Here is a 56,508-nt window from a genome sequence, read left to right on the forward strand (position 1 = left end):
TTACGAAACTCTCGCGAGTGCAGAAGAGTTACTCCGGTCTGAAGATATGGGTGATTACTATCGGGTCACTTATGATAACCGTGATCTGAACTACGCAAAATTCTTTACCGAGGGGGATGCTGACGAAGCGAGCACGGAAGATTATCATTCCCATAATACTTACCAGTTGACGAAGGACGAGCTGAAGGCTCTTTTGCTGTCTCTGCCAGAAGTACAAGAGGCGCTAGGCCGCTGACTAGATGTAGTTCAGCACTAGCTTTATCTGATGTAAAAAATGGTATAGGTGATGCAAAGGGAGTTTTTGTGAAGACGGTGATTACCGGTGCGGCCGGATTATTGGGATGGCATTTGAGATGTCATTTGAGTGTCCTTGAGGACTGGAAAGATGGAGTTATTGCACTTGATAGGAAGGCGTTTAATGATGATGCGACGCTGGATGCGGCATTGGCGGGGGCTGATGTAGTTGTTCACTTGGCAGGCATAAATCGCGCTGAAGACGTCGAGCTTGAGGACGGGAATGTTAAGCTTGCCGCGCGCTTGGTTTCGGCCATGAAGCGAGCCGGGAGCTCCCCCCACTTGCTTTATAGCGATACCATCCACAAACAGCGGGATAACGCATATGGTCGCGGTAAGGCTGGGTCGAGCAGGGTGTTTGAGGAATGGGCTGAGGTCAGTGGAGCGCGTTACACTGATCTTGTATTGCCTCATGTTTTCGGTGAGGGCGGTAAGCCTTTTTATAACTCTGCAGTATTTACTTTTTGCCAGCAGATTGTGGATGGCGAAAGCCTCTCAGTTAATTCAAGCGGCGAGTTGGAGCTGCTCCATGCCCAAGATATTTGTGCGCATATTGTAGATGCGTTTGAAAAAGGGCGAGTGGGCGAACTGCGGTTGAGAGGGAAATTGATTTCGGCAGCGGAAGTCGCAGGGAAGTTGTCGGGTATGCATGCCAGCTATGTAGAGGGTGTTATTCCTGATTTGCGTAACAGGTTTGACCTTCAATTGTTCAATACGCTTCGTTCCTTCATGTATCCCAAGCATTACCCAAAGGTACTTACCCTGCATACTGATAACAGGGGTGGTTTGTTTGAGGCGGTGAAAACGGATAATGGCGGACAAGCGTTTTTATCTACTACAAAGCCTGCCATTACCCGTGGAAATCATTTTCATTTTGACAAAGTCGAGCGGTTTCTGGTAATTCGCGGCGACGCAGTGATTCGCTTGCGTCGCTTATTTGATGGTGAGGTTAAGGAGTTTAGGGTATCTGGCGAAGAGCCCGTGTATATCGATATGCCCACATTGCATACTCACAGTATTACGAATGTAGGGGAGGGTGAATTGATGACATTGTTCTGGAGTCATGAAATTTTTGACCCTGAAGCGCCGGATACCTATTTTCTACCCGTTGTGCCGGATCAGGAGAATTGATTGATGAAAGTAATGACTATTCTTGGCACGCGCCCCGAAATTATTCGACTTGCCCGTGTGATGGCAGCGCTGGACCAGGTGGTGGACCACAAGATTGTCCATACTGGACAAAATTATGATTACGAGTTGAATGATGTTTTCTTTGAAGAACTTGGTGTCAGGAAGCCCGATCATTTTCTGAATGTGGATACCTCATCCCTGGGGCGGAGCCTTGGCGAGATTTTGATCAAGACTGAAGAGGTATTGTTACAGGAAAGGCCAGATGCGGTGCTTGTTCTGGGTGATACTAACAGTGCTACTGCCACAATTATGGCCAAGCGGATGAAGATCCCTACTTATCATATGGAGGCAGGAAATCGGAGCTTCGATGCTAATGTGCCGGAGGAGATCAACCGCAAGCTGGTTGATCATCTGGCAGATTTCAACCTGGTTTACACGGAGCATGCTCGTCGTCACTTAATCAGTGAGGGCTTGTCGCACCGTTTTATCTATTTGACCGGCTCCCCTATGCGTGAGGTGCTTGAGCATTCGCTGCCAAGTATTCAGCAGTCAGACATCCTAGAGCGTTTGGGGCTTGAAGAGGGGCGCTTCTTTATTGTCAGCGTTCATCGGGAAGAGAATGTCGATAGCCGTGATAATCTAGCGAAAGTGGTGGAAGCATTACAGGCTCTTCATGAGGCGTTTGGATTCCCTGTGGTGGTGTCCACTCACCCCCGTACCCGAAATCGGTTGGAAAAGTTGGGGCTGGCGGAAAGTAGTGATGCCATTCGGTTCCTTAAGCCGTTCGGCTTTTTTGACTATAACAAGCTGCAGATGACTGCGTTCTGCGCGATTTCTGATAGCGGTACCATTAGTGAAGAGTCGTCTATTCTTGATTTCCCGGCAGTAACACTGCGCCGTTCTATAGAACGCCCGGAAGCACTCGATACCGGTGCGATTGCGTTGACAGGGTTGGATAAAGACGTGTTGATTGATGGTGTGCGTATCGCCACGGCATCCCGAGATATTTTCTCTGGTACTGAGCGTGAAATCCCGGAAGCCTACAAGGTACGTAATGTTTCAGAACGGGTGGTGCGTTTAATTACCGGTACTGCCAAGCTGGCTGGCCACTGGAAGAACATGGATGAATTCAGCCGTTATGACTGGAACTGATAAGGCGACGCTCAAAGTTCTGGCTGTTCATCGTTATTACTGGCCTGATACTCCTCCTTACGCTTCGATGCTGAGGGATATCGTTAGGCAGTGGGTGGAGGACGGGCATGATGTAGACGTGCTCTCCTCCCAGCCCTCCTACAAGTTGGCTTTGGAGAATAGCCGTCAGGCCGCCAGAGAAACGATTGATGGGGCGAAGGTAATCAGGTTGAAACTGCCGCACGAGTCTGGGCGGCCGATTGTCCGGATATTGAATGCGTTAAGGCTTGGTATTGGTGTGATATTTCAGGCAGTTATTCGTAAGCAATACGATGTGCTGATGGTTTCGACTGCGCCCCCAGTTCTGGCCGGCTGGTTTGTGGCTTTGGCGGCAAAGCTCTCTGGAGCGAGATTTATCTACCATTGTATGGATATACATCCCGAGATCGGTCGAATTTCTGGTGAGTTCCGTAATCCTTGGGTGTTTAACCTGCTTTCAAGAATGGATAGTTGGAGCTGCTCTCAGGCTAGGCCTGTGGTTCTGCTATCAAGTGATATGGCCGACAGTCTTGTTGCCAGGGGGGCAGAAAGTCAGCTTCAAACCCGTGTGATTAATAACTTCAGCCTGCCTTCAGAAGATCTGGAGGCGGACGACCTGCCTTTTGCATGGCCCGATGAACCATTTGTTCTGCTTTTTGCGGGCAATATAGGACGGTTTCAGGGGCTCGATACCCTGATGGATGCTATGAAGCATCTTCAGAGCCGGAAGGATATTCGGCTTCTCATGATGGGAGAGGGGGTAGAGAGAAACTCTCTGGAGCGTATTGCTGAAGAGAAAGAGTTGAATGTGACTTTCGTAGGCCACCATTCCGTAGAAATCGCAAAACAGGCAATGAAAAGAGCCCAGGCAGGATTTGTAAGTCTAATACCAGAGCTTTACCGCTTTGCTTACCCCAGTAAAACCATGACGTATCTTGAGCAGGGATGCCCGCTTATTGTGGCTGTCGAACCGGAGAGTCAACTTGCACAGGATATTGCTAATAATGGTGCTGGCTTGTCGGTGCCTGGGGGGGATGTCGAGAAACTGGCTGATGCAATCTGTATGTTGGCCAGTAATACAGCTGAGCTAAAAGCGATGCGCTGTAGAGCTGAATCCTTGGCTAATCAGTCGTTTACAGAGCAAGTAGTCCTGAAAAAGTGGTCTGCCTTGCTGGTTGAAAATCAAAAGTGAAGTATATGAATAGTTCGCCATTTGTCATTATCGGTGCTCCACGGTCGGGTACCAATATGCTTAGAGATGTATTAACGACCTTTGAAGGTGTTGATACATGGCCTTGCGATGAAATTAACTATATCTGGCGCCATGGTAATCTCCGTCATCCGTCTGACGAGATCCTGGCTGATCAGGCCTCTCCAGCGGTAAAGAAATATATTCGTGGCCGTTTTGAGCATATCGCCAAACAGACTGCCGCCGAAGTTGTGGTAGAGAAAACCTGCGCTAATTCGTTGCGTGTTCCCTTTGTTGATGCCGTTGTCCCCGAAGCTAAATATCTTTTTATATACAGGGACGGCATTGATGCTACGGGTTCTGCCAAGTTGCGGTGGACGGCTAAGTTGGATATTCCCTACATTCTGGAAAAAGTCCGTTTTGTCCCCAAAATGGACTTGCCTTATTACGCACTCCGCTATTTCTGGGCGCGTTTTTATCGCTTCTTTTCCAAGGAAAAGCGCCTCGCGTTTTGGGGGCCGGCGTTAGATGATATGCAGGATATTCTCCAGAAACACGATCTGGATGAAGTTTGCGCACTTCAATGGCAAAAGTGCGTAGAGCAATCAGAGAAAGCCTTCTCCACTATGCCTGAGGGTAAAGTGCTACGTATTCGTTACGAGGATTTCGTTCGGGCTCCGAAGGAAGAACTAAAGCGGATTCTCGACTTTATGGGGCGAGAGGTATCTGACGAATCGATAGCCAAGGCTGTGGCCGGAGTTTCTGCAAACAGCCTTGGGAAGGGGCGGCAATCCCTGGGAGAGGCGAAAGTGAAACAACTCGAAGGGCTGGTTGGGGACACCCTGAGGCGTTATGACTATCTCTAAACTAGCATTGTCACCGGTGCAGTTGTTTCTGAAGCGCTCGTTTGATTTTCTGGTTGCTTTTGCCGGGCTAATAGCGGTCTGGTGGCTAATTCTTATTGCCTACATTGCAGCTACGCTGGATACCCGCAGCAGCGGTTTTTTTATCCAGAGTCGGGTGGGGAAAGGTGGAAGAGTCTTCAAAGTGGTGAAGATCAAGACCATGCGGCCTGATGATAAGACGACCACTACGGTAACGCAGTCTGGCGATCCCAGAATTACCCCTCTGGGGGCTTTCTTTAGGAAGACGAAAATCGATGAGTTGCCCCAGCTTTGGAATGTTCTGCTGGGGCAGATGAGTTTTGTTGGTCCGCGACCTGATGTTCCGGGATATGCAGATAGGCTGGAAGGTGAAGACCGTGCGGTCCTTTCCCTTCGCCCTGGTATTACTGGGCCTGCTACTTTGAAATATCGGGACGAGGAGGAAATCCTGGCTGCGCAGGATGATCCTGAACGTTATAACCGTGAGGTCATTTATCCCGATAAAGTACAAATTAATCTCCAGTATATTCGGGACTGGTCTCTCTCCGGTGATTTACGTTATATCCTTGCAACGGTTCTGGGCTGATTGCTCAGCTCTCTAATGGCTTTATAAGAGTACGATTTATGCTAAACGGCCCGTTTTCTCCCTGGCCTTCTTTTACCCAAGAAGAAGTCGATGCGGTTTCTCGCGTGTTGCTCTCTAACAAGGTGAATTACTGGACCGGCCAGGAGGGGCGTGAGTTCGAGCGCGAATTTGCGAATTTTGCTGGTACCGAGTATGCCATTGCTGTTGGCAACGGCACCTTGGCGCTGGATCTTGCTTTGCATGGGTTGGGTATTGGTGTTGGCGATGAAGTGGTGGTAACGCCGCGAACCTTCCTGGCCTCCGCGACAGCGGTGATTAATGCCGGTGCTACGCCCGTATTTGCCGATGTGGATGTAGATACTCAGAACATTACTCCTGACACCGTTGCGGCGGTGATTACGCCGAACACCAAGGCGATTGTGTGTGTGCACTTGGCCGGTTGGCCCTGTGATATGGATGGCATGATGGCTCTGGCTGAAGAGCATGACCTGTTAGTAATTGAGGACTGCGCTCAGGCGCACGGCGCGACCTACAAGGGCAAGCCTGTTGGTGGCCTTGGTCATGTGGGCTGTTGGTCGTTCTGCCAGGACAAGATCATGAGCACCGGCGGTGAGGGTGGCATGGTGACCTGTAATGACCGTGAGTTGTGGTCGCGCATGTGGAGTTTCAAGGACCATGGCAAGAGCTGGGATGCGGTGTATGAGCGCGAGCATCCGCCGGGGTTTCGCTGGTTGCATGAAAGTGTGGGGACAAATTGGCGGTTAACCGAGATGCAGTCAGCCATTGGTCGCATCCAGCTACAGCGCATGTCGGACTGGACCGCCGCGCGCCAAGCGAACTGCCAGGCTATTTGGCAGGCCGCCGCCTTATTGCCGGGCCTTAGAGTGCCGGTGGTGCCAGAAGATGTCGGTCATGCCGGTTATAAATGCTATGTGTTTGTGGATGACGCAGCCTTTAGTGAGCCTGTTGCGGTGGTTCGTGATCGCATCATGAATGCGATTGTGGCGGAAGGTGTGCCCTGTTTCTCCGGTTCCTGCTCTGAGGTTTATTTAGAAAAAGCGTTTACTAACCTCGGCTTGGGGCCTAAGGAAAGACTGCCCCAAGCTAGGGCGCTGGGTGAGAGTGCGCTAATGTTTTTGGTGCACCCCACGCTAACAGAGGCAGAAATAGCAAAAACCTGCAATGTGCTGGCAGCGATTATGCGGGCAGAAGGTGAATAATTCGCATACAGGGCGTTGTAGCTCTGCTAAAATTTGCGGCTCGGGAATTTTCCCGGATTGAGCTGTTTGGCAATGCGGTCGCGCCGCAGGCGGTTGTCAGTAAGCAGGGATTAGTTAGTGATGGGAAGCGTAGTGGAATATATTCTGAGTTTGCCTCGTTGGGGGAAGCGTCTGGTTGCTGTTGCACTTGACAGCGTATTTACACTAATTGCTCTGTGGATTTCCTTTTCGTTGCAGGGCTCAAGCTTACAGCAGGCGGGGGTGGAGCGGTCAGCTGCCTTAGCCATAGTGACCGTTACCGTTACGTTGCTCACTTTCGTCCGGTTAGGGCTTTATCGTGCAATTATCCGTTTTGTGGGCGAACGGGCTGTTCTTGCTATTGTGCTTGGGGTTGGGGCTTCGATGTTCACGCTGTGTGGTGCTGCGTTGGCATTGGGTGTGGAGCTTCATGCGGCAGTGCCTGTCACGTATTCTGCGCTGGCGCTATTCTTCGTTGGTGGTTCTCGTCTTGCGCTGCGGTTTGTTGCGAATGGGCGCCCGCAGGTTCGCTCAAGGCCGCTGGTTGCAATAATTGGTGCTGGCGAGACAGGGTTGCAGTTATTTGACGCGCTGAGACGCGGAGTTGAGTATCGTCCGGCATTTTTTATTAGTTTTGCAAAAGATAAGGCAGACACTACCTTAGACGGTCTGCCTGTTTACCCTATCTCTAAAATCGAGCATGCGATTGCTAAATACCCGGTTAGCCGTTTGTTGCTCGCTTTGGACGAGGACAGCCACGTTGATCGAGTGCGGCTACTAAAGTCCTTAGAGCCGCTGGCGGTGCCTGTACAAACCGTACCGCGTATGTCTGAATTGATTAGTGGGTCCTCTCGTATTAACGATATTCGTGAGCTGGATGTTGAGGACTTGCTGGGCCGCGACCCTGTTCGCGCTAGCGATGATATGTTGTCTGCCGGTTTACGAGGGAAGTCGGTATTAGTGAGTGGTGCGGGCGGCTCAATTGGCTCTGAGCTATGTCGGCAAATACTCCGGCAAAAGCCTAAAAGCCTCGTTTTGTTCGAGATGTCAGAGTTTGCTTTGTACGCCATCGAGAAGGAATTGTCCTCGATCAATATGGTGGAGGGGCTAGGGGTTAATATCCAGCCAATACTTGGCTCGGTTACGCATCGCAAGCGCTGTGAAAGTGTCATGCGTTCGTTCAATGTTGAGGCGGTCTATCATGCCGCGGCGTATAAGCATGTGCCTCTCGTTGAGTACAACGTTATTGAGGGCGTGCAGAATAATGTTTTCGGCACTTGGCATATAGCAGAAGCGGCTATTGCTTCAGGTGTAGAGCGTTTTGTTTTGGTGTCGACTGACAAGGCCGTTCGGCCCACAAATGTTATGGGTGCGAGCAAGCGCTTGGCTGAGTTGGTGCTTCAGGGTTTGGCTCTGCGTCAGTCTTCAACCGTGTTTTCTATGGTCCGGTTCGGAAACGTTTTGGGTTCATCCGGCTCGGTTGTGCCGCTTTTTAGAGATCAAGTTCGTGATGGCGGCCCGATTACCGTTACCCATCCTGATATTATTCGCTATTTTATGACCATACCCGAAGCGAGCCAGCTGGTTTTACAGGCTGGGGCCATGGGGCGCGAGGGTGAAGTGTTTGTGCTGGATATGGGCGAACCGGTAAAAATTGCTGATTTGGCGCGCAAGATTATTAACCTTATGGGCTTTTCTGAACGCACGGAAGAGAATCCCGGCGGTGATATAGAAATTGTCTACAGTGGTTTGCGGCCAGGAGAAAAGCTCTATGAAGAGCTTTTGATCGGCAATGACCCGCAAGGCACGGCACACCCAAGAATTATGAAGGCGAAGGAAGTTGCGCTGTCTTGGGGCGAGGTGAGTGAATTGCTGGATGCGCTAGCGCACGCCAGCAAGACGTTTGATTGTGACGCGATTATTCAGCTCTTACTTAGCGCACCAACAGGTTACAGCGCTAAAGGCGGCACTTCGGACTTAGTTTGGCAGCGTCGGCAAGCTGCAGAGGTGTAGTGCAAACAAGAGCTTCACACTCAAGATTTTCATACCGTTTACACATGTAGGGAGTAACATTCTCTCCCTATTCCCTAAATAACAAGGATTTTATAATGTGCGGGATTGTTGGCGCGGTTGCGCAACGACAAGTTTCTGATTTATTGCTGGAAGGTTTGCGCCGCTTGGAGTATCGCGGCTATGACTCGGCGGGTATGGCGGTGCTATCCCCGGAGGGTAGAAATGACCAGCGAAAGCGCGTAGGTAAGGTTGAAGCATTGGCTGGCGCGCTCAAAAGTGCTCCGCTTCCGGGCTGTGTGGGTATTGCTCATACCCGATGGGCAACGCACGGTGAACCATCGGAGGTGAATGCTCACCCGCATCAATCTGGTCAGCTGTCGTTGGTTCATAACGGCATTATCGAAAATCATGAGACATTACGTGCTCGACTCAAGGAGTTAGGCTATGAGTTTGAGTCCGGCACTGATACTGAAACGATTGTTCACCTAATCCATCATTATTATCAGCAGCAGTGTAATTTATTGAGTGCTGTAAAATTGGCGGTCTCTGAGCTCGAGGGTGCCTATGGATTAGCCGTGATTCATGCGGAGCAACCTGACAAACTCGTTTGCGCGCGTAAGGGAAGTCCACTGGTTATCGGGGTGGGCATAGGAGAGCATTTTATTGCCTCTGACCAATTAGCGTTGCGCCAGGTGACTGACCGGTTTGTCTATTTGGAAGAAGGTGATATTGCTGAAATTACGGTTGGGCACTACCGTATATGGGATGCGCAGTTAAATCCCGTCCGACGCGCGCTCACACAAATAGATGCAGCGGCTGAAAGTGCTGAAAAGGGTGAGTATCGCCACTACATGCTCAAGGAAATATATGAGCAGCCGGATGTGATTCGCCGTTCGCTCAGCTCACGTTTGGGTGTTAAGCAGGTTTTAGCAGAGGCAATTGGGGCAAATGCCTCAGAGCTATTGTCACGCGTAGGGTCGGTCCAAATTGTTGCGTGTGGCACCAGCTATCACGCTGGCATGGTAGCTAAGTACTGGATTGAGGGCGTTGCGGGCGTTCCCTGCCGAGTAGAGGTCGCAAGCGAATTCCGGTATAGAAAGTTTAAAGTTCAAGACAACACGCTCTTCGTTACTATCAGCCAGTCCGGTGAAACGGCTGACACGCTGGCGGCACTTCGTCTAGCGAAAACGTTGGGCTACTCTGCGAGCCTAGCGATTTGCAATGTGGCATTAAGCTCATTGGTTCGTGAGTCTGATATGTGCTTAATGACTGATGCTGGCCCAGAAATTGGCGTCGCATCTACTAAAGCTTTCACTACACAGCTTGTTGCATTACTGGTGTTAACAGTAGCGTTAGGGCGTTATAACGATCTAGATGAGGCGGCTGAGGCGTGTATTGTGGATGCGCTTAGGCAATTGCCGGAACAACTCGAAGAGGTATTAGGTTTAGATAGCCTGATACAACAAATGTCGGAAGCTTTTGCCGATAAGCACCACGCGTTATTCCTGGGGCGCGGCGCACAGTGGCCAGTAGCTATGGAAGGAGCCTTGAAGCTCAAGGAGATTTCCTACATTCATGCTGAAAGCTATCCCGCTGGTGAGCTTAAGCATGGGCCGCTTGCGCTTGTTGACGACGATATGCCGGTGGTGGCGGTGGCGCCCAATGATGAGCTGCTTGAAAAGTTGAAGTCAAACCTTCAGGAGGTTCAGGCACGCGGCGGCAAATTGTTTGTTTTTGCCGATAGAGCGGCTGGCTTCAAAGCTGCCGAGGATTTGCAAATTATCGAGCTACCGCATGTGAACGATATCATTGCGCCGATTCTATACACGTTGCCTTTACAATTATTGAGCTATCACGTTGCTGTGCTAAAGGGCACGGATGTAGACCAGCCTCGTAATCTCGCTAAGTCGGTCACGGTCGAGTAGTTAAAAAGCGGTATGGCTATCAGGATGAGAGAAAATGTTTGATGTGATCGTGTTGGCTGCGGGTAAAGGCAGCCGTATGAAGTCGACCCTTCCAAAAGTGTTACACCCCATAGCAGGCAAACCCATGCTTAAGTGGGCTACGGATGCTGCGGCAGCAAGCGGTGCACAGAATACCCACGTTGTTATTGGTTTTGGGCGCGAGCAGGTTGTTGCAGGCATGGCTGGTGAGCCGGTTACGTTTGCTATTCAGCGTGAGCAGCTGGGAACAGGTCATGCCGTGGCGCAGGCCATGGAGAACGTTTCTGATGTAGATGTGGTAGTGATTACATACGGCGATGTGCCGTTGCTTCGTTCGACAACCATTTCTCGGCTTGCGGCGTTGGCGGCTCAGCAGCAGTTGGTGCTGCTTACCGAGTTTTTAGAGGTTCCTGACGGTTATGGCCGCATTGTACGAGCGCCCTCTGGGGGAGTGCAGGCGATAGTGGAGCAGAAAGACGCGACTGAAGAGCAGAGACGTATTAATGAAGTGAATAGTGGTGTGATGGCGGTGCCTGCTGCGTTGCTTCGCGAATGGTTGCCCAAGTTATCGAGTAGCAATGCACAGGGCGAGTACTATTTGACTGATATAGTGGCCATGGCTGCTGAGTCGGGTGTTCCTATTGAAGCAGTGCACCCTTCTGATTCGAAAGAAACTACAGGTGTGAATAGCCGCGAACAGTTGACGGCATTAGAGCGAGAATACCAGCGCCAAATAGCGGCCGACTTAATGGCTGGTGGTGTAACCATTCTGGACCCTGCTCGTATTGATGTGCGAGGGAAATTGCAGGCCGCCCAAGACGTAAGTATCGATGTGAACTGTATTTTTGAAGGTGATGTTGTTCTTGAGGCCGGCGTGAATATTCAGGCGAATTGTATTATTCGCAATGCGCGCGTTGGCGCGAATACTTGCATAGAGGCGAACTCAATTATTGAGGGCAGCACGGTTGCCGCCAACTGTGTTGTTGGCCCTTTTGCGCGTTTACGTCCGGGTTCTGAATTGGGTGAAAACGCGAAAGTTGGTAATTTTGTTGAAGTAAAGAAAAGCATCGTAGGAGCCGGCTCAAAGATAAACCATTTGAGTTACGTAGGTGATGCCAGTATTGGGAAAAGTACCAATATTGGTGCAGGCGTGATTACCTGTAATTACGATGGGGTGAATAAGCACCGCACAACTATCGGCGATGAGGCTTTTGTCGGCTCGAATTGTGCTTTGGTTGCTCCGGTTGAAATTGGCTCGGGCGTGACGGTGGGTGCGGGCTCGGTTGTCACTAATGATGTACCGGAAGGGAATTTGGCAGTTGCCCGCGGTCGACAGAAAAATATCGCTGGCTGGGAACGGCCAAAAAAAGTTAATTAAAATTTTATCAGGAAGATAGCCATGGCAATTTTTGGAACAGATGGTGTGCGCGGCCGTGTAGGCGAATATCCAATTACCCCCGATTTCGCATTGCAATTGGGCTGGGCTGCTGGCCGTGTGCTGGCAAAGTCCGGTGCGAAGAAGGTTGTTATGGGTAAGGATACTCGTAACTCAGGTTATTTGTTGGAGTCTGCGATAGAAGCTGGGCTTTCTGCTGCAGGTATAGATATTTTATTGACGGGGCCATTGCCAACGCCGGCGATCGCTTATCTTACTAAAACTCTGCGTGCATCAGCGGGTGTTGTGATTAGTGCTTCTCATAACCCCTATTATGATAATGGGATTAAGTTCTTCAATCAGGATGGCGAAAAGCTGACTGACAAAGTACAGCGTGATATTGAAGCTGAGCTGGCTAGAGTGGTTAGTTGTGTGCCATCCGCTGAGCTAGGCAAAGCATATCGTCTTGATGATGCAACGGGGCGTTATATCGAATTTTGTAAATCTACCTTCACCAATAGCGCTACCTTAGCCGGCTTGAAAGTTGTTGTAGATGCTGCGAATGGCGCTGCTTACAAGGCGCTGCCTGCCGTTATGAGCGAACTCGGTGCAACGGTTATTTCAATGGGTGTAGAGCCGAACGGCATTAATATTAACGACGGTTGCGGGGCAACTGATGTTGATGCGCTGGCCAAGCGCGTGCTCAGCGAAGGGGCAGACGTAGGTGTTGCATTAGATGGAGACGGTGATCGGATTATATTCGTTGACCACACCGGTGCAATTCGTGATGGGGATAACCTGCTTTATGTAATTGCCAAGTACCGAGCAAGTAACGGTAATCTAAATGGCGGTGTTGTTGGTACTTACATGAGCAACATCGGCTTGGAAAAAGCGTTTGCCGATGTGGATATTCCTTTCGCACGAGCGAAGGTTGGCGACCGCTATGTGATGGAGATGCTGCGTTCGCGATCTTGGTTGTTGGGTGGTGAGTCATCTGGGCACATTATATGCCGAGATAAAATTTCAACCGGCGATGGAATTGTAGCCGCCTTGCAGGTTTTGGAGGCGATGGTGTTGCAGCAGCGTTCGTTGATGGAGCTCTGTGAGGGATTTGTTGCCTATCCCCAAACGTTGCTGAACGTGGGAATCACTACGGCGGGTGCGGATAGTTTGGATAGGGCTCCTGTATTAGAAGCGGTTTCCAGGGCTGAAGGGGCTCTCAATACACATTCCGATGCTCCGCTAGGTCGGGTTTTGCTCCGAAAATCAGGTACGGAGCCGCTGGTGCGAGTGATGGTGGAAGCGAAAGAAGAACAATTATCTTCCCACTGGGCGAAAGAAATCGCTTATGCCATTCAAGCTATTTCTTAACCTCGTAGGTGCGCATGGCGCGCCGCCATCGAGCGTTACATTTTGAAGTATAAATATTTGGATTGATGTTATGAAAGTCACCGTTTTCGGCATTGGTTATGTGGGGTTAGTTCAGGCTGCTGTATTGGCGGGCGTTGGACATGATGTAATTTGCGTAGACGTAAATGCCGAGCGGGTGGAGAATCTTAAAAAAGGCATTATCCCAATTTATGAGCCAGGGTTAACGCCGTTGGTGCAGGCCAATGTTGAGGCGGGGCGTTTGCAGTTCACGACGGATGCTGAGCTGGGTGTTAAACATGGTCGTATTCAGTTTATTGCGGTGGGTACGCCGCCTGATGAAGACGGTTCGGCTGACCTGCAATATGTATTGGCTGTTGCGAAGACTATTGCTACCCACATGGATGAGTACCGTATTATCGTAGACAAGTCTACAGTACCTGTTGGTACGGCAGACAAGGTAAGCGAGTGCGTTTCCTCTGTGCTGGCGGAGCGTGGCGTCGCTATTCCTTTTGATGTGGTGTCTAACCCCGAGTTTTTGAAAGAGGGCGCGGCAGTAGCCGATTGCCAAAAGCCGGATCGTATTATCGTTGGCACTGATAGTGCCGCAGTGGAAGAGAAAATGCGTGAGTTGTATGCGCCGTTTAATCGCAATCATGAGCGCTTGATTGTGATGGATGTGCGTTCCGCGGAGCTGACTAAGTACGCGGCTAACTGCATGTTGGCAACCAAAATTAGTTTTATGAACGAGATTGCTAACCTTGCCGAGCGCCTGGGCGCCGATGTTGAAAAGGTTCGCCAGGGTATTGGTTCGGACCCGCGTATCGGCTATTCCTTCATTTATCCCGGCTGCGGCTATGGGGGGTCGTGCTTCCCTAAGGATGTTCAGGCGTTGGTGCGCACCGCTGAAAAGGTGGGTTACACGCCGGAGTTGCTGCGTTCTGTTGAGGCGGTGAATAAGCGGCAGAAATGTAAATTGTTTGAGAACTTGTCTCAGCACTTTAATGGCGATTTACAAGGTAAGAAAATTGCCCTCTGGGGGCTTTCTTTCAAGCCGAATACAGACGATATGCGCGACGCGCCGAGCCGTGTGTTAATGGAAGCGGTATGGGCAGCGGGCGGGAGTGTTCAGGCCTACGACCCGGAAGCGATGAATGAAACCCAGCGTATTTACGGGCACCGAGCAGATTTGACCTTGATGGGTACCAAGGAGGCGGCTCTAAATGGCGCAGATGCCTTGGTGGTGTGTACGGAGTGGAACGTGTTTAAGGCGCCGGACTTTGAGCTAGTGAAGTCGTCGCTGAACCACCCCGTTATTGTGGATGGCCGCAACCAATATGAGCCAGAGCTTGTTGAGGGCTATGGCTTGGCGTATTACGGCATTGGTCGTGGGCGCAGTGTTAGGGTCGTTGAGGGGTAGGTAAACTTTATTCGGACCCTATCGCGGTTAACAGTGTGCCCCGCGACCGCAGGGAGTGGGTAAACCGCTCCTACACAGGATATGTATCGCGGTCAGGCCCGCTCTTACCACTCGAAGCATGCGTTGTTAGCTAGCGCTAAACTTTAGAAATTACATTCTTATACAGGACGAGAGGAAGCTCGATGTACGCAGTAATTATGGCTGGTGGTAGCGGTAGCCGCTTATGGCCGGCCAGTCGCGGACGCTTCCCTAAACAGTTTCTGACTATTGCTGGCGAGCAAACCATGTTGCAGGAAACGCTGGCTCGGTTAGACGGTGTAGAGGTTTCCGGTAGCACGGTTATCTGTAATGAGGAGCACCGTTTTATTGTTGCTCAGCAGGCCCAGGATGCGGGGCGTGCATTGTCGTCGATTATATTAGAGCCAGTAGGGCGTAACACTGCCCCGGCCATCGCCTTGGCGGCGTTTGATCTGCTTGCGCGCAACGAGGGGCAGTCGCCATTAATGTTGGTGATGGCGGCAGACCATTTGATTCAAGATGTGCCCGCGTTTCATCAGGCGGTCGCTGAGGCGGCAAAGCAGGCTGAGGGTGGTGCTTTAGTTACGTTTGGTATTGTGCCTGAAAGTGCGCATACCGGTTACGGCTATATTCGCCGTGGCGATGAGCAGGGTAGTGCGTATTCGGTAGCGCAGTTTGTAGAAAAACCGGATGCAGAGACTGCGCAATCCTACCTGGATGATGGCGCATACTACTGGAATAGCGGCATGTTTATGTTTGCCGCGGATACCTATTTAGCAGAGCTAAAGGCCCATCGGCCCGATATTTATGCCGCCTGTGAGGCCGCATTTGCCGAGCGTAGCCAAGATGCTGATTTTCTGCGTGTCGGTAAGGATGCCTTTACTGCCTGCCCGGATGATTCGGTTGACTACGCGGTAATGGAAAAAACGACCAAGGCGGTTGTTGTACCGCTGTCGGCGGGTTGGAGCGATGTGGGTGCGTGGTCGTCGCTGTGGGAAGTGAGCGAGGGTGACGGCGACGATAACGTCGTGCATGGCGATGTGCTGACCCACAATACTAACGGTAGCTATATTCGTGCGGAGAGTCGCCTGGTGGCCACTGTCGGCTTGAAAGATGTGGTTGTGGTGGAAAGCAATGACGCAGTCCTGGTGGCAGATAAACACCAAGTACAGGATGTGAAAAAAATTGTTGAGCAATTAAAGGCGGAGGGGCGAAACGAGATTTTGCATCACCGCCATGTTCACCGGCCCTGGGGCGTTTACGATTCCATTGATAATGGCGAGCGCTACCAAGTTAAGCGTATTACCGTGAATCCTGGCGCGAAGTTATCGGTGCAAATGCACCACCACCGCGCTGAGCATTGGATTGTGGTGTCGGGCACTGCAAAAGTAACCAATGGCGATAAAGAAATCATGTTGACGGAAAATCAGTCGACCTATATTCCTGTTGGTGTTGTTCATGCATTGGAAAATCCCGGCGTGATCCCGCTGGAGCTGATTGAAGTGCAGTCGGGCTCTTATCTGGGGGAAGATGATATTGTGCGTTTTGAAGACCGCTATGGTCGTGCGCCAAAATAGTAGCACTTAAAGCCCTTCAAGAAGCCCGAGCTGCGTGCGTAGTTTGGGCTTTTTTGTGTTTGGTGCGGAGATGATTTTGTAGGAGCGAATTACCCAAAGTAGGAGCCCGCCTGAGGGCGACCCGAGCGAACGGTAGGGGTTGAGGATTCGTCGCGGTCAGGCCCGCTCTTACAGGGGTGGTGCGAGGTGCTTTCGTAGGAGCCCGCCTGAGGGCGACCCGAGCGAACGGTAGGGGTTGAGGATTGGTCGCAGTCAGGCCCGCTCTTACAGGGGGGGGCGAGGTGTTTTTGTAGGAGCCCGCTTGAGGGCGACTCGAGCGAACGGTAGGGGTTGAGGATTGGTCGCAGTCAGGCCCGCTCTTACAGGGGGGGCGAGGTGTTTTTGTAGGAGCCCGCCTGAGGGCGACCCAAGCGAGCGGTAGGGTTGAGGATTGGTCGCGGTCAGGCCCGCTCCTACAGGGGTGGTGCGAGGTGTTTTTGTAGGAGCCCGCCTGAGGGCGACCCGAGCGAGCGGTAGGGTTGAGGATTGGTCGCGGTCAGGCCCGCTCCTACGAGAGGTGGGGCACGCTGTTCTACAGGTCGAGGGGCGTGCGATGTTTGGCCGATGGTTATTATAGAAATACGGAGTTGTATGGTATGGCGACGATTTTGGTAACAGGCAGTGCGGGCTATATCGGCAGCCATACTGTTGTTGAGTTGTTGGAGCAAGGCCACAGCGTGGTTGTGCTGGATAACTTGGTAAACAGCAATGCAGAGGTGTTGAATCGCATCGAGAAGATTACCGGTAAATCACCGGTCTTTGTTCAGGGCGACGTGCGTGACGCGGGCGCGCTGTCGGCGTTGTTTACAGAGCATGCGATTGACGCGGTGATTCATTTCGCGGGGTTAAAAGCGGTGGGCGAGAGTGTTGATCAGCCGCTGAAGTACTACGACAACAACGTGAATGGCACCTTGGTATTGTGTCAGGCCATGGCAAATGCCGGGGTGTTCAAGTTAGTGTTCAGTTCATCCGCTACGGTGTATGGTCCCGACGCGCCGGTGCCGTACGTGGAAACCATGCCGCTGGGGCAGCCCTCCAGCCCATACGGTGCGTCGAAAGCGATGGTGGAGCGTGTGTTAGCTGACCTGTGCATAGCTGATGCGCGTTGGTCAGTGGCAGCGCTGCGTTACTTCAACCCCATTGGTGCCCATAAGTCGGGGTTAATTGGTGAGGACCCTCTGGGCATTCCCAATAATTTGATGCCATTTATCGCCCGTGTCGCCGTAGGTAAATTGCCCGAGTTAGCAATTTTTGGTGATGATTACGACACCCCGGATGGGACCTGTATTCGCGACTATTTACATGTAGTGGATTTGGCCGACGGTCACTGCCGCGCGCTGCAGGCATTGGAAGAAACGGGTTTGCATGCGATCAACCTGGGTACGGGCAACGGGGTATCGGTGCTGGAGATGGTGAATGCATTTACTGCGGTGACTGGTCAGATCGTGCCTTACAAATTTGCGCCGCGCCGCAGTGGTGACCTGCCCGCTTTCTGGGCAAATGCCGATAAAGCCAAAAGCCTATTGGGGTGGTCAGCTGAGAGTAGCCTGGAGAAGATGATGGAAGATACCTGGCGCTGGCAGAGCAATAACCCAGACGGATATCGGTAGGTAGAGTGGGTTAGGGGATGGTCGCGGTCAGGCCCGCTCCTACAAGAGGCAGCTCGCGTTGCAATACAGATGGCACGAGGTGTTTCTGTAGGACATTGTGGCCCCTTGTAGGAGCCCGCCTGAGGGCGACCTGAGCGAACGGTAGAGGTTGTGGACCGGTCGCGGTCAGGCCTGCTCCTACAGATCGCGGGGCACGCTGTTAGTCGCGAATGGTGCGAGGCGCTTAGCTATGGCCCACAGCGCTGATGGCGATGGAATCTGTTGGAGCCCTGATCGCGGTTAAAACCGCTCCTACGAGCGAAGCACGTTTTGTTTTTTTGTAGGAGCGACTTAAGTCGCGAAGGTTCGGAGTGCAAAGCTATAACGTAGTGCTGATAGCAACGAGCTCTGTTGAAAGCTGTAATCGCTTACTTGGGTTCGATGGCGCGGAGTTCTCGGCCAACGACGAGGAGTGCGCCGAGTAGACCAAGGCCGGCAGCGCTGGCCCACATTATTAGGCTATCGAGCACACCGAGGCCGAGCAGGCTGAAGCTGCTGTTGTAGAGCCCGGCGAGTTCTTTGACCGGGCCGCTTAGCCAGAGCAGGCTGGAGGCGAGTAGCAACCAGGCGAGCAGTCCGCCGAACAGGCCGTACCAGAAGCCCATGTACAGGAAGGGGCGGCGGACGAAGGCGTTGGTGCCGCCGACTAGTTTCACAACCAGAATTTCGTCGCGGCGGTTTTCGATGGCCAGTTTGATGGTGTTGCCCACGATAAGCAGCACGCCTGCCGCGAGCATGGCGGCGAGGGCCAGGGTGAGGCGGCGGCTGATATCGGTAATGCGGTTCAGGCGTTGCAGCCATTCCATATCCAGCTTGACCAGGTCGGCCTGGGGCAGTGCGTTTAGCTGGTCGCGCAGGGCTTCTATTTTTTCAGGGCTGCTGTTTTCTGCGGTGGGGCTCAGTACCAGAACGCCAGGCAGGGGGTTGCTGTCCAGCTGGTCGAGCACGTCGCCAAAGCCGCTGCGGCGACGGAATTCCTCCAATGCCTCACTTGGTGAGATGTATTCGGCGCTGGCAATGTCTTTGCGGTCGGCGAGTTGCTGACGCAGTTTTTGCGCGTCTTGATCGCTGACGCTGAATTTTAAAAACACCGACAATCGCGCGGCGCCATCCCAGCCTTGGCTGACAGCTTCAACGTTGTTCAGGCCGACATATAAACCGGCGGGCAGCACCATGGCGATGGCGATCACCAGTGTGGTCATTAATGTGGCGAGGGGGCGCTTTAACAGGCGCCGCAGGCTTTCGACGGCCACCTGGCGGTGGTGGCTGCGGTAACTTTGCCACTGGTCACTGAAGCGGGTGCGGTGGGTTTTGGCACCGCTCAATTCGCGCCGTGAAGGCTTGGCCGGGGTTTGCAGTTGGCCGAGGCGGCGCTTGGGCAGTTTACTGGCGCCGCTGCCCTTTTGTTTGGATTTACTCATGGTTGCCCCCGGCGCTAACCAGTTGGCCTTGGCGCAGGCTTAGCAATTTATAGGGCATGCGCGCAATGAGCGAGAGGTCGTGGGTGGCGATGAGCACGGTCACGCCCACCTGATTGAATTGTTCAAACAGGTGCATGATTTCTGCGGACAGTTGCGGGTCCAGGTTGCCGGTGGGTTCGTCGGCCAGCAGCAGTTTGGGTTTGTTCACCACGGCGCGGGCGATGCCTACGCGCTGCTGTTCGCCACCAGAAAGGGTGATGGGATTCTGCCGTTCTTTATCGAGCAGGCCAACCTTGTCGAGGGCTGCGCGCACCCGTCGGCCGATATCGCGATGGCCGTAGCCGGCAATGACCAGTGGTAGGGCGACGTTGTCAAAAACGCTGCGATCAAACAGCAGCTGGTGGTTTTGAAACACCACGCCTACCTTGCGGCGCAATTCCGGGATGTGGCGCGCCGGTAGCTTGGAAACATTGCGCCCGTCGATCAGCACCTGGCCGCTATTGGCGCGCTCCATCACCATAATGAGTTTGAGCAGGGTGCTTTTACCGGCGCCGCTGTGGCCGGTTAAAAAACGCATATCGCCATGGGGCATGTGGAAGCTGAGATTATTCAGCGCTTGATGCCCGCCGGGGTAGCGTTTGCAGACCTGCTCGAATTGGATCATTGCTTGCGTTGCCAGCCAAACAGGGCGCCGACAAATTCATCGGCGCGGAATGGGCGCAGGTCGAGAATGCCTTCGCCAACACCAATAAAGCGAATGGGCAGGCCGAGCTGCTTGGATATGGCGAATACAATACCGCCTTTTGCGGTGCCATCAAGCTTGGTGAGTGTTAAGCCGGTCACACCTACCGCTTCCTGGAAGTGTTTGGCTTGCGACAGGGCGTTTTGGCCGGTGCCGGCATCGAGTACCAGCATCACTTCGTGGGGGGCGTCGGGGTCGAGTTTCTTGAGTACCCGCACCACCTTTTTCAGCTCTTCCATAAGGTTGTCTTTGTTGTGCAGGCGACCCGCGGTGTCGGCGATCAGCACATCGACATCGCGCGATTTAGCCGCTTGCAGGGCATCGAAGAGTACCGAGGCACTGTCGGCGCCGGTGTGCTGGGCGATTACCGGCACATTATTGCGCTCGCCCCACACTTGCAGTTGTTCAACGGCGGCGGCGCGGAAGGTATCGCCAGCGGCGAGCATGACCGAGCGGCCACCGGCCTGGAATTGCTTGGCTAATTTGCCAATGGTGGTGGTCTTGCCCACGCCGTTTACGCCTACCATCAAAATGACATAGGGGCCGGTTTTGTCGGGAATAACCAGCTCTTGTTCGGCAGGCTCCAGTAGCACCCGCAGCTCTTCTTGCAGGGCAACATACAAGGCCTCGGGGTTATCCAGCTCCTTGCGCGACATACGGCGAGTGAGGTTGTCGATAATCTCGGTGGTGGCATCCACGCCAACGTCGGCCATCAGTAGATGGGTTTCAATTTCGTCGAGAAGCTCGTCGTCGATCTCTTTGCGACCAAGGAAGAGATTGGCCATGCCCTCGCCGAGTTGGGCGCCGGTTTTGCTCAGGCCTTCCTTGAATTTAACCAGCAGCGATGCCTGCTCTTCGGGCGACAGTTCAATGTGTTGCCAGGGCGCGATTTCTTCGTCGGCGATAAAACCTTCTGCAGCCGCCAGGTCTTCCTCAGAGCCGACAAAGGACTCTTTAAAGCGGGTGAAAAAGCTTTTCTTCTTGGGCTCTTGGGCGTTTTCCGCTTCAGTAACGGCTGACTTCTCGGTATCGGTCATGGGGCTCTGGTTGCAGGGTCTGGTTTACAGGGAAAAGAAAAGCCGTATCCTACCACTTCTCGGCCGTCACTGAGTAATGTCGTGGCGCGGTTTTACATTTCAGGATCCTCTTATGGCCCCTCGTTCCAAACGTGATCGCTCGGCACAGGTGACGCCACGCCAAGGTGCTGCGGGCGTGGTGCGCATTATTGGCGGCCAGTGGCGGAGTCGGAAGCTGCACTTTACCAGCGCTGAGGGCCTGCGCCCGAGCAGTGACCGCATTCGTGAAACGGTGTTTAACTGGCTGGCTCCCTACGTTGCCGGCGCGCGTTGCCTGGACTTGTTTGCCGGCTCGGGTGCACTGGGTTTGGAGGCCCTGTCGCGGGGGGCTGCGCACTGCCACTTTGTAGAGAAAGACCGTGTCACCGCGCAGCAAATTCGCCAACATTTACAGACGCTGGCTTGCCGCGATGCCGACGTGGCCGCTACCAGCGCTGAACAGTTTTTAACCGGCGCTGAGCGCGGTTGGCATATCGTGTTTCTCGACCCCCCTTTTAATAAAGACTTGCTGATGCCAGCAATCGATGCGCTGCAAGACCGCCTGGACGAGGGTGCCCTGGTCTATGTGGAAACCGCCAAAGGAGAGCCCGTGACGGTGCCGTCAAGCTGGCGGGTGGTAAAGCATAAAACTGCGGGTCAGGTTGAATATCGCCTGTATGAGGTGGCGGCGTAGCGGGGTTTTTCGTGTGAGTGACAGGCATCGCGCGAGGTCTGTCGCGGTCAGGCCCGCTCCTACGCACCTGCGTAGTTCTGCATGAACAAAGCGGTGGTTTTTGTAGGAGCTCGCCTGAGGGCGACCGGAACGAACGGTAGAGTGTGGAATCGGTCGCGGTCAGGCCCGCTCCTACGCACCTGCGTAGTCCTGCATGAACAACGCGGTGGTTTTTGTAGGAGCACGCCATGCGGCGTGCTCGGTTTGGCTTACAGAATAAACTGGCTTAGGTCTTCGTCTTTGGCCAGTTCGCCAAGTTGTTGATTAACGTAGTCGGCGTCGATGTTCAGCGGCTCTGCCCGGTCGCCGGCGCTAAACGAAACATCTTCCAGCAGTCGTTCCATCACGGTGTGCAGGCGACGCGCGCCGATGTTCTCAGTGCGCTCATTCACTTCCCATGCGGTTTCGGCGATGCGGCGGATGCCGTCTTGGCTGAAGCTCACATGCAGGCCCTCGGTGGCGAGCAGGGCTTGGTATTGCTCGGTCAGAGAGGCGCGGGGTTCGGTGAGGATGCGCTCAAAGTCGTCGGGAGTAAGAGCTTCGAGTTCCACGCGAATAGGCAGACGACCCTGCAATTCGGGAATGAGGTCTGAGGGCTTGCTCAGGTGGAAGGCGCCGGAGGCGACGAACAGGATGTGGTCGCTGCGGATCATGCCGTGTTTGGTGCTGACGGTGCAGCCCTCGATCAGTGGCAACAGGTCGCGCTGCACACCTTCGCGGCTCACGTCGGCGCCGCCGGACTCCTGACGCTTGGCAACTTTGTCGATTTCGTCGATAAAGACAATGCCGTTTTGCTCCGCCGCTTCGATCGCACGGGTCTTCAGTTCTTCTTCGTTAATGAGCTTGGCGGCTTCTTCGTCTTGAATTTGTTTATAGGCGGCCTTCACGGTGAGGCGGCGGGTCTTTTTGCGGTCGCCGCCCATTTTGGAAAACATGCCCTGCAGTTGGCTGGTCATTTCTTCCATGCCTGGGGGCGCCATAATTTCCACACCGACCGGTGCGCTGCTGACTTCGATGTCGATTTCTTTGTCGTCGAGTTCGCCTTCGCGCAGTTTTTTACGGAAGATTTGCCGGGTGCTGCTGTTGCGCTCTTCCTCACTTTGCTCGCCTCGCGCGGGCGGCAGCAGGGCGTCCAGGATGCGCTCTTCAGTGGCGTCCTGAGCGCGGTGGGCCACTTGCTCCATGGCCTGTTCGCGGTGCAACTTCAGAGAGACGTCGACGAGGTCGCGAATAATGGACTCAACGTCGCGGCCGACATAACCCACTTCGGTAAACTTGGTGGCCTCCACTTTAATGAAGGGCGCGTTGGCCAGTTTGGCCAGGCGGCGGGCAATTTCGGTTTTACCGACGCCGGTTGGGCCGATCATTAGAATATTCTTGGGCGTGATTTCAGCGCGGAGGTCTTCCGCCAATTGCATGCGGCGCCAGCGGTTGCGCAGCGCGATGGCAACGGCGCGCTTGGCATCGTGTTGACCGACAATGTGCTTGTCCAGCTCGTGGACGATTTCACGGGGTGTCATTTGTGACATGTTGGCTCCAGTCGCCCGCATCGGCGAGCGTGTCAGGTGTTCGGATCAGTAATCGAGGACTTCGATGCGGCGGTTGTGGTTGGTGTAAATGCAGATATCGCCGGCGATGTTCAGGCCTTTTTCTACAATGTCTTGGGCGCCGAGTTCGGTGTTGTCCATCAGTGCGCGGGCGGCGGCGGTGGCGAAGGAGCCGCCACTGCCAATGGCGATCATATTGTCTTCCGGCTCAATCACGTCGCCGTTACCACTAATCACCAGGGTGGTTTCTTTGTCGGCCACAATCAGCAGGGCTTCGAGTTGGCGCAACGAGCGCTCGCTGCGCCAGGCTTTGGCCAGCTCCACAGCCGCCTTAACGAGTTTGCCCTGGTGCTTTTCGAGCTGGGCTTCAAATAATTCGAACAGGGTGAAGGCATCGGCGGTGCCGCCAGCGAATCCCGCCAGCACTTGGTCTTTGTACAGGCGCCGCACCTTGCGGGCATTGCCCTTCATTACGGTGTTGCCCATGGTAACTTGGCCGTCGCCGCCAACAACCACTTGATTGCCTCGGCGAACAGAAAGAATAGTGGTGCCGCGAAACTGTTCCACGCGGGACTCCTTTTAGATATGTGAACAGGCGCGCCGCCCCATGTGGAGCGGCTCGAGAAAATAGTTATGGGGGCGACGCTGCAATTTTCAAGGCAGCGCGGGGGATCGTTTTACGGGGTGGTCTTCTGGCGAATGACCAGGGTGTCGATGGCTTCGCCGATGAGTTTGGCGCGGGCACTGGCGAGGGTGTTGTGGGTCTGGAAGGGGCCGACGTAAACCCGGTGCCAGAGGTCGCCATTGGCCTGCACGGACTCCACCTTGGCGTCGAGCCCCAGCAGTAAAATTTGCGCGCGACGACGGTCGGCGTCGTCATTGCTGCGAAAAGAGCCCGCCTGAAGAATGTAGCGCTCGCCAGTCTGAAAGGTTTTCTCGTTGGGGCGCGGCGGTTTTTCGTTCGCGGTGGTGACTTTGCTCTCACGTTTTGGTGCAGGGGTTTCGTCGGGAACGATCACCTCGCGCTCGGGCAGCACCGTGAAGAAGTCGAACTTGGTGGTGTTTTCCGGCTTGTTGGTCTCTGCTTTTTTACTCGCTTTTGGCTTGGCCGCCTGAGCGGTGGCCGCTGCGCCGGCAGTATCGCGCTCGCCAATGGCATTGAAAACCAGCACCGTGCTGAGAATACCGGCGATAAAGCCGGTGCCCAGCAAAATGGAGGCAGGCATGCCCTTGTTGGCCGCCTTGCTGCGGGTGGCCCCGCGTGTTGGGCGCTTCTTCGCAGCCATGCTTACATTTCCTCGGGGGCAGAAACCCCAAGTAGGCCCAAGCCGTTGCGCAGTACTTGTTGTACAGCGACTGACAGCGCCAGCCGCGCATCGCGCAGGGCGGTGTCTTCGCCGAGCATTTTGTGGGCGTTGTAGTAGCTGTGGAAGTCACCGGCCAATTCGCGCAAGTAGTGGGCGAGGCTGTGCGGCTCGAATTGTTCCGCGGCGCTGGACAGCACCTCGGGGTAGCGTGCCAGCTTCACCAACAGGGCTTTTTCCACGTCTTTGTCGAGCAGCGATAGCTGGGCAAGGCCCGCTTCCTGCGTCCACTGCTGGCCCTCTTGCTCCAGCTTGCGCAGGATGCTGGCCACGCGAGCGTGGGCGTATTGAATGTAGTAAACCGGGTTGTCTTTGCTTTCTGACTTGGCCAGCTCCAGGTCGAAGTCGGTGGCCTGATCGGCTTTGCGCATAATGTAAAAGAAGCGCGCGGCGTCATTGCCGACATCTTCACGCAATTCACGCAGGGTCACGAAAGAGCCGGAGCGGGTAGACATTTGCACCTGCTGGTCGCCGCGAAACAGCGAGACAAACTGCACCAGTCTTACCACCAATCGCTCTGGGTCGATATCCAGTGCTTGCAGCGCTGCCTTCACGCGGGCGATATAGCCGTGGTGGTCGGCGCCCCAAATGTTGATCACGCGATCAAAGCCGCGCTCAAACTTGTTCAGGTGGTAGGCGATATCGGAGGCGAAGTAGGTGGTCTGGCCGTTGTCGCGTTTTACCACGCGGTCTTTGTCGTCACCAAAGCGGGTGGACAAGAACCACAGGGCGCCGTCGCGCTCTTCGATGTAGCCGTTGTCTTGCAGGCGGGCGATGGCGCGGCTGACTTGGTCGGGGTCAGCCGTCAGGCTGCGCTCGGAAAACCACTCCTGATAGTGCACGCCGAATTCGCCGAGGTCTTCGCGAATATCGCCCAGTATGGCGTCCAGGCCTTTGTCGAAGACAACGCGGTAGTCGTCGCCCAGCAGGGTTTTGGCGCGATTGATCAGGTCGTCAATATGCTTTTCTTTATCGCCGCCTGCGGGTTCATCGGCGCAAACGCCGTCGAAAACGTCCGCCGCGCTGCGCATTAACTGGTCGCCGTGGCTGGTGTGCAGCTCGCGGCCGTAGTCGGCAATGTAATCACCTTGGTAGCCATTACTGGGGAAGGTGAGGGTTTCACCGCAGGCTTGCAGGTAGCGCAGCCATACGCTGGTGCCGAGGATGTCCATCTGGCGGCCGGCATCGTTCACGTAGTATTCGCGCTGCACGTCGTAGCCTGCGGCAGCGAGCATGTCGGCAACACTGGCGCCATAGGCGGCGCCGCGACCGTGGCCAACGTGCAGTGGCCCGGTGGGGTTGGCGGACACAAATTCTACCTGGATGCGCTGGTTTTTCGCGTCGCCGCGACCGAATTGCTCGCCCTTGGCAAAGATGTCTTTGATCACGCGGAAGTTGGCGGCTTCATTCATAAAGAAGTTGATAAAGCCGGGGCCGGCGATTTCCACTTTTACCACGTCGTCGCTGGCGGGCAGGGCGTCGACAATTTGCTGGGCAATGGCGCGGGGATTACTGCGCAGTGGTTTGGCCAGCATCATTGCCACGTTGCAGGCGAGGTCGCCATGGGCTTTGTCTTTGCAGCGCTCGAGTTGAATTGACGGCTGAAGATCTTCGGGCCATTCGGCAGTGCTGCGCAGGGTTGTTAGCGCCTGATCAATCAACGTGGCGACGATATCTTTCATGTCGAATTCGAACTCTCTTGAATATGGGGAATTTTGGGGCCGCGTATTATCGCTGTTTCAGGCGTCGGCCGCCACCATCAGAACATCTCGATGGGGTCGACGTCGACCGACCAGCGCAATTGGCCGCGCTTACTGAGGGATTCTGCCACATTACAGGCCACTGCCAACTGCTGATGCAAGGTGCGGCGCTCGCTGGCTTGCAGAATAAGTGAGGCGCGGAAGCGGCCCGCGCGGCGGGCCATGGGCGCGGGCAGGGGCCCGAGAAGTTGCCAGCCGGGTGCGGGCGGCTGCAGGGAGTTGCGCAGCCGCTGCAAAAACTGCTCGGCATCGTGCAGCTGCGGTGCATCGCAGCGAATCACCGCACTGAAGGTGTAAGGTGGCAAGTCGAGCAGGCGCCGCTCTGCCAGCTGTGTGGCGGCAAAGTCGCGATAGCCGTGTTGGCTGAGGCTCTGTAAGGCGGGATGAGCGGGGCAGTGAGTTTGCAGCAATACTTCGCCGGGCCGGTCTGCGCGTCCGGCACGTCCGGCGACCTGCAGCAGAAGTTGGGCGCTGTTTTCGGTGGCGCGGTAGTCAGCGCTGAACAGACCGGCGTCCATATCGACGATGCCGACCAGTGTCACGGCGGGGAAGTGGTGGCCCTTGGCGAGCATTTGGGTACCGACCAAAATGCAGGGTTCACCCTTATTCACCTCTTTAACGAGTTCGGCCATGCTGTCGCGCCCGGCGGTGGTGTCGCGGTCGATCCTCAACACCGGGGCGTCAAAGTGTTGGTTTAGAAACATTTCGAGGCGCTCGGTGCCGGGGCCGTCGTAGATCCACTGGCTGTTGCCACAGTCCGGGCAACTGGCGGGCATGACGCGAACGGCTTCGCAGTGGTGGCAGCGCAATTGGCGGCGTTTGTAGTGAACGGTCATGCGCGCGTCGCAGGCGTGGCAGTCGGCAATCCAGCCGCAGCAATGGCATTGCAGGGTGGGGGCGAAACCGCGGCGGTTGAGAAACAGCAGGCTTTGGTTGCCGGCGCGCAAATTGTTGGCGACGGCGCTGAGCAAGGCATCGCTCAAACCGTGCTGTAAGGCTTGCTGGCGAATATCAAGCAGCCGTATTGGTGCCTCGCAGGCGTTGCCGGCGCGCTGGCGTAAGCGCAACACCCGGTAGCGGCCCAGATCGGCGTTATGCAGGCTGTCGAAGCTGGGTGTGGCGCTACCGAGAATGACCGGACACTGGCTATCGGCTGCGCGCTTTACGGCAATGTCGCGGGCGGAGTAGCGCCAGCCGTCTTGCTGTTTGTAGGAGCTGTCGTGCTCTTCGTCGACGATGACCAAGCCCAGGCGCGGCAGGTCGGCAAATACCGCTGAGCGCGTACCCAGAATAATGTCGGCGCGGCCCTCGCGGGCGGCTTGCCAATTGTGCCAGCGTTGCCGCTCGCTTAAACCGGAGTGCAGGCTGCGTACGCGACCGGGGAAACGCTGTTCGAAGCGGCGCAGGGTCTGCGGGGTGAGGCCAATTTCGGGCACCAGTACCAATGCCTGTTTGCCGTTGGCCAGCGCGTGGGCGATGGCTCGCAGATACACCTCGGTTTTGCCGCTGCCGGTGATGCCGTCGAGTAAAAAGCGGGCGAATTGGCCGTCGCTATCAATAATTTGTTGCAGGGCGTCGGCTTGCTCGCTGTTGAGTGTGGGGCCCTGCTCGGCGGGGGCGGGCGTGCTGGACGGTTCGGCTTCTTCAATCAGGGCATGCTGCTGCAAGGCACGCACAATGCTGGCGCTAAAGCCCAGGGCAGTTATGTCTGCGCGCGTTAACGGGCCGTTTTCCAACAGGGCGTTGAACAGCGCGCGCTGCTGGTGAGCGCGCGGAGAGAGTTTGGCAATATCGGCATTTGCACGGAGCTGCCACGCTGCGGTGTTCTCTGCCGTCGGCGGTGCGCTGCGCCGCAGCGCGAGAGGCAGCATTTGGTGCAGGCAGTCGCCAATGGGGTGGTGGTAGTAGTGTGCGGCCCATTGTCCTAAGTCCAGCAGCGACGTGGATAAGCTGGCTTGCTCGTCCAGCACTTCAATGACGGCTTTTAGTTTGCTGGCATCGACGTCGGTGTTGTCGGTGGGGCCGAGGACAACGGCAATCACGTCGCGCCGCCCAAAGGGCACTTTCACCCGTGTGCCGGGCTGTATGTCGCGCTGCAACGACGCCGGCCACAGGTAGTCGAAGCGGCGTCTAAGGGGCCAGGGAATGGCGATGGATGCGAGAGTGTCGGCCATGGCATGGGCTTGTGCAAAACCGCCAGTGTATAAGAATCTGCAGTGGGTTGAGAGCATAATTCTAATCGGTGCTGGGCAGTGCTTGCTTATATGCCCAGTTCTGCTAATATGCGCGGCCTGTTTTTCGGTGGTTTTTTGTTCAGTTGGTCGGCGCAAATCCCTGCTCTTCCCAGCTTCCACTGAGCGCATCAGCCCAGCGCGGTGCCCGGCAAGAGATCGGGTGGCGGCGTCCAAAGAGGATCTAATGATGAAAGCGGATATCCATCCAAAGTACGAAGATGTTAACGTTACCTGCAGTTGCGGTAACCAGTTTCAAACCCGCTCAACCCTGGCGGAAGACCTGCACGTAGACGTATGTTCTGCCTGCCACCCTTTCTACACTGGTAAGCAGAAAATGCTGGATACCGGTGGTCGTGTTGATCGCTTCCGCAAGCGTTTCGGCAGCCGCGGTGGTGTTAAAAGCTAAGTTGCTTACATTTGCGCCACAACCTCTGGCGTTGATGATCGCAAAAATGCCCGGGCGCCAGCGCTTGGGCATTTTTTTTAGTGAGTCGCAAGGCGGTACTACGCCTGCAGGCTTGCTTTGAAACCCGCTGATAGCGGGGCACTGGGCCACGGCGTGGCTTGTGAGTGGGGGCAGTTTTCTATATGCTTTCACGCCTTTATGAACGCACCTGACCACCTTTACGCGTTCGCCCTTCTGGAATGCACAAACCGAGAGCATGACAATGTCCAAAGATGTTAAGCAGGCGGCTCTGGATTACCACTCGATCCCCTCGCCAGGCAAAATTGGTATTAGCCTGACCAAGCCCGCCGAAACACAATACGATCTTTCGCTGGCCTACAGCCCGGGCGTGGCTGAGCCGGTGCGCGAGATCGCCAAGGACCCGCTCAACGCATACAAGTACACCAGCAAGGGCAATCTGGTCGCAGTTATCTCCAATGGCAGTGCAATTCTCGGTTTGGGTGATTTGGGCCCTGCCGCCAGCAAGCCGGTAATGGAAGGCAAGGCGCTGCTGTTTAAGCGTTTTGCCGATATCGATTCCATTGATATCGAGGTGGACGCGGAAGACTCTCAAGCCTTCATTGATACCGTGCGCCGTATTGCCGATACCTTTGGCGGCATCAATCTGGAAGATATTAAAGCGCCTGAGTGCTTTGAGATTGAGCGGATTCTGATTGAGCAATGCAATATTCCGGTTTTCCACGACGATCAGCACGGCACCGCCATTGTGACGGCTGCGGGAATGCTGAACGCTCTGGAGATTCAAGGTAAATCCATCGAGAGTGCGCGCATCGTTTGCCTGGGCGCGGGCTCGGCGGCCATTGCCTGCATGCGCTTGCTGATCAGCCTGGGTGCGAAATACGAAAACCTGTTTATGATCGACCGCCGCGGCGTTATCACGCCGGGCCGCGAGGGCTTAAACGAATATAAAGAAGAGTTTGCCAACGGCGCCGGTCCCAAGACCCTGGTAGAGGCGATCGACGGTGCCGATGTCTTTGTCGGTCTGTCTGGCGCCAACCTGCTGAGCGAAGACATGCTGCGCAGTATGGCTGCCAAGCCGATCGTATTCGCTTGCTCAAACCCTGACCCAGAGATTTCACCAGAGCTGGCGATGAGCGTGCGCGACGACTTGATTATGGCGACTGGGCGCTCTGATTATCCCAATCAGGTTAATAACGTTTTGGGTTTCCCATTTATCTTCCGCGGTGCGTTGGATGTGCGTGCCACGGAAATTAATGAAGCGATGAAAGTGGCCGCGGTTCACGCCATTCGTGAGTTGGCTAAGGAAGACGTACCACAAGTGGTGGTCGATGCTTGCCAGTGTGGTGAGCTGAGCTTTGGCCCGAATTATATTATTCCCAAGCCGGTGGATCGGCGCTTGCTGGGTTCGGTAGCCGCAGCAGTGGCCCGCGCGGCCGTCGACAGTGGTGTTGCTCTGCTGCCCTATCCCGAGCACTACCCGCTGAGCTAATCAGCTGATATTAGAGTCGCGCCCAGCGCGGCTTTTTTATATCTGCGCAGAGCAGGCATCTGTTTCGAGGTGACCATGACACAGGCAGTAACATTGGCGCTGGCGGCGTCGGGTTTGTTCTTGTTGGCTGGCCTGGTCGGCGGAGTACTTAAATACCACGGCATTATGACCCGGCCGGGGCATCGTGCTCATCCCTATATCGATATCGCTCACCGTGCTGCGCTAATGTACAGCTTCACTGCCCTGGTGATGGCGGCGTTGCTCAAATACAGCCCCTATTCCGCGACGCTACAGTTGTGGATTACCGCGGTACCGCTGTTCTTTTTCGCCACCGCCATTGCCCGGTATTTTCAGCTGGGCATTCAAGGCCGGGAGAAGAATCAATTTAAGCAGCGTAACTTCATTACCACCTGGGGCATGGCGCTGCTGATAGTGGGTGAAGTCGGCGGTGTTGCCGCGATTGTCTGGGGGTTTTTCCGCAGCCAGGTTCTGGGCGGCGTCTAACAGCCCATGTCTTAACCGGCGAGGCCCTGGCAGATGACCTGCTTGTCTCGCATCGTGCTCAGCACGCTTGTTCCTGTGCAATAGTTATATGATAATGCTTATCATTAACTATCTGCTGTGGAACCCCTAATGTCACCTTTCTTCTCTGCCCGCGCCGCTATGCTGCAGGGTGTCGCGCTTGTTATTGCCAGCTCCGCCGTTATGGCACAGGGCACAGAGTCAGCTGCCAGCCCACCAAAACTTGAGGAGATCCTGGTGACGGGTGACCCAATGCAGCGCAGCAGCCTGGATACTGTTGGCAGTGTCAGCATTGTTTCTGCCGACACTATTGAAGCCATGAATGTGCGCGATCTCTACGATTTGCTGCTGCGAAGCCCAAATTTGAATGCCGCAAGAGAGGACAAATTCTCTGTCCGCGGTATCTCCAATGAGGGCATTGGCCCGGGTGGTACAGGGCGGCCGACAGTAAGTGTCTTTATTGATGGCGCTCGCCAGCCCGGTCGGGGAGTGGGAAATACCTGGGACGTGAAGCAGGTGGAATTTTATCGCGGCCCCCAATCCACAGCTTTCGGCCCTGGTTCGTTGGCGGGGGCGGTCGTGATTCAGAGTGAATCGCCATCCAGTGAGGCCTATTCGGGCAAGCTTAAGGTAGGGGCAGCGAATTACGGTGGTCGCGAAGCCGGTGTCGCGGTGGGCGGCCCAATAGTGGGTGACCTGGCATTTCGCTACGCGGCTGAAACCAATCAAACCGATGGCGAGGTGACCAATATCACCTTAGGCGATGACAAGTGGCAGGCGCGTAAACGCTATATGCAGCGCTTCAAACTGGGCTGGGCGGGCAGCGATTGGTATTCCTTCGAGTTCACCCTGCAGGACAGTAAGTTACGCGAAGGCAACGAATACCAGTCGCCGGACTTGGCGCGCAAAGGGCAGGCCAGCGATGATGTTGATGGCTTCTATGATGACAATAGCACGCTGGCCGTGCTCACCCAGCACGTGGATATTAATGCGGCGCTTCGCCTCAGCCTGATTGTGAGCGGCAGCAACAACGATAATATTCGCAAGGGCGACTATGATATTTCGGCTGAGGATGGTGGCTATTTCATCAATTCCGTCGAGGCTGAAAACCGAGCGGCTGAGCTGCGTTTGCGATATCAGGGTGACACCCTGAAGGGCGTTGTTGGCGCCTATCTCGCCAAAGATGAATTACAGGGAAACTCGGCAAGTGTCGATTTGCCCTATGAGCTCGGTGCGGGAATCCGGGCGCGGGCTGATGCAGACTTGATCGCTGAGCGGGAGGCTGACACCCAGGCCATTTATGCCGAGGCTGATTGGGACTTTGCCTACGACTGGACGCTAACGCTGGGCATGCGCTACGAAGAGAATGACGCGGACAGTCGCAGTGCCTTTATTGTTAAGGGGGCTCGCCCCGTCGACCCGATTACCGGTACCACGTTGCCCGGTGATCTCAGCCCGCTTTTAAAACCGTTGTTGGACAGTGATGCACAGGCGCCAAGCAGCGACTCCGTGTTTTTGCCAAAGGTGGCGCTGAGCTACGATCTTAATGACGCCGTGACCGCCTTTGTTGCTGCCAGCCAGGGGTATCGCGCTGGTTCGGTAGATTTTGTCAGCGATGGCGAGTCGCCCAGTTATGGCCCCGAATACACCAATAATTATGACCTTGGTGTGAAGTGGCGGGGTGCGCGGTGGCAGGCGCAGCTAACGGCCTTTCGCATCGACTATCGCGATATGCAGATTGGTGTGCGTGTTGATGCGGCGAATTTCCGTACTGACAATGCTGGTGAGGCGCAGTCTGAAGGCGTTGAGCTGGAATTCAGTGGCGAGCTGGGGCGTGGTTTCAGTCTGTTCGGCGGCGCTGGCTATGTAAGCACGGCGTTCACTGAATACGAAGATGATGGCGTCGATTTTGCGGGTAATCGCTTTCCCAATGCGCCATTACGAAATGCCAATATCGGGCTTGCCTGGCAACAAAATGGCTACTTCGCCAATATCAATTGGGCCTATGCTGCTGACAGCTACACCGACCGTGAAAACACCGCCGGCTTGAAAGCCGATTCGCGGCGGCTCTTGGGCGCACGGCTAGGCTATCGCGGAGAGCGCTATGGCATAGAGCTCTTCGGTGAGAATTTGACCGATGAGTTTTATATTACCGATCGCTTTAATAGTCCGTCGTTAGGTATTGATGCTCTGTATGTCGGCGACCCGCGTGAATATGGTGTTCGCTTGAGCTATCAATTTTAGGGCCTTCGAGGCCCGCAGACGAAAAGCGAAATAGAGCTAAGTACAACTCGCGAGAGGGTAAGTGCGGGTTTTTCTCTATATTGAGGAGAAAGCCCCTTCCCTGCTTACTGATTGTGGGCGGGAATGATGTGTATCCCAATCTAGAGCGGTTATTGTGATGAGTGCTGAACGACGTCAAACCCAAGCTCCCATTCCCGATAATCTCGAAGAGCTACTTTCTGAGTTGCAACTGCTGACCATTCGCCGGGTTGAGGATTTTGGCGGTCGTCTGTGGTTTGTGCGCAGGCCGCTTTTTCAGGACGTTGTGCCGGTTGTGAATTGCTCGCTAAATCACGGTGCTGAGACAGCGGTTGTTGAGTTGGATGGGTCTCTGACCACTCAGCATGGACTGATCATTCGAGAAGATTAAGCGCGACGGCAAAAAAAAGCGCGGCTTATGCCGCGCAAATCTCGTACGTCTGGAGGACGAACAAGTACAACTTACATTGCCAGTTCCGCGGTAATGAACGGGATGGGTGGCAACAATGTGATTTGTGGATTCAGCAAAGTCCCGCCTTCAGTAAAGTAAGCCGGTACAGAGGCTGGGTCGTCGGCCATTACACCTACCACCGGAATCAGCGTGAATACCAAATCTGGCCCCAAGGTGTCCTGAAAGCCCGCTAATGACTGCGGATCAGCAGCGATTGCGGTACCAAAGTCCTGTAGGGCAACGACAATGCTCTCTATCTTCGCGGGGCTAAAGTAATCAACAAAGCCTTGGAACTGGGGTGGGATGCCACCGCTACCGCCGCCCATGCCCGGAATAGGCAGAGCATCTAAGCCAGGAATGCTCGGTGCACCGCCACCGCCGAGGCCAGCGAGGGCATCAAACAAGGGGGCTAAAGCGTCCAGTCCGGGTGCGCCGCCGCTACCGCCGTCCATGCCGGGAATAGGCAGAGCATCTAAACCGGGAATGCTTGGTGCGCCGCCACCGCCGAGGCCAGCGAGGGCATCAAACAACGGTGCTAAAGCGTCCAGTCCGGGTGCGCCGCCGCTACCACCGCCCATGCCGGGGATAGGCAGGGCATCTAAACCGGGAATGCTTGGTGCGCCGCCACCGCCGAGGCCGGCGAGGGCATCAAACAACGGTGCCAGGGCATCCAGTCCGGGTGCGCCGCCGCTACCGCCGCCCATGCCGGGGATAGGCAGAGCATCTAAACCGGGAATGCTTGGCGCGCCGCCACCGCCGAGGCCGGCGAGGGCATCAAACAACGGTGCCAGGGCATCCAGTCCGGGTGCGCCGCCGCTACCGCCGCCCATGCCGGGGATAGGCAGGGCATCTAAACCGGGAATGCTTGGCGCGCCGCCACCGCCAAGACCAGCGAGGGCATCAAACAACGGTGCTAAGGCGTCCAGTCCGGGTGCACCGCCGCTACCGCCGCCCATGCCGGGAATAGGCAGAGCGTCCAGACCGGGCAGGCTTGGCGCGCCGCCACCGCCGAGGCCGGCGAGGGCATCAAACAAGGGTGCCAGGGCATCCAGTCCGGGTGCGCCGCCGCTACCACCGCCCATGCCGGGAATAGGCAGAGCGTCTAAGCCGGGCAGGCTTGGCGCGCCGCCACCGCCAAGACCAGCGAGGGCATCAAACAAGGGTGCTAAGGCGTCCAGTCCGGGTGCGCCGCCGCTACCACCGCCCATGCCGGGAATAGGTAGAGCGTCCAGACCGGGCAGGCTTGGCGCGCCGCCACCGCCGAGGCCGGCGAGGGCGTCAAATAAGGGTGACAGGGCGTCTAAGCCCGGGGCGCCACCGAGAGAATCTAGCCCGGGGAGGCCGCCGTCGGGTAAGCCGTCAAGCCCTGGCAGCCCGCCGCCACCCAGTGAATCCAGAGGCAGGGCGCTAAGGCCGGGAATGCTGCCCAACAGGCCTGTCAATGCGTCCAGTGGCAGAGGAGCGGTTTGCGCGTGTCCCGCGCTAGAGGCCGCGAGCGCAACGCTCAGGGCCAGGGTATTTTTAATCTTTTTAAATGGCATGAGAAGTCTCCCTTCATCCTTAATTATTACTTTGAGCGGAGCGAGATCACGACACCGCCTGTCTACGAGATACCGCTAGGTGTCGCTCTAGAAATATCACGGACAGCGCTTGTTGCGTCTTAGTTGTGATTTGAACAGGGGGTAGTACGAATGTACCTAGGTATTTACCCCTATATTGGTCGGGGTGCTGAGTGGGTCACATCTTTAACAAGCGGTGGCGTTCTTGATCGAGCGCATGTTTTGCTGGTGAGGGGCTGTGTTTGAATGGTTGCCTGGAAAGGAGAACCCCTATGCAAGCACTTCCCCATTTGTACACGGTCAGTGGTCGCGCCGAGGCGGCTTCAGACGTTAGCTTGAGCGCGGCCGGGCTGGAAACCCTGCTATCGGCACCGCCCGCTGAATTTGGTGGCCCGGGTGACAAGTGGTCGCCGGAAACGCTGTTACTGGCATCAATGGCCGATTGCTTTATTTTAACCTTCAAGGCGGTGGCCCGGGCCTCTCATCTTGAATGGTTGAGTCTGTCCTGCGAGGTGGATGGCACTTTGGAGAAAAGCGACGGTGCTGTCCGGTTTACGCGTTTCGTTACCCGCGCTCGCCTGGAAATACCGGAGGGCGTCAGTGTGGAGGTGGCTGAGCGCCTGCTGCACAAATCTGAGAAAGCCTGCCTAATCGCGAACTCTGTCAGCGGTGAGAAGGTGTTAGAGGCGGCTGTCAGCGTGGCGACATAGTCTCTGCGATGGCGGTGTTGTGCACCTCAGCGGGACGTTGGCAGGCTGAGCGGTTATGCTTGGGCGCTAATACCGTTGATGAGACTGCCAATGAAAACACCTGCTATATTGTTGTGCGCATGCCTGTTCGCGATGCCGGGTTATGCGCAATCTGCTGATGAGAAACACGCACTGGTTGATAGCTTACTTGAGCTGACGGGCCAGTCAGTGCCGACCATCGCCAGCCAATTTTCCCGCCTGTTTAACGACAGCCTGACCCGTCAGTTGCGGGCCAGTTACCCGAATTTACCCGCAGCGGCGAACAGTGTGGTTAAAGAAGAGGTTGATGCGGTGATATACAGCCAGCTCATTGCCAGCGATGCCTATGCCAATGCGATGCGCGAGATTTACACGGAGGCATTGACCGAGCCTCAGCTCCGTGAGCTATTGACGTTTTATCGTAGTGACCTGGGAAAAACGCTGCTGCGCGTCACGCCGGCAATCAATGCGCGCAGCAGTCAACTGGGTCGAGAGTACGGTGAACGCCTATCTGCGGAGATTCGTCGTCGCGTTAGCCAGCGGCTAGAGAAGGAAAAGCTCCTCTGACGATTCGCGCTAGGGGTTAATGCGAATACAACGGTTATTAATTTGCCCGCAACCTAAAAGGCCCGTTGTAAGTGGTAAAGGTGGCATGCGACGGACGTCCTTTAATGGTGATGTTGGCATGGAACGGTCGCATGAATTCCTGAAAATGACCCTCGATACGATGAGCGAGCATATCGCCGTCATCGACGAGACCGGTTTGATCCTCTACGTAAACAGCCGTTGGCGGCAGTTTGCCGAGCAAAACGCTTGCACACCCCACTGCGAGTGGAAGGGGCAAAACTACTTGTCGGTGTGCGACCGCTCGGCGGCATCGGGAGACGAATTAGCGGGGCGCGCGGCGGCAGGCATTCGCGATTTGATCAGCAGTCAGCGTAACCATTTTTATCAATATTGCGCGGAAAACCCGTTAGCTTTAGCTGACGGGATATAGAGCGCAGCTTGCTTGAATGTTGGCACTGTATATAATGCCAGTATGGCTACCAGAACACTAAAAGTCCGTGTTATAGATCGTCACGCCAATGTGTTGCGTGAGATGTCACGTTCAGTGAATTTTGTCTGGAACTACATCAATGAACTTAGCCATCGCTCGATCAAAGAGCGGGGCCAATTTCTTTCAGCCTACGACCTGCATCCCTATACCAAAGGCGCGGGCAAAGAACTGAGGCTTCACAGTCAAACCTTACAGTGCATCGCCGGGGAATATGTTACCCGGCGTAAGCAGTTTAAGAAGTCGCGCCTGAATTGGCGCAAGTCAGGTGGCGCTCGACGGTCGCTGGGCTGGATACCGACTAATACGGGGCAGGCCCAGTGGAAGAATGGTCAGGTGTTCCACAACGGACACTATTTCAAGGTCTGGGATAGCTATGGTCTTAGCCAATATCAATTCCGTACTGCCAGTTTTAATGAAGATGCCCGAGGTCGCTGGTACTTCAATGTGGCGGTCGATGTCGATGTCGAGGTGGAACAGGCTAAAGGTAAATCAGCCGTTGGTATTGATTTGGGCTGTAAAGACACGGCGACGGATAGTAACGGCGATCAGGTTAAAGGGCGAGAGTATCGCGCTCTGGAGGAGAAGCTGGGTATTGCCCAGCGAGCCAGAAACAAAAAACGCGTGAAGGCGATCCACGCTAAGATAAAGAATCGCAGGGCGGATGCCCTGCACAAATACAGCCGCAAACTCGTAAATGAGAATGCGGCAATCTTCGTTGGTAACGTATCAAGCCTCAAGCTGGTAAAGACCAAAATGGCGAAATCCGTTTTGGATGCCGGTTGGGGTCAGCTCAAAACCATGTTGGAATACAAGTGCGAAAACGCGGGCGTGGTCTTTGAGGAAGTCAACGAAGCCTACTCCACCCAGACGTGCTCGTGCTGCGGGGTCAACCCGGATAGCAGTCCGAAAGGTAGGGCCGATCTTGGAATAAGAGAATGGGGCTGTTCAGAGTGCGGAGCTGAGCATCAGCGCGATATCAATAGCGCTAGAAACATTCTTGCGCTGGGACACCAGCGTCTTGCGGAAGGAAAGGTAGCGGCGTAAGCCGCCCTGGGACAAAGGCGGTAATAGCTTTTGGAATCTCGGAGAGCTTTAGCTCCCGAGAGGATGTCAACTGGAGTACCCCTGCGACAGTCCCGAGCAGTCGCGTTGGTTCATGATGCGCGTCACGCGTTTTTCTCTCTGTGACGTCAGTTACTTTGTCATTTCCCATCAAGATATTACCGAGAGGAAGCAGGCTGAAGAGCTGGTAAGTAAGCTCGCCCGCTCGGATGGTTTAACTGGCGTGGCGAATCGACGGTGTTTTGACGAGTTTTTGCGCAATGAGTGGCGGCGCTGCGCCCGCCTTGGGCTACCTGTTAGCCTGGCAATTATTGATATCGACTATTTCAAACTGGTCAACGACACCTACGGTCACCAGTCCGGGGATGACTGCCTGAGGCAGGTAGGGCAGTTGTTGAGCCAGTTTGCAAAGCGCTCCACAGACATCTGCGCCCGCTACGGTGGCGAGGAGTTTGCGCTGGTGATGGGCAATACCTCTATTGAGCAAGCGCGGGCACTCCTTGAGCCGTTGAATGCCGCGATCAAGCAACTTGCCCTGCCAAACCGAGCGTCGCCAATAGCGTCGGTGCTCACCGCCAGTGTGGGCTTGGCCTGCTTGGCTCCCAGGCCTGACAGTAGCGAGGATGCGCTACTGGCCTTGGCCGATGCGCAACTCTATGCCGCGAAGGCTGCCGGGCGTAATCAGCTTGCGGCGGCGAGTTGAGGCGCTTCATGGCTTTCAAGTAATAGTCATTTGGCTAGCTCACAATAACGGGGCAGCTGAGTTTCGCTGAGCACTAATTGGCGCTCCTAGGTATTACCCCAGATAGTCTTATAGAGTCTAGCGATTAACCTAGGCCGGTATTTAATTTTACCCTTCTAAGGAAGTGATTTATGAAAGGATTCGCAGCGGTCGCGTGCTTGTGCGTGTGTTCTATTCAGGCAGTAGCCATTGAGCAAGAGCCGGTGGTTTATGTCGGTGCAGCGTATACCCACGTGAAGTATTCCGAGTCAGCCTTTGATGCAGATCTGGCGGGTGCGGGTGGCTTGATCGGCTTTCCAGTGAATGAAAATTTCTCAATAGAATTTCGCTACATGCAAGGCGTCGAGGATGAGCGTGTTCTCGGTGGCCTGGATGTTGAGCTAAAGAAGATGCTTGGCGGTTACCTGCGAGCGGGATTGCCCATCACTCGGCGCTTTTACCCCTACGTTGTGGCGGGGCGGAGCAAAGGAGAGCTGGAGGGAAGCGGTAGCTCAGAAAGAAAATTTGAGAAAAGCGGTTTAAGTTATGGTGCTGGCCTGAACATCTCTTGGCCCGAGTCGGCGGCCATCTTAAACGTTGAGTATATGCAGCTGCTGGATAAAGACGACTTCGAAATCGAGGGCCTGACGGTCGGTTTGCAAGTTCAATACTGACCGCTGCGCCGTGAGGCCGTGTTACAACGTTGCCGCCAATGCGATGAGCTGTTCACGTAGCCAGCGATGCCCCGCGTCGGCATTGGCGCTGCGGTGCCAGTAGAGTGTCATATCGAGTGTGGGGGTAAGCACAGGCAAGGGTTGCAGCGCCAAGCCGAGCAAGTCGGCGTAGCGCTCACCCAGTTGCTGGGGAAGGGTGAGCAGCAGCGATGATGCAGCCACGACGTGGCAGGCTGCATGGTAGCTCTGACCGCGTACCTGCACCTGACGTTTGAAGCCCTGTTGCTGTAACTGTATGTCCTCAAACAGTGCTCCCTCCCGCCGCCCGGAAACACCGATATGTCGCGCCTGCAGGTAGCCTTCCATGGTGAGAGCTTGTGCGGCCAGCGGATGGTCCGCACGCATCAGTACGCAGAGTGGCTCACTGCGCAAGGGGCGCTGCTCAATACTGCTGTCGACAGTCTGGGGAACATCCACCGCTAATGACAGCTCCCCAAGGGCGAGGTGGCGGCTGAGTTGATCCCGACGCAGCCGCCGGCTGTGTATAGAAAGCCCGGGTGCAGTTGCTGAAAGTTGCTTGATCAGTGGCGGCAGCAGCAGGAATTCCATGGTGTCGCCCAGACCTAATACAAAGCGCCGCTGTGAGGCGCTTGGCTCAAAATGCTGCCCGCGGTGCACGCTGTCTTGCAACAAACTCAGCGCGGATTGGATGTCGTCGGCGATGGTGTCAGCGACCGGCGTTGGCGCGATGCTACGACCACGCCTGATGAACAGGGGGTCGTCAAAATGTTCGCGCAGGCGCGACAGGGCGTTGCTCACCGCCGGTTGGCTTAGGTGGAGGTCGCGGGCGGCTTCCGTTAACGAGCCAGCGCGGTAGATCGCGTCAAAAACGCGAAAGAGATTCAGGTCCATGGCGGCCACTCAATTCATTCATAATTAGAATAATAACTGATTTATAAAATAAATTAGACTGATGTTTTGAGTCGCCGTAATCTGGTCGGCTAAACCCGTAAGGAGCCGATCATGGATTTCAGTCTCAGCCCTCGTGCCCAGGAGTTGCGCGACCAAGTTCGTCATTTCATTGATAACCATATTATGCCCGTTGAAGAGGCCGTACTGCCGGAGTTGCTGCTTAGCAAACACGGCGGTGACTGGGGGCAGTGGTCGGTGTTGCCGCAGGTGGAAGCACTGAAGGAAAAAGCCCGCGAACTCGGGTTGTGGAATCTGTTTTTGCCCGATGCCGAATTCGGCGCGGGCCTGTCGGTAAGCGAATATGCGGTGCTTGCCGAGCAAATGGGGCGTTCGCATTTTGCGCCAGAAGTCTTTAACTGCAATGCGCCCGACACCGGCAATATGGAGGTGTTGTGGAAGTATGGCAGCGAGGCGCAAAAAGCCCGCTGGCTCACCCCGTTGCTGAATGCTGAAATTCGATCGGTGTTCTTTATGACCGAACCGGATGTTGCTTCTTCCGATGCGACCAATATGGAAGCCACCATAGCGGTAGACGGCGACGAGCTGGTGCTCAACGGTAAAAAATGGTGGTCGACAGGGGTGGGTGATCCGCGCTGTGAAGTCGGCGTATTTATGGGGCTGAGCAACCCCGATGCCGCGCGCCACAGTCGCCATTCCATGGTGTTGGTACCGATGAATACGCCAGGCGTGACCATCAAACGCATGCTGCCGGTGTTTGGCGGCTTTGATGAGCCTATCGGTCACGGCGAGGTGTGGTTTGACAATGTTCGCGTGCCGAAAGACAACTTGATTTTGGGTTTGGGGCGCGGTTTTGAAATTGCTCAGGGCCGACTGGGGCCGGGACGTATTCACCACTGTATGCGTGCCATTGGCGCCGCTGAACGCGCATTGGAGTTAATGATTAAGCGCGGTCAGTCGCGGCAGGCCTTTGGCAAGCCGCTGATTAAGTTGGGCGCCAACCCCGAGCGTGTTGCCGACCTGAGAATTGCCATCGACCAAGCCCGACTGCTCACACAATATGCCGCATGGAAGATCGACCAGGTTGGCGCCATGGCCGCGCTCAGCGAAATTTCTGCTATCAAGGTGGTCGCGCCCAATGTGCTGCAAAATGTCGTGGATGAAGCCATTCAATTATATGGCGGAGCGGGTCTAAGCAATGACACGCCGCTGGCATCCATGTTTGCAATGGCAAGGGTATTGCGCATCGCCGACGGCCCAGATGCGGTGCACCGGAATTTGATTGCCCGACTAGAATTTGCCAAATACAACACACCCTAAGGCGAGGCACAGAGATCACTATGGCAAGTATGACAACGCAGGCTCCGCGCGTATTTATTACTGGCGGCGCATCGGGTTTGGGGCGCGCCTTGGCCGAGCGCTATGCGCAGGCGGGTTACTGGGTGTGCATCGGCGATATCCATAAGGAGCGCGGTGAAGAAACCCTGCAAGCGCTTCAGGCGGTTACCACCGCGCAATATTTGCACTGCGATGTGCAGCGCGAAGACGATCTGCAGTCTGCCGCTGATTGGCTGCGCCAGCACTGGTCCGGTGTGGATGTGGTGATCAACAACGCTGGGGTTGCCACGGCCGGTGCGATAGATGAGCAGAGCATGGAAGACTGGCAGTGGGTAATGGACATCAATGTGTTGGGTGTGGTGCGCGGTTGCAAGGTGTTCACGCCGCTGTTGCGTCAGCAGGGCGGTGGTCACCTGGTGAATGTGGCGTCGCTGGCAGGGGTGATACATCCACCGAAAATGGCGTCCTACTGTGCAACCAAAGCGGCGGTGGTGGCGTTATCGGAAACGCTGACCCTGGAGCTGGATAACGACAATATTGCCGTTTCGGTTGTGTGTCCGGCGTTCTTTCGAACCAACCTGGCAGAATCGCTGCGCGCCTCAGACCCGACGTCGACGGTATTAACTCAGAAGTTGGTTAACAAGGCGAAAGTAAGCGCTGACGAGATTGCCGAGAAGGTATTTCGAGGGGTGGAGGAGAAGCAGTTTAAAATTCTTACCCACGACGACAGCAAGCGTTTGGTGATGCTAAAACGCCTGCTGCCCTATCGCTGGTTTCGTAAAATTATGCTGAAAAATACTGCGGGCATGATGCGTAAGCGCTGATTAGATCAGTGCCAACAGTGCATTCACTGCCATGCCGAGCACGGCCAGGCTGCTTAGCGCAAAAATACTGAATCGCAGCATCACCACGTTGCTGGTGCTTTGCACGATGCTGTGGGCAACACGGCATGCCACATAAAACCAGGCGAGCGCCAGGTTAATGCCATCGCCCTGGCCAAGCATAGCCAGCACGATTGCCGTGGCATAAAAGATGGTCGGTTGCTCCATTAGGTGGTTGTAGTTGTCCGCCTTCCATTGAATGCGCTTGTCCATCATGGTTGCCAGCTCGGCGGTGCGCTCGCCAGTGCTGGGCGGCATGCGCGCTTTTCGCATTGCCGGGAGTCGCGCCATGGCCATCCAGCTGAGCATAACCATGCTCCACAGCACCAGGATGATCACCGGTAGTAAAATGGGAGAGGCGTCCATAGTCTTTTCCTTTGTTGTGATTTTTATCGATGTGGCCGCTTTGGCCTGAAGCGAATATAACAATATCCATGTGAATAGAAATGAGATCGGGGGACGTTATGTTTAGAAAGAATGTGTTGATTACCGGCGCCAGCTCGGGCCTTGGCGAGGGCATGGCGCGGGCGTTTGCTGCGAAGGGGTGCAACTTGGCGCTGTGCGCACGGCGGGTTGAAAACCTGGAGGCGATTAAATCGGACCTTGAGGCAAAACACCCCGATGTTCAGGTGCTGATTAAAGCCCTGGATGTGTGTGACTATGAGCAGGTGTTTACCGTCTTTAATGCCTTTCGCGACGAATTGGGCAGCCTCGATCGAGTGATTGTGAATGCGGGAATGGGTAAGGGTGCGTCGATGGGCACCGGGTATTTCCACGCCAACCTTCGCACCGCACAGACTAATTTCACGGGTGCCTTGGCGCAGTGCGAAGCGGCAATGACCATATTTCGCGAGCAAAATGCCGGGCACTTGGTCACCATCTCTTCAATGAGTGCGCTGCGTGGTATGCCGCGTGCCATCAACATTTACGCTGCTACCAAAGCGGGGCTGCGCACCATGACAGAGGGGCTGCGCGCCGATGTTATTGGCACGCCGATCAAAGTGAGTTGTATCCTTCCGGGCTTTATTCTCACGCCTATCAACGAAGATCTGAAAAAGGCGCCAATGCGGGTCGACCTGGAAACGGGGTGCAAGGCCTTGGTCAAGGCTATCGAGAAAGAGCCGGGCGAAGCCAAAGTGCCGGGTTGGCCCTGGGTGCCGATGGGGTGGTTAATGAAGGTGCTGCCGCTGAGCGTGGTTGCCAAAATGACCTGACGGCGCTTGCTTTGCTGGCGCCGCGCGGTTGAATGCGGTTGCCCGTTTTCTTGCCGCTGGCGGCTAATTTAAGCCTTGCCAGCGGCGTCGGATTGCCAATGCTCGCCCCTTTCGGTAACGTTCGCTCACATTTTGTTTGCCGCCTAGGGCGGTTTGTCGTGTATTCAGGAGTGACCATGGCGCAATTCGTCTACACCATGAATCGCGTGAGCAAAGTCGTGCCACCCAAGCGCGAGATTCTCAGCGATATTTCCCTTTCTTTCTTCCCGGGTGCCAAAATCGGTGTGCTGGGCTTGAACGGTGCCGGTAAGTCTACCTTGCTGCGCATTATGGCGGGGGTTGATACCGAATTTAATGGCGAGGCGCGCCCGCAGCCGGGTATCAAGATTGGTTACCTGCCCCAGGAGCCAGAGCTGGATCCGAGCAAAGACGTGCGCGGTAATGTCGAAGACGGCGTGGCAGAGGCGAAAGATGCGCTGGCCGAGCTGGACAAAGTCTACGCCGCCTACGCCGAGGCTGACGCCGACTTTGATGCGCTGGCTAAGCGCCAAGCCGAGCTGGAAGATATTATTCAGGCGACCGATGCCCACAACCTGGATCACAAGCTGGAAGTGGCGGCCGATGCCTTGCGTCTGCCACCCTGGGATGCCGACGTAACAAAAATCTCCGGTGGTGAGCGCCGCCGTGTCGCGCTGTGTCGCTTGCTATTGTCGAACCCGGATATGCTGCTGTTGGACGAGCCGACCAACCATTTGGATGCCGAATCGGTGGGCTGGTTGGAGCGCTTTTTATGTGACTTCCCTGGCACCGTGGTGGCGATCACGCACGACCGCTATTTCCTCGATAACGCCGCCAACTGGATTCTGGAACTCGACCGCGGCCGTGGTATTCCCTACGAGGGTAACTATTCCGACTGGCTGGAAGCCAAGGAGCAGCGCCTGGAGCAAGAGGCCAAGTCGGAGGCGTCGCGCAAAAAAGCAATTGCCACCGAGCTGGAGTGGGTGCGCAGTAACGCCAAGGGGCGTCAAAGCAAGAGCAAGGCGCGTCTGGCTCGCTTTGAGGAAATGCAGTCGCAGGAATTCCAGTCGCGCAGCGAGACCAATGAGATCTACATTCCACCGGGCCCCCGCTTGGGCGATAAGGTGATTGAGGTGAATCACGTTAGCAAGGGCTACGGTGATCGCGCGCTGATTAACGATCTTAGCTTCAGTATTCCCAAGGGCGCGATTGTGGGTATTGTCGGCGGTAACGGCGCCGGTAAGTCCACCCTGTTCCGCATGATCAGCGGCAAGGAGCAGCCTGATTCCGGCAGCATTGAGTTGGGAGAGACGGTGAAGCTGGTATCGGTGGAGCAAATGCGCGATGCCCTCGATGACAGCAAAACCGTGTGGGAAGCGGTGTCTGATGGCTTGGATGTATTGCGCATCGGCAGCTATGAAATTCCCTCGCGGGCCTATATTGGCCGCTTTAACTTCAAGGGCAGTGACCAGCAGAAGCGCGTGGGTGAGCTTTCCGGTGGTGAGCGCGGTCGACTGCAATTGGCCTGCACGTTAAAAGAAGGCGGCAATGTGTTGCTGTTGGACGAACCGTCCAACGACCTCGACGTGGAAACCCTGCGTGCACTGGAAGACGCCATGCTGGACTTCCCCGGTTGCGCGCTGGTGATCTCCCACGATCGCTGGTTCCTCGACCGAATCGCCACCCACATTTTGGCCTATGAGGGCGACAGTGAGGTGGTGTTCTTTGAGGGCAATTACAGCGAATACCACGAGGACTTTGTGGCGCGCAAAGGCAACAATGCTGCGCCCAAGCGCATGAAGTACAAAAAACTAAAATAGTGCTGCCACCATGCGCGGCGGCAGCAATTGCCCTCGCGCACCGATAAAAGCCGCTTTTATTGGTCTAGCGGCCATTTTTACGCTCCTGATATTTGCTGTATCGCGCGGGGTAGGGGAAAATAGCGCCCTCTTTGCCGCCATCACAATTTCAGGAGCTCCCGATGCCTTCACGTAGCGACCTCGCTAACGCCATTCGCGCTTTGAGTATGGACGCCGTCCAGAAAGCCAAGTCCGGCCATCCGGGTGCGCCCATGGGCATGGCCGATATTGCCGAGGTGTTGTGGCGCGACTACTTGCAGCACAACCCGGCCAACCCTGAGTGGGCCAACCGCGACCGTTTTGTGCTTTCCAATGGTCACGGCTCCATGCTGATCTACTCGCTGCTTCACCTGAGCGGTTACGACCTGTCTATCGATGACTTGAAAAACTTCCGCCAGCTGCACAGCAAAACCCCCGGCCATCCTGAATACGGCTATACCCCCGGTGTTGAAACCACCACTGGGCCGCTGGGCCAGGGCATTGCCAACGCGGTGGGCATGGCCACGGCTGAGAAAATTCTCGCGGCGCAGTTCAACCGCGACGGCCACGACATCGTCGACCACTACACCTATACCTTTATGGGCGACGGCTGTCTGATGGAAGGTATTTCCCACGAGGTATGTTCACTGGCCGGTACCCTGGGCCTGGGTAAATTGATCGCGTTCTACGACGACAATGGCATTTCCATCGACGGTGAAGTGGAAGGCTGGTTCAGCGACGATACCCCCAAACGCTTTGAAGCCTACGGCTGGCAGGTGATCCCAGCGGTCGACGGCCACGACAGTGATGCCATTGCCGCCGCCATTGAAGCGGGTCGCGCCGAGCCGAACAAACCCACACTGATCTGCTGCAAAACGGTCATTGGTAAGGGCTCGCCCAATAAGCAGGGCAAAGAAGAGTGCCACGGCGCGCCACTGGGCGATGACGAAATTGCCCTGACTCGCGAAGCGCTTAGCTGGCCCCACGGCAGCTTTGAGGTGCCTGAGGATGTCTACAGTGCCTGGAGCGCTCGTGAGCGCGGCGCCGCTGCCGAGCAAGCGTGGAATGAAAAGTTTGCCGCCTACCAGACTGCCCACCCAGAGTTGGCCGCCGAATTTGAGCGCCGCGTGCGCGGTGACTTGCCCGCCGACTTTGCCCAGAAGGCCGATGCCTTTATTGCCCAGTGCCAAGACGAAGGTAAAGAAGTCGCCACCCGTAAAGCGTCGCAGCTGTGTCTGGATGCCTACGGCGAGATGCTGCCAGAACTGCTTGGCGGTTCGGCCGATTTGGCGGGCTCTAACCTCACATGGTGGAAGGGTTCCAAGGCGGTTGAAGCCGAGGATGCCAGTGGCAACTACCTGCACTACGGGGTGCGTGAATTCGGTATGTCGGCGATGATGAACGGCATTGCCCTGCACGGTGGTTTTATCAACTACGGCGCGACCTTCCTGGTGTTCATGGAATACGCCCGCAACGCGGTACGTATGGCGGCGCTGATGAAGCAGCGCAGTATCTTTGTTTACACCCACGACTCCATCGGTCTGGGTGAAGACGGTCCGACTCACCAACCAGTCGAGCAAATTGCATCACTGCGTGGCACCCCGAATATGGCGCTGTGGCGCCCCTGCGATATGGTTGAGTCGGCCGTGGCCTGGCGCAGCGCACTGGAGCGCGCCGATGGCCCAACGGCACTGATCTTTACCCGCCAGGGTTTGCCCCACCAAAACCGCAGCAGCGCTCAGGTTGCCGCCATTGCTCGCGGCGCCTATGTATTGAGTGACTGCGAGGGCGAGCCCGAAGCCATTATTATTGCCACCGGTTCGGAAGTGAAACTGGCGATGGCAGCCCAGCAACAGCTGGCTGAAAATGGCCGCAAAGTACGCGTAGTGTCTATGCCCTGCGCCGAAGCCTTTGAAACGCAAGACGGCTACTATCGCGAGTCGGTATTGCCTAGCAACGTATTGGCGCGCGTCGCCGTTGAAGCGGCGCACAAAGACTATTGGTACAAGTACGTTGGCCTGGACGGCCGTATTGTCGGGATGGACAGCTTTGGCGAGTCGGCGCCGGCGGGTGAACTCTTCAAGCACTTTGGCATTACCACCGAGGCGGTGGTTGCTGCTGTTGAGGACTGCATAGGCGAATGATTCGACTGGCGATCAATGGCTATGGGCGCATTGGGCGCTGCGTATTGCGGGCGCTCTACGAGTCGCCAATGCGCGACGCCATGCGTATTGTGGCCATTAACGAGCCTGCCGATCTGGACACCATCGCGCACTTAACGCGTTACGACAGCACCCACGGCCGTTTTGTGGGTACGGTGGAAAAAGGTGTTGGGTGTTTGCGCATTAACGGTGACGAGATTGCCGTGAGCCACTGCACCGCGCTGCGCGATGTTGACTGGAGTCGGCACAACATCGATGTGGTACTGGAATGCAGCGGTACCCTCGGCAGTGAGGCCGCACTCCATGAACACCTGGAGCGGGGGGCACGGCATGTGTTGTTGTCGCAGCCGGGTGAGGCGAGTATTCCGACCTATGTGTTTGGCTTAAATCACCACGGTCTGACCAGCGAGCAGCGGGTGATCTCCAATGCCTCGTGTACCACCAATGGCATTACCCCGGTCATCGATGTGCTACACCAGGCCTTTGGTGTGCGCTCGGGTTGTATTACCACCATTCACTCGGCAATGAACGACCAGCCGGTGTTGGACGCCTATCACCACACCGACCTGCGCAAAACGCGCGCGGCGGGTATGTCGATGATTCCGGTCGATACGGGGTTGGCGGCGGGTATTGGTCGCATCTTGCCGGATCTGGATGGCCGTTTCGCGGCGCGGGCGGTGCGTATTCCCACGCACAATGTCTCGGCAATGGAGCTGAGCGTGACCCTGCAATCTCGGGTGTCACCCAGCGATGTGAATGCGGCCCTGCAAATGGCCGCGCGCGGTCGGCTGAGTGCTGTACTGGGGGTGAGCGAGGAGCCGCTGGCGTCCTGTGATTTTAACCACGATCCGCGCTCCGGTATTGTCGATGCCGGGCAAACGCGGGTGGCGGACGAGCTGGTGAGTGTCTTCACCTGGTTCGACAATGAATGGGGCTATGCCAACCGTATGTTGGACATGGTCGCACACTGGCTGCATTAGGCGGCACTGTTAGCGTGCCCCGGGCAATGTTGCTGTGGGTACACAGATCTGCACAAGCAGGCGAGTTTAGTTCGGTAAACGGATAGTGAAACGGGAAGTGTTATGAACGTATTGAAAATGCGTGATTTGGATCTGGCGGGCAAGCGTCTGCTGATACGTGAAGATCTGAACGTGCCCATCAAGGATGGAAAAGTGAGCTCCGACGCTCGTCTGCGGGCGGCCCTGCCAACCTTGAAACTGGCGTTGGAAAAAGGGGCCAAGGTGATTGTGATGTCTCACCTCGGGCGCCCGATTGAGGGTGAGTTTGAAGAAAAATACTCAATGCGCCCTGTGGCCGACTACCTCAGTGATGCCCTCGGCCAGCCGGTACCGCTGGTAGCCGATTGGCGCGACGGCGTAGAGCTGGAGGCCGGGCAGCTGGTGCTATTGGAAAACGTTCGCTTTAATCCCGGCGAAAAGAAAGATGATGAGTCCCTGGCCAAGGCCTATGCCGCGCTCTGCGACATCTTTGTTATGGACGCTTTCGGTACGGCCCACCGGGCGCAGGCGTCGACCCACGGCGTTGCCAAGTTTGCGCCAACGGCTTGTGCCGGCCCGCTGCTGGCCAATGAGCTGGAGAATTTGGAAAAGGCCTTGGCTAACCCTGCGCGCCCGATGGTTGCCATTGTCGGTGGTTCAAAGGTTTCCACCAAGCTGACCGTATTGGAAACACTGTCTGACAAAGTGGATCAGCTGATTGTTGGTGGCGGCATTGCCAACACTTTCCTGGCGGCGGCGGGCTATAACGTCGGTAAATCGCTTTGCGAGGACGACCTGATTCCGCAGGCAAAAGCGCTAATGGAGAAGTGCGATATCCCGCTGCCCAGCGATGTAATGACAGGTAAGAAGTTCGACGAGAACGAGCCGGCAACATTGCGTCCAGTGGAAAATGTCGGCGACGACGACATGATTTTTGATGTTGGCCCGGTTACCGGCTCCGTGCTGGCGGCCATTCTGCGTCAGGCCGGCACCATCATTTGGAACGGTCCGGTGGGTGTATTTGAATTCGACCAGTTTGCCGATGGCACCGAAGACATTGCCAACGCGATCGCTGAGTCAGACGCCTTCTCTATAGCGGGTGGTGGCGATACGCTGGCGGCGGTAGACAAATTTGGTATTGCCGACAAGGTGTCCTACATTTCGACCGGGGGCGGCGCCTTCCTCGAATATGTTGAGGGCAAAGTATTACCGGCAGTTGCGGTACTGGAAGAGCGCGCCAAGTAAGCGCGCTCGCTGATCAATAATTCATATTTAAAAGACTGAAAAGGGAACTCACATGGCACTTATCAGCATGCGTCAAATGCTGGATCACGCCGCAGAATACGGCTATGGCGTACCGGCATTTAATGTAAATAACCTGGAGCAAACCCGCGCCATTATGGAGGCGGCGAGAGAAACCGACAGCCCAGTGATCATGCAAGCCTCGGCTGGGGCGCGAAAGTATGCTGGCGCGCCTTTCCTGCGTCATATGATTCTTGCGGCGATTGAAGAATTCCCTGAAATTCCCGTAGTGATGCACCAGGATCACGGCACCAGCCCCGCCGTTTGTCAGCGCTCGATTCAACTCGGATTCAGCTCAGTAATGATGGACGGCTCGCTGCGTGAAGATGGCAAAACGCCCTCCGACTATGACTACAACGTCGATGTTACCCGCACGGTTGTCGACATGGCTCACGCCTGTGGTGTTTCCGTTGAGGGTGAGTTGGGTTGTCTGGGTTCACTGGAAACCGGACAAGCCGGTGAAGAGGACGGCGTGGGTGCAGAGGGCACCTTGTCTCACGAGCAGATGCTTACCGACCCCGAAGAAGCCGCTGACTTCGTTGCCAAAACGGGTGTGGATGCGCTGGCTATTGCCTGTGGTACCAGCCACGGTGCCTACAAATTTACGCGTCCGCCCACTGGCGATATTCTGGCGATCGACCGTATTAAAGCTATCCATGCGCGTATTCCCGACACGCATTTGGTAATGCACGGCAGCTCCAGTGTGCCTCAGGAGTGGCTGGCGATCATCAATGAGTTTGGCGGTGACATTCCCGAGACATACGGTGTGCCCGTTGAGCAGATCGTCGAGGGCATTAAATACGGTGTGCGCAAGGTCAATATCGATACCGATTTACGCCTGGCGTCCACGGGTGCGGTACGTCGCTTTATGGCGCAAAACCCCAGCGAGTTTGATCCGCGCAAATACCTGAAAGAAACCATCAAGGAAATGAAGGCAATTTGTGTTGCGCGCTACGAAGCCTTCGGCACGGCCGGCAATGCCTCCAAAATTAAACCTGTTAGTTTGGAAGCGATGTTTGGCGAGTACGAGTCGGGTCGTTTAAACCCAAACATTAAATAATCTCGGCGCGCATCGCGCACTGATGATTAAAAAGCCCGGTAGTGCCGGGCTTTTTTTTGCCCTTTATTTTGTACCTGCAGACGGGGCACACTAGGGCCCGCGAAAAAGAATAAACCTAAGGACCTTGCTATGCCGTGGCCCGAGAATATCGACCAAGAGAACCTTCCTTCGCTCAGCCCCTTGTCGTTGCAATCGACCGTCAACAGCCAGCCCTGGCTGCCGGATTACTGTGCTTACTATGGCATTGACCTTGAAAAGGACTACGCGGGTTTGTGCCATTACATTGGCTATTTCGAGGCGGAGGGAGAGCGCATTGCCACGCAGGTGTTCAAATTGCCCAACGCGCAGCGCACCGCGTTTGTTTATCACGGCTATTACGACCATGTGGGTTTGTTCAACAATGTGATCAATTACTGCTTGAAACATGGTTGCAGCGTGGTGGCTTTCGACCTGCCGGGTCATGGCCTGTCCAGTGGTGAGCGGGCATCGATAGACAGCTTTTTTCGCTACCGCTCCGTATTGCGCGCCGCCTTTGCCGCGGTGGCCCCTTTCGAGCTGCCACCGCGACGCTTTGCCATGGCCCAAAGTACGGGTTGCGCCATTGTCGGCTCGCATATTCTGGATGGCGGCAGCGATGACTTTGAGCAGGTGATTTTAATGGCGCCGCTGGTGCGCCCGCGCGCTTTTTGGTGGGGCAAGCCCGCACACAGTATCTTGAAGTATTTCCTTCACAGTTTGCCGCGGCGCTTTGCCGACAATTCCGACGACCAGGCCTTTCTGGAGTTTTTGCGCGAGCGCGATCCGCTTCAGCCGCGCATATTGCCGGTAGCCTGGGTGGGAGCGTTGAAACAGTGGTTGCCGTGGTTTCACGCTCAGCCAGCGTGTGACTGCCCGGTATTGATACTGCAGGGTGACGCCGATGACACGGTGGATTGGCAATACAATTTGCCCGTGCTGAGGAAGAAATATCGTCGCTTGCGCGAGGTGATTATTCCCGGCGCGCGCCATCACCTGGTAAAGGAGGGCGAGCACTACCGCGCACAAATTTGGCAGGCCTGTGACGCGTTTTTGTTTGCCGACCCAGCAGAATAAAAAACGGAGCCGTAAGGCTCCGAAAGAGGGTATCGAGATAAGTCGATAGTAAGACCGGGTGGAAATCTAAAAAGTTCCGTTTACATCATGGTTTGTGCAATGCCTTCAATATCCAGGGTCATTTGTACCGTGCGCGACGCGGGACCCAGGTCAAAGTCGATGCCAAAATCCTTCAGGGCGAATTCAGTGGTGCCGGTAAAGCCTTGGCGGTAGCCGCCCCAGGGGTCTTTGCCGCCGCCAATTTCTGTCACATCAATACTAATTTCACGAGTTACGCCGTGTAGCGTCAGCTCGCCTTTCAGTTCAGCTTTCCCGTTACCCTTAGGGATAAATGCAGTGCTTTCAAAGCGGGCCTGAGGATACTTCTCGACGTGAAGGAAGTCCTTGCCGCGCAAGTGCTTGTCGCGTTCCGCATGGTTGCTGTTGACGCTGGCAGTATCAATGACAACGGTCACATCGGAGTCTTCGGGCTTTTTGGGGTCGTAGCTAAAGCGGCCTTCGAAGTCGTCAAAGCGACCGTGCAACCAGCTGTAGCCCAAGTGCTTGATCTTAAATTGAATGAAGGCATGGGCGCCGGCGGTGTCGATTTTGTATTCGGTGGCGTGAAGGTTACCGCTCAGGCCAATGAGCAGGGCGGCGGTGAGTGAGAGTAAGGTTTTCATACATACATCCTCTGTTATTGAGTGGTGAGCCAGTGCTGAAACTACTTCGACCGCGAGTCCGGTGCTTGGTTGGCAAGTCCGAGCATTTTTTTCAGGGTGTTGTCGCGGTTGTAAAAATGGTGCTTGAGGGCCGCCAATGCGTGCACACCGGCCAGCAATACAATGGCCCAGGCAAGAATCTCGTGAATCTCGCCAGCAACGTCTTCTTGGTTGGGCAGGTCCTGTACGGTAGCTGGCACACTAAACCAATTAAACACCTCGATGGCACGCCCGTCGGCGGTTGAGATCAGATAGCCAGCAAGCATCATCACGACCAGCATGGCATACAGGCCATAGTGGGTGAGGTGTGCGCTCAAACGCGCCCAGCGCGGGCTGTTCGGTGGGCCCTGCGGTGTGGGGTTGGTCGCGCGCCACAGCAGCCGAAAGACCAACAGCGCCAACAGAATAAGGCCGATGCTTTTATGAATATGGGGGGCGCGCTGGTACCAGGTGTCATAGTAGCCGAGATCGCGCATCCACAAGCCGAGCCCGAACATGGCGAAGATGGCCAGGGCCATGCCCCAATGTAAGGCGATGCTTACCCAGCCGTAGCCGGTGCTGGTGTTTCTAAGGGGCATAAGACTCGCGTCTCCATACGATGACAGTACGCCCAGTATAGATAGGGTGAGCTGATAAAAAAGCGGATTTATCTGCGTTAATTTATCAGCTATTTCGATACGTTAACGACCGGCGAGCAAATTGGCGAGGCGGTCTACCTCGGCCAAATCGGCGCTGGCGGGCACCAATTGAATTTCGTCGCAACCGAGTGCTTCAATGGCGTCGAGCCCGTCGAGTATGGCCTTCGGGTCGTGCATGCGCATGGTTGCGGCGACCTTTTCCGCTTCGGCGTCGCCGAAAATTTTCAGGTAGTCGAAAACATAGTCGCGCAGTGCCTGCTCACCATTGTCGGCCAGAGAGTACCAGAAGCCACCCATGCGATAGGGTTTGTCGGGGCGCTGACTGTTTGCCCAAGCTTGGTCGGCAGCCTTGAAAAAATAATCGATCAGCCCGGCGTCGCCGTCCATGGCAAAGCCATACAGACCATCGGCCCACTTGGAAACGCGGTCGATACTTTTGGGGCCCATCGCGCCGGCGAGAATAGGCGGGCCACCCGCTTGCACGGGCTCGGGGCCAATCTCGTCATAGTCCTCGATTTGCTCTCCCCGCCATACCCGTTTCATCAACGCGATTTGATCGTCCATGCGCTGGAAGCGGCCTTTCATACTCGCGCCGAGCGCTTGATAGTCTTTTTCACGACCGCCCACGCCCACGGTGAGCGTGACGCGACCCTCGGAAAGAATATCCAGAGTGGCAATTTCTTTAGCGGCTTGAACAGCGCTGTGCATGGGCAGCACATACAGTGCCGGGATAATGCGCACGCGCTCGGTACTGGCGGCTGCGAAAGCCAGGATGTTGCGCATTTCCATGCTGTAGCCTGTGATGCGCTCACCACATGACAAGCTGTGGAAGGGGCCTTGGTCGATAATGCCGCACCAGTCTTTAAAGGTTTGACGGCTCAGGCCGCGTTTCATATAGGGAAGGCAGACGCCAATTTTCATTGCTGTTCTCTTATCGTGTTTTTTTACCATTCTAGGCGGATGAAGCACTTAGCGACTCACCCAGAAAGAGGAGGCTGTGAATACGCTAGTCTGCGGCTCATTTGCGTGCGATGATCCGGAAAACGGTGGAGGCTTTATGAGCGAATCAATTATCTACGCCTTTATTTTCGATGGGCGAGGCGGTGCACGGGCAATTACGCGCGAGGAAATAGACCTCTGGAAGCCCGAGCAAGGTGTGCTCTGGGTACATGTGGACTACAGCCACAGTGACACGCGTCCGTGGTTATCTGCTTTCGCGAGTCGTGAAGATATTACGTCGCTGGATGATCTGGCGGTTGCCGCGTTGCTGGCAGAGGAAACGCGGCCCCGCGCGGCGGCCCACAATGGCGGTCTGTTGATGGCGCTGCGCGGCGTTAATATGAACCCCAATGCCGACCCCGAAGATATGGTGTCGGTGCGTATATTTGCCGACGCCAATCATATTATTAGCTCGCGAAAGCGGCGCTTGCTGTCGATGGACGATGTGGTTGGTCGGTTTGCGCGTGGTGAGGGCCCGTGTTCTAGCGCGGAGTTTGTGGCACTGCTATGTGAGCGTTTGGTTAGCCGTATGGCGGGGCCAATAGAGGAAGCTGAAGATTGCGTGGATCTGTTGGAGGAGTCATTGCTGACGACGCCGCGCGCGCGACTCAGAAATCAATTGAGCGATTTGCGTCGCCAGGCAATATCACTGCGCCGTTACCTGGCGCCGCAGCGAGAGGCCCTGAATTGGATATTAAGTGAACGTGTCGCCTGGTTTGATAATGATGCCCGGGCCACGGTTCGTGAATCCGGTGATCGCTTAGCGCAGTATATTGAAACGCTCGATAGTGTGCGTGAGCGCGCTGCCGTTACGCAGGAAGAATTGGTTAATCAAATTTCCGAAGAGTCGAACGCGCGAATGTATGTGCTGTCCATTGTTTCGGCGATATTTTTACCGCTCGGTTTTGCTACCGGTTTATTAGGGGTGAATGTTGGCGGAATTCCGGGGGCGGATAATCAACAAGCCTTTATGCTGTTCGTTGGCATGCTAATAGGCGTAGCGGTATTGATGTTGGTTTATTTTCGATATAAACGCTGGCTTTAAGGCACCTCTGATTAATTCGGTAATGGCTCAGTGGAGCCTCTCGCGTGCACTGGCGAGGCGCAGCGCGAAGGTCAAGGGTTGTTCTCTTGACGAGTGTTGCAACGACGGCCAGGGGGCGCGAGAGACCCGCCTTTCGGGGTTTTGCCTTATTTCGCCTGGCGGCGTTGCGCTCATTTGAAAGGCAACCAGCCTTACTGTCTGAGCGCGCCTTGCCAACCGAAATAAGGCAAAGCCTGAGTTATCACCGAATTAATCAGAGGTGCCTTAATCATTATTAATGGGAATTCAACACAATAATCGCGTGATTGTAGGTTAGAGCTTCGATATTTGGTTTATTTCTTGCGAGTGCTGATTGATAATTAAGCGAAGATTTTTATATGACGCAACTACTATTTAGTTACGTGTTTTTTTCATTCAATGATTAGTTAAGGATATCTTATGGATATTGCAAAACTTCAGAAGCAGCTCGAAGCAGAGCACAAAGCGCTTGATCAGAAGTTCAAGTTTATTTCAGATCTGCAAGCACTGATGAAAAAGCACGGCCAAACTGCCGAAGGCCTGCTGGAAATTTTGAATGAAACTGAAGCTGC

General features: G+C 55.4%; 51 protein-coding genes (2 of these 51 running past the window's edge). 37 read left to right on the forward strand and 14 right to left on the reverse strand.

Annotated features, from left to right (window positions below):
* The 14 genes from AC2Q8J_RS11755 to galE form a co-directional block, all read left to right on the forward strand.
* Positions 1-235, forward strand: the 3' portion of a protein-coding gene (locus AC2Q8J_RS11755) for a polysaccharide biosynthesis protein (RefSeq protein ID WP_486451360.1). The gene continues 779 nt to the left of window position 1, outside the view; only the last 235 of its 1,014 coding nucleotides appear in the window; its start codon lies off the left edge, out of view; it ends in the stop codon at positions 233-235.
* A 68-nt stretch (positions 236-303) separates the two neighbouring features.
* On the forward strand, positions 304-1,425 hold the full coding sequence (locus tag AC2Q8J_RS11760; RefSeq protein ID WP_486451361.1) for a polysaccharide biosynthesis C-terminal domain-containing protein: 1,122 nt from the start codon (positions 304-306) through the stop codon (positions 1,423-1,425).
* A 3-nt stretch (positions 1,426-1,428) separates the two neighbouring features.
* Entirely contained in the window at positions 1,429-2,577 is a 1,149-nt protein-coding gene (gene wecB, locus AC2Q8J_RS11765) for a non-hydrolyzing UDP-N-acetylglucosamine 2-epimerase (protein ID WP_486452618.1), read from the forward strand.
* Positions 2,549-3,787, forward strand: a complete 1,239-nt coding sequence (locus tag AC2Q8J_RS11770) for a glycosyltransferase family 4 protein (protein WP_486451362.1) — start codon at positions 2,549-2,551, stop codon at positions 3,785-3,787. The genes wecB and AC2Q8J_RS11770 overlap by 29 nt, the downstream gene beginning before the upstream one ends.
* A 5-nt stretch (positions 3,788-3,792) precedes the next feature.
* Positions 3,793-4,650: a sulfotransferase family protein gene (locus tag AC2Q8J_RS11775; RefSeq protein WP_486451363.1), complete on the forward strand. Its 858-nt coding sequence runs from the start codon at positions 3,793-3,795 to the stop codon at positions 4,648-4,650.
* On the forward strand, positions 4,637-5,254 hold the full coding sequence (locus AC2Q8J_RS11780) for a sugar transferase (RefSeq protein WP_486451364.1): 618 nt from the start codon (positions 4,637-4,639) through the stop codon (positions 5,252-5,254). Before AC2Q8J_RS11775 ends, AC2Q8J_RS11780 begins: the two co-directional genes overlap by 14 nt.
* A 38-nt stretch (positions 5,255-5,292) precedes the next feature.
* Positions 5,293-6,474, forward strand: a complete 1,182-nt coding sequence (locus AC2Q8J_RS11785) for a DegT/DnrJ/EryC1/StrS family aminotransferase (RefSeq protein WP_486451365.1) — start codon at positions 5,293-5,295, stop codon at positions 6,472-6,474.
* Between the two features lie 132 nt (positions 6,475-6,606).
* On the forward strand, positions 6,607-8,505 hold the full coding sequence (locus AC2Q8J_RS11790; RefSeq protein WP_486451366.1) for a polysaccharide biosynthesis protein: 1,899 nt from the start codon (positions 6,607-6,609) through the stop codon (positions 8,503-8,505).
* A 95-nt stretch (positions 8,506-8,600) separates the two neighbouring features.
* Positions 8,601-10,430, forward strand: a complete 1,830-nt coding sequence (glmS, locus tag AC2Q8J_RS11795; protein WP_486451367.1) for a glutamine--fructose-6-phosphate transaminase (isomerizing) — start codon at positions 8,601-8,603, stop codon at positions 10,428-10,430.
* A gap of 34 nt (positions 10,431-10,464) precedes the next feature.
* Entirely contained in the window at positions 10,465-11,826 is a 1,362-nt protein-coding gene (gene glmU, locus AC2Q8J_RS11800; RefSeq protein ID WP_486451368.1) for a bifunctional UDP-N-acetylglucosamine diphosphorylase/glucosamine-1-phosphate N-acetyltransferase GlmU, read from the forward strand.
* A 21-nt stretch (positions 11,827-11,847) separates the two neighbouring features.
* Entirely contained in the window at positions 11,848-13,194 is a 1,347-nt protein-coding gene (gene glmM / locus AC2Q8J_RS11805) for a phosphoglucosamine mutase (protein ID WP_486451369.1), read from the forward strand.
* 70 nt (positions 13,195-13,264) lie between these two features.
* The gene (locus AC2Q8J_RS11810; protein ID WP_486451370.1) at positions 13,265-14,611 is read left to right on the forward strand and encodes a UDP-glucose dehydrogenase family protein; all 1,347 of its coding nucleotides are present in this window, start codon (positions 13,265-13,267) and stop codon (positions 14,609-14,611) included.
* A gap of 182 nt (positions 14,612-14,793) precedes the next feature.
* Positions 14,794-16,206 (forward strand): mannose-1-phosphate guanylyltransferase/mannose-6-phosphate isomerase, encoded by a 1,413-nt coding sequence (locus AC2Q8J_RS11815; protein WP_486451371.1) that lies wholly within the window; start codon positions 14,794-14,796, stop codon positions 16,204-16,206.
* A 635-nt stretch (positions 16,207-16,841) separates the two neighbouring features.
* The gene (galE, locus tag AC2Q8J_RS11820) at positions 16,842-17,855 is read left to right on the forward strand and encodes a UDP-glucose 4-epimerase GalE (protein WP_486451372.1); all 1,014 of its coding nucleotides are present in this window, start codon (positions 16,842-16,844) and stop codon (positions 17,853-17,855) included.
* A gap of 407 nt (positions 17,856-18,262) precedes the next feature.
* Here galE and ftsX read toward each other — a convergent pair whose 3' ends face one another.
* From ftsX to ftsY, 3 genes are read right to left on the reverse strand one after another with little or no spacing between them, the layout of a single operon-like run.
* Complete coding sequence (gene ftsX / locus AC2Q8J_RS11825; protein ID WP_486451373.1) at positions 18,263-19,315, reverse strand: permease-like cell division protein FtsX; 1,053 nt, start codon at positions 19,313-19,315, stop codon at positions 18,263-18,265.
* The gene (gene ftsE / locus AC2Q8J_RS11830) at positions 19,308-19,979 is read right to left on the reverse strand and encodes a cell division ATP-binding protein FtsE (RefSeq protein WP_486451374.1); all 672 of its coding nucleotides are present in this window, start codon (positions 19,977-19,979) and stop codon (positions 19,308-19,310) included. Before ftsE ends, ftsX begins: the two co-directional genes overlap by 8 nt.
* Entirely contained in the window at positions 19,976-21,094 is a 1,119-nt protein-coding gene (ftsY, locus tag AC2Q8J_RS11835; RefSeq protein WP_286695576.1) for a signal recognition particle-docking protein FtsY, read from the reverse strand. Before ftsY ends, ftsE begins: the two co-directional genes overlap by 4 nt.
* A 112-nt stretch (positions 21,095-21,206) precedes the next feature.
* On the opposite strand from ftsY, the gene rsmD reads away from it, so the two are divergent.
* Positions 21,207-21,806 carry a 16S rRNA (guanine(966)-N(2))-methyltransferase RsmD gene (gene rsmD, locus AC2Q8J_RS11840; RefSeq protein WP_486451375.1) on the forward strand — a complete coding sequence of 200 codons (600 nt, stop codon included), beginning with the start codon at positions 21,207-21,209 and terminating at the stop codon, positions 21,804-21,806.
* Positions 21,807-22,054: 248 nt separating this feature from the next.
* On the opposite strand, the gene hslU is transcribed toward rsmD, so the two are convergent.
* The 5 genes from hslU to AC2Q8J_RS11865 all read right to left on the reverse strand — a co-directional run bounded on the left by hslU (position 22,055) and on the right by AC2Q8J_RS11865 (position 28,690).
* Positions 22,055-23,374, reverse strand: coding sequence for an ATP-dependent protease ATPase subunit HslU (gene hslU, locus AC2Q8J_RS11845; protein WP_486451376.1), 1,320 nt, complete (start codon positions 23,372-23,374; stop codon positions 22,055-22,057).
* 45 nt (positions 23,375-23,419) lie between these two features.
* Positions 23,420-23,959 (reverse strand): ATP-dependent protease subunit HslV, encoded by a 540-nt coding sequence (gene hslV, locus AC2Q8J_RS11850; protein ID WP_027875167.1) that lies wholly within the window; start codon positions 23,957-23,959, stop codon positions 23,420-23,422.
* A 110-nt stretch (positions 23,960-24,069) separates the two neighbouring features.
* On the reverse strand, positions 24,070-24,678 hold the full coding sequence (locus tag AC2Q8J_RS11855) for an SPOR domain-containing protein (protein ID WP_424143280.1): 609 nt from the start codon (positions 24,676-24,678) through the stop codon (positions 24,070-24,072).
* A gap of 2 nt (positions 24,679-24,680) precedes the next feature.
* Positions 24,681-26,438, reverse strand: coding sequence for an arginine--tRNA ligase (argS, locus tag AC2Q8J_RS11860; protein WP_486451377.1), 1,758 nt, complete (start codon positions 26,436-26,438; stop codon positions 24,681-24,683).
* A gap of 77 nt (positions 26,439-26,515) precedes the next feature.
* The gene (locus AC2Q8J_RS11865; RefSeq protein ID WP_486451378.1) at positions 26,516-28,690 is read right to left on the reverse strand and encodes a primosomal protein N'; all 2,175 of its coding nucleotides are present in this window, start codon (positions 28,688-28,690) and stop codon (positions 26,516-26,518) included.
* Positions 28,691-28,937: 247 nt separating this feature from the next.
* Here AC2Q8J_RS11865 and rpmE point away from each other — a divergent pair, with 247 nt between their 5' ends.
* The 5 genes from rpmE to AC2Q8J_RS11890 all read left to right on the forward strand — a co-directional run bounded on the left by rpmE (position 28,938) and on the right by AC2Q8J_RS11890 (position 33,841).
* The gene (rpmE, locus tag AC2Q8J_RS11870; RefSeq protein ID WP_204997209.1) at positions 28,938-29,156 is read left to right on the forward strand and encodes a 50S ribosomal protein L31; all 219 of its coding nucleotides are present in this window, start codon (positions 28,938-28,940) and stop codon (positions 29,154-29,156) included.
* 262 nt (positions 29,157-29,418) lie between these two features.
* The gene (locus AC2Q8J_RS11875) at positions 29,419-30,666 is read left to right on the forward strand and encodes a malic enzyme-like NAD(P)-binding protein (RefSeq protein ID WP_204997199.1); all 1,248 of its coding nucleotides are present in this window, start codon (positions 29,419-29,421) and stop codon (positions 30,664-30,666) included.
* Between the two features lie 75 nt (positions 30,667-30,741).
* Positions 30,742-31,170, forward strand: a complete 429-nt coding sequence (locus AC2Q8J_RS11880; protein ID WP_374973223.1) for a hypothetical protein — start codon at positions 30,742-30,744, stop codon at positions 31,168-31,170.
* Between the two features lie 129 nt (positions 31,171-31,299).
* Positions 31,300-33,432 carry a TonB-dependent receptor gene (locus AC2Q8J_RS11885; RefSeq protein ID WP_486451379.1) on the forward strand — a complete coding sequence of 711 codons (2,133 nt, stop codon included), beginning with the start codon at positions 31,300-31,302 and terminating at the stop codon, positions 33,430-33,432.
* A gap of 157 nt (positions 33,433-33,589) precedes the next feature.
* The gene (locus AC2Q8J_RS11890; protein ID WP_204997202.1) at positions 33,590-33,841 is read left to right on the forward strand and encodes a hypothetical protein; all 252 of its coding nucleotides are present in this window, start codon (positions 33,590-33,592) and stop codon (positions 33,839-33,841) included.
* A 71-nt stretch (positions 33,842-33,912) separates the two neighbouring features.
* Here AC2Q8J_RS11890 and AC2Q8J_RS11895 read toward each other — a convergent pair whose 3' ends face one another.
* On the reverse strand, positions 33,913-35,442 hold the full coding sequence (locus tag AC2Q8J_RS11895) for a hypothetical protein (protein ID WP_486451380.1): 1,530 nt from the start codon (positions 35,440-35,442) through the stop codon (positions 33,913-33,915).
* Between the two features lie 290 nt (positions 35,443-35,732).
* On the opposite strand from AC2Q8J_RS11895, the gene AC2Q8J_RS11900 reads away from it, so the two are divergent.
* The 6 genes from AC2Q8J_RS11900 (at position 35,733) to AC2Q8J_RS11925 (ending at position 39,702) form a co-directional block, all read left to right on the forward strand.
* Entirely contained in the window at positions 35,733-36,170 is a 438-nt protein-coding gene (locus AC2Q8J_RS11900) for an OsmC family protein (RefSeq protein ID WP_286695585.1), read from the forward strand.
* A gap of 90 nt (positions 36,171-36,260) precedes the next feature.
* Positions 36,261-36,755: a DUF2059 domain-containing protein gene (locus AC2Q8J_RS11905; RefSeq protein ID WP_374973220.1), complete on the forward strand. Its 495-nt coding sequence runs from the start codon at positions 36,261-36,263 to the stop codon at positions 36,753-36,755.
* A gap of 118 nt (positions 36,756-36,873) precedes the next feature.
* Complete coding sequence (locus AC2Q8J_RS11910; protein ID WP_486451381.1) at positions 36,874-37,185, forward strand: hypothetical protein; 312 nt, start codon at positions 36,874-36,876, stop codon at positions 37,183-37,185.
* A 42-nt stretch (positions 37,186-37,227) separates the two neighbouring features.
* Positions 37,228-38,289 (forward strand): RNA-guided endonuclease InsQ/TnpB family protein, encoded by a 1,062-nt coding sequence (locus tag AC2Q8J_RS11915; RefSeq protein ID WP_486451382.1) that lies wholly within the window; start codon positions 37,228-37,230, stop codon positions 38,287-38,289.
* Positions 38,290-38,401: 112 nt separating this feature from the next.
* The gene (locus tag AC2Q8J_RS11920; RefSeq protein ID WP_486451383.1) at positions 38,402-39,010 is read left to right on the forward strand and encodes a GGDEF domain-containing protein; all 609 of its coding nucleotides are present in this window, start codon (positions 38,402-38,404) and stop codon (positions 39,008-39,010) included.
* Between the two features lie 170 nt (positions 39,011-39,180).
* Positions 39,181-39,702 carry a porin family protein gene (locus tag AC2Q8J_RS11925; RefSeq protein WP_424145314.1) on the forward strand — a complete coding sequence of 174 codons (522 nt, stop codon included), beginning with the start codon at positions 39,181-39,183 and terminating at the stop codon, positions 39,700-39,702.
* A 21-nt stretch (positions 39,703-39,723) separates the two neighbouring features.
* Here AC2Q8J_RS11925 and AC2Q8J_RS11930 read toward each other — a convergent pair whose 3' ends face one another.
* Positions 39,724-40,614 (reverse strand): LysR family transcriptional regulator, encoded by an 891-nt coding sequence (locus AC2Q8J_RS11930; RefSeq protein ID WP_486451384.1) that lies wholly within the window; start codon positions 40,612-40,614, stop codon positions 39,724-39,726.
* Positions 40,615-40,725: 111 nt separating this feature from the next.
* On the opposite strand from AC2Q8J_RS11930, the gene AC2Q8J_RS11935 reads away from it, so the two are divergent.
* Together AC2Q8J_RS11935 and AC2Q8J_RS11940 are read left to right on the forward strand one after the other, a co-directional pair.
* Positions 40,726-41,952, forward strand: coding sequence for an acyl-CoA dehydrogenase family protein (locus AC2Q8J_RS11935; protein WP_486451385.1), 1,227 nt, complete (start codon positions 40,726-40,728; stop codon positions 41,950-41,952).
* A gap of 20 nt (positions 41,953-41,972) precedes the next feature.
* Complete coding sequence (locus AC2Q8J_RS11940) at positions 41,973-42,794, forward strand: SDR family oxidoreductase (RefSeq protein WP_486451386.1); 822 nt, start codon at positions 41,973-41,975, stop codon at positions 42,792-42,794.
* Here AC2Q8J_RS11940 and AC2Q8J_RS11945 read toward each other — a convergent pair whose 3' ends face one another.
* Positions 42,795-43,217, reverse strand: coding sequence for an MAPEG family protein (locus tag AC2Q8J_RS11945; protein ID WP_286695590.1), 423 nt, complete (start codon positions 43,215-43,217; stop codon positions 42,795-42,797).
* A 98-nt stretch (positions 43,218-43,315) separates the two neighbouring features.
* Between AC2Q8J_RS11945 and AC2Q8J_RS11950 the strand changes: the two genes are divergently transcribed.
* From AC2Q8J_RS11950 to AC2Q8J_RS11980, 7 genes are all read left to right on the forward strand, one after another.
* Entirely contained in the window at positions 43,316-44,065 is a 750-nt protein-coding gene (locus AC2Q8J_RS11950) for an SDR family oxidoreductase (RefSeq protein ID WP_286695591.1), read from the forward strand.
* A gap of 176 nt (positions 44,066-44,241) precedes the next feature.
* Positions 44,242-45,903 carry an energy-dependent translational throttle protein EttA gene (gene ettA / locus AC2Q8J_RS11955; protein ID WP_027875150.1) on the forward strand — a complete coding sequence of 554 codons (1,662 nt, stop codon included), beginning with the start codon at positions 44,242-44,244 and terminating at the stop codon, positions 45,901-45,903.
* A 161-nt stretch (positions 45,904-46,064) separates the two neighbouring features.
* Positions 46,065-48,065: a transketolase gene (tkt, locus tag AC2Q8J_RS11960; RefSeq protein ID WP_486451387.1), complete on the forward strand. Its 2,001-nt coding sequence runs from the start codon at positions 46,065-46,067 to the stop codon at positions 48,063-48,065.
* The gene (locus AC2Q8J_RS11965) at positions 48,062-49,063 is read left to right on the forward strand and encodes a type I glyceraldehyde-3-phosphate dehydrogenase (RefSeq protein ID WP_486451388.1); all 1,002 of its coding nucleotides are present in this window, start codon (positions 48,062-48,064) and stop codon (positions 49,061-49,063) included. The genes tkt and AC2Q8J_RS11965 overlap by 4 nt, the downstream gene beginning before the upstream one ends.
* 102 nt (positions 49,064-49,165) lie before the next feature.
* Entirely contained in the window at positions 49,166-50,326 is a 1,161-nt protein-coding gene (locus tag AC2Q8J_RS11970) for a phosphoglycerate kinase (protein WP_486451389.1), read from the forward strand.
* Positions 50,327-50,378: 52 nt separating this feature from the next.
* Positions 50,379-51,443: a class II fructose-bisphosphate aldolase gene (gene fba / locus AC2Q8J_RS11975; RefSeq protein WP_027875146.1), complete on the forward strand. Its 1,065-nt coding sequence runs from the start codon at positions 50,379-50,381 to the stop codon at positions 51,441-51,443.
* A 129-nt stretch (positions 51,444-51,572) separates the two neighbouring features.
* Positions 51,573-52,535, forward strand: a complete 963-nt coding sequence (locus AC2Q8J_RS11980; RefSeq protein ID WP_486451390.1) for an alpha/beta hydrolase — start codon at positions 51,573-51,575, stop codon at positions 52,533-52,535.
* Between the two features lie 80 nt (positions 52,536-52,615).
* Here the strand turns inward: AC2Q8J_RS11980 and AC2Q8J_RS11985 are convergent, their stop codons facing one another.
* The 3 genes from AC2Q8J_RS11985 to AC2Q8J_RS11995 form a co-directional block, all read right to left on the reverse strand.
* On the reverse strand, positions 52,616-53,197 hold the full coding sequence (locus AC2Q8J_RS11985) for a YceI family protein (protein WP_288363864.1): 582 nt from the start codon (positions 53,195-53,197) through the stop codon (positions 52,616-52,618).
* Between the two features lie 41 nt (positions 53,198-53,238).
* Complete coding sequence (locus AC2Q8J_RS11990) at positions 53,239-53,814, reverse strand: cytochrome b (protein ID WP_486451391.1); 576 nt, start codon at positions 53,812-53,814, stop codon at positions 53,239-53,241.
* Between the two features lie 102 nt (positions 53,815-53,916).
* Positions 53,917-54,795, reverse strand: coding sequence for an LLM class flavin-dependent oxidoreductase (locus AC2Q8J_RS11995; RefSeq protein ID WP_027875143.1), 879 nt, complete (start codon positions 54,793-54,795; stop codon positions 53,917-53,919).
* Between the two features lie 136 nt (positions 54,796-54,931).
* Between AC2Q8J_RS11995 and AC2Q8J_RS12000 the strand changes: the two genes are divergently transcribed.
* Positions 54,932-55,918, forward strand: a complete 987-nt coding sequence (locus AC2Q8J_RS12000) for a zinc transporter ZntB (RefSeq protein ID WP_286695600.1) — start codon at positions 54,932-54,934, stop codon at positions 55,916-55,918.
* Between the two features lie 438 nt (positions 55,919-56,356).
* On the forward strand, positions 56,357-56,508 hold the 5' portion of the coding sequence (locus AC2Q8J_RS12005) for a hypothetical protein (RefSeq protein WP_204996087.1). It continues 226 nt past the right edge of the window; 152 of the gene's 378 nt are visible here — the first part of the coding sequence; the start codon lies at positions 56,357-56,359; the stop codon falls past the right edge of the window.

This window comes from Spongiibacter sp. C9W (assembly GCF_057370015.1).

Excerpts from the sequence above, each read along its gene's own strand:
- wecB (WP_486452618.1), top strand. The coding sequence starts at position 1,429 with ATGAAAGTAATGACTATTCTTGGCACGCGCCCCGAAATTATTCGACTT.
- AC2Q8J_RS11770 (WP_486451362.1), top strand. The coding sequence starts at position 2,549 with ATGAATTCAGCCGTTATGACTGGAACTGATAAGGCGACGCTCAAAGTT.
- AC2Q8J_RS11775 (WP_486451363.1), top strand. The coding sequence starts at position 3,793 with ATGAATAGTTCGCCATTTGTCATTATCGGTGCTCCACGGTCGGGTACC.
- AC2Q8J_RS11780 (WP_486451364.1), top strand. The coding sequence starts at position 4,637 with ATGACTATCTCTAAACTAGCATTGTCACCGGTGCAGTTGTTTCTGAAG.
- AC2Q8J_RS11785 (WP_486451365.1), top strand. The coding sequence starts at position 5,293 with ATGCTAAACGGCCCGTTTTCTCCCTGGCCTTCTTTTACCCAAGAAGAA.
- glmS (WP_486451367.1), top strand. The coding sequence starts at position 8,601 with ATGTGCGGGATTGTTGGCGCGGTTGCGCAACGACAAGTTTCTGATTTA.
- glmU (WP_486451368.1), top strand. The coding sequence starts at position 10,465 with ATGTTTGATGTGATCGTGTTGGCTGCGGGTAAAGGCAGCCGTATGAAG.
- glmM (WP_486451369.1), top strand. The coding sequence starts at position 11,848 with ATGGCAATTTTTGGAACAGATGGTGTGCGCGGCCGTGTAGGCGAATAT.
- AC2Q8J_RS11810 (WP_486451370.1), top strand. The coding sequence starts at position 13,265 with ATGAAAGTCACCGTTTTCGGCATTGGTTATGTGGGGTTAGTTCAGGCT.
- AC2Q8J_RS11815 (WP_486451371.1), top strand. The coding sequence starts at position 14,794 with ATGTACGCAGTAATTATGGCTGGTGGTAGCGGTAGCCGCTTATGGCCG.
- galE (WP_486451372.1), top strand. The coding sequence starts at position 16,842 with ATGGCGACGATTTTGGTAACAGGCAGTGCGGGCTATATCGGCAGCCAT.
- ftsX (WP_486451373.1), bottom strand. The coding sequence starts at position 19,315 with ATGAGTAAATCCAAACAAAAGGGCAGCGGCGCCAGTAAACTGCCCAAG.
- ftsE (WP_486451374.1), bottom strand. The coding sequence starts at position 19,979 with ATGATCCAATTCGAGCAGGTCTGCAAACGCTACCCCGGCGGGCATCAA.
- ftsY (WP_286695576.1), bottom strand. The coding sequence starts at position 21,094 with ATGACCGATACCGAGAAGTCAGCCGTTACTGAAGCGGAAAACGCCCAA.
- rsmD (WP_486451375.1), top strand. The coding sequence starts at position 21,207 with ATGGCCCCTCGTTCCAAACGTGATCGCTCGGCACAGGTGACGCCACGC.
- hslU (WP_486451376.1), bottom strand. The coding sequence starts at position 23,374 with ATGTCACAAATGACACCCCGTGAAATCGTCCACGAGCTGGACAAGCAC.
- AC2Q8J_RS11855 (WP_424143280.1), bottom strand. The coding sequence starts at position 24,678 with ATGGCTGCGAAGAAGCGCCCAACACGCGGGGCCACCCGCAGCAAGGCG.
- argS (WP_486451377.1), bottom strand. The coding sequence starts at position 26,438 with ATGAAAGATATCGTCGCCACGTTGATTGATCAGGCGCTAACAACCCTG.
- AC2Q8J_RS11865 (WP_486451378.1), bottom strand. The coding sequence starts at position 28,690 with ATGGCCGACACTCTCGCATCCATCGCCATTCCCTGGCCCCTTAGACGC.
- rpmE (WP_204997209.1), top strand. The coding sequence starts at position 28,938 with ATGAAAGCGGATATCCATCCAAAGTACGAAGATGTTAACGTTACCTGC.
- AC2Q8J_RS11875 (WP_204997199.1), top strand. The coding sequence starts at position 29,419 with ATGTCCAAAGATGTTAAGCAGGCGGCTCTGGATTACCACTCGATCCCC.
- AC2Q8J_RS11880 (WP_374973223.1), top strand. The coding sequence starts at position 30,742 with ATGACACAGGCAGTAACATTGGCGCTGGCGGCGTCGGGTTTGTTCTTG.
- AC2Q8J_RS11885 (WP_486451379.1), top strand. The coding sequence starts at position 31,300 with ATGTCACCTTTCTTCTCTGCCCGCGCCGCTATGCTGCAGGGTGTCGCG.
- AC2Q8J_RS11890 (WP_204997202.1), top strand. The coding sequence starts at position 33,590 with ATGAGTGCTGAACGACGTCAAACCCAAGCTCCCATTCCCGATAATCTC.
- AC2Q8J_RS11895 (WP_486451380.1), bottom strand. The coding sequence starts at position 35,442 with ATGCCATTTAAAAAGATTAAAAATACCCTGGCCCTGAGCGTTGCGCTC.
- AC2Q8J_RS11900 (WP_286695585.1), top strand. The coding sequence starts at position 35,733 with ATGCAAGCACTTCCCCATTTGTACACGGTCAGTGGTCGCGCCGAGGCG.
- AC2Q8J_RS11905 (WP_374973220.1), top strand. The coding sequence starts at position 36,261 with ATGAAAACACCTGCTATATTGTTGTGCGCATGCCTGTTCGCGATGCCG.
- AC2Q8J_RS11910 (WP_486451381.1), top strand. The coding sequence starts at position 36,874 with ATGGAACGGTCGCATGAATTCCTGAAAATGACCCTCGATACGATGAGC.
- AC2Q8J_RS11915 (WP_486451382.1), top strand. The coding sequence starts at position 37,228 with ATGGCTACCAGAACACTAAAAGTCCGTGTTATAGATCGTCACGCCAAT.
- AC2Q8J_RS11920 (WP_486451383.1), top strand. The coding sequence starts at position 38,402 with ATGATGCGCGTCACGCGTTTTTCTCTCTGTGACGTCAGTTACTTTGTC.
- AC2Q8J_RS11925 (WP_424145314.1), top strand. The coding sequence starts at position 39,181 with ATGAAAGGATTCGCAGCGGTCGCGTGCTTGTGCGTGTGTTCTATTCAG.
- AC2Q8J_RS11930 (WP_486451384.1), bottom strand. The coding sequence starts at position 40,614 with ATGGACCTGAATCTCTTTCGCGTTTTTGACGCGATCTACCGCGCTGGC.
- AC2Q8J_RS11935 (WP_486451385.1), top strand. The coding sequence starts at position 40,726 with ATGGATTTCAGTCTCAGCCCTCGTGCCCAGGAGTTGCGCGACCAAGTT.
- AC2Q8J_RS11940 (WP_486451386.1), top strand. The coding sequence starts at position 41,973 with ATGGCAAGTATGACAACGCAGGCTCCGCGCGTATTTATTACTGGCGGC.
- AC2Q8J_RS11945 (WP_286695590.1), bottom strand. The coding sequence starts at position 43,217 with ATGGACGCCTCTCCCATTTTACTACCGGTGATCATCCTGGTGCTGTGG.
- AC2Q8J_RS11950 (WP_286695591.1), top strand. The coding sequence starts at position 43,316 with ATGTTTAGAAAGAATGTGTTGATTACCGGCGCCAGCTCGGGCCTTGGC.
- ettA (WP_027875150.1), top strand. The coding sequence starts at position 44,242 with ATGGCGCAATTCGTCTACACCATGAATCGCGTGAGCAAAGTCGTGCCA.
- tkt (WP_486451387.1), top strand. The coding sequence starts at position 46,065 with ATGCCTTCACGTAGCGACCTCGCTAACGCCATTCGCGCTTTGAGTATG.
- AC2Q8J_RS11965 (WP_486451388.1), top strand. The coding sequence starts at position 48,062 with ATGATTCGACTGGCGATCAATGGCTATGGGCGCATTGGGCGCTGCGTA.
- AC2Q8J_RS11970 (WP_486451389.1), top strand. The coding sequence starts at position 49,166 with ATGAACGTATTGAAAATGCGTGATTTGGATCTGGCGGGCAAGCGTCTG.
- fba (WP_027875146.1), top strand. The coding sequence starts at position 50,379 with ATGGCACTTATCAGCATGCGTCAAATGCTGGATCACGCCGCAGAATAC.
- AC2Q8J_RS11980 (WP_486451390.1), top strand. The coding sequence starts at position 51,573 with ATGCCGTGGCCCGAGAATATCGACCAAGAGAACCTTCCTTCGCTCAGC.
- AC2Q8J_RS11985 (WP_288363864.1), bottom strand. The coding sequence starts at position 53,197 with ATGAAAACCTTACTCTCACTCACCGCCGCCCTGCTCATTGGCCTGAGC.
- AC2Q8J_RS11990 (WP_486451391.1), bottom strand. The coding sequence starts at position 53,814 with ATGCCCCTTAGAAACACCAGCACCGGCTACGGCTGGGTAAGCATCGCC.
- AC2Q8J_RS11995 (WP_027875143.1), bottom strand. The coding sequence starts at position 54,795 with ATGAAAATTGGCGTCTGCCTTCCCTATATGAAACGCGGCCTGAGCCGT.
- AC2Q8J_RS12000 (WP_286695600.1), top strand. The coding sequence starts at position 54,932 with ATGAGCGAATCAATTATCTACGCCTTTATTTTCGATGGGCGAGGCGGT.